The organism is Pseudomonas sp. SZ57, assembly GCF_009495975.1.
Lineage (GTDB): Bacteria > Pseudomonadota > Gammaproteobacteria > Pseudomonadales > Pseudomonadaceae > Aquipseudomonas > Aquipseudomonas syringae.
Genome location: NZ_WIBD01000008.1, coordinates 96,104 through 153,774, shown reverse-complemented (window position 1 = coordinate 153,774; position 57,671 = coordinate 96,104). Strand labels below are relative to the sequence as shown.

General features: G+C 59.2%; 44 protein-coding genes (1 of these 44 cut by a window edge). 18 read left to right on the top strand and 26 right to left on the bottom strand.

All coding sequences use genetic code 11. The annotated features are described in order from the left end of the window. A protein-coding gene (gene yjiA, locus GE543_RS11745; protein WP_153221497.1) for a GTPase crosses the window boundary here: on the top strand, window positions 1–641 show its 3' portion. It extends 337 nt beyond the left edge of the window; the window shows 641 of its 978 coding nt (coding positions 338–978); its start codon lies off the left edge, out of view; the stop codon is at window positions 639–641. Window positions 642–746: 105 nt separating this feature from the next. Here yjiA and glyA read toward each other — a convergent pair whose 3' ends face one another. The 5 genes from glyA to GE543_RS11720 form a co-directional block, all read right to left on the bottom strand. Continuing rightward, window positions 747–2,000 (bottom strand): serine hydroxymethyltransferase, encoded by a 1,254-nt coding sequence (gene glyA, locus GE543_RS11740; protein WP_003419083.1) that lies wholly within the window; start codon window positions 1,998–2,000, stop codon window positions 747–749. Between the two features lie 202 nt (window positions 2,001–2,202). Next, window positions 2,203–3,654 carry an amidase gene (locus GE543_RS11735; protein WP_153221496.1) on the bottom strand — a complete coding sequence of 484 codons (1,452 nt, stop codon included), beginning with the start codon at window positions 3,652–3,654 and terminating at the stop codon, window positions 2,203–2,205. Window positions 3,655–3,701: 47 nt separating this feature from the next. Further along, window positions 3,702–4,637, bottom strand: a complete 936-nt coding sequence (locus tag GE543_RS11730; RefSeq protein WP_178118593.1) for a transporter — start codon at window positions 4,635–4,637, stop codon at window positions 3,702–3,704. 96 nt (window positions 4,638–4,733) lie between these two features. Next, complete coding sequence (locus tag GE543_RS11725) at window positions 4,734–5,726, bottom strand: helix-turn-helix transcriptional regulator (RefSeq protein ID WP_153221495.1); 993 nt, start codon at window positions 5,724–5,726, stop codon at window positions 4,734–4,736. 139 nt (window positions 5,727–5,865) lie between these two features. After that, a complete protein-coding gene (locus GE543_RS11720) occupies window positions 5,866–9,702 on the bottom strand; it encodes an EAL domain-containing protein (RefSeq protein WP_153221494.1) in 3,837 nt (1,278 codons plus the stop codon). Window positions 9,703–10,084: 382 nt separating this feature from the next. On the opposite strand from GE543_RS11720, the gene ettA reads away from it, so the two are divergent. Beyond that, entirely contained in the window at window positions 10,085–11,749 is a 1,665-nt protein-coding gene (ettA, locus tag GE543_RS11715; RefSeq protein ID WP_003368689.1) for an energy-dependent translational throttle protein EttA, read from the top strand. Window positions 11,750–11,809: 60 nt separating this feature from the next. Here ettA and GE543_RS11710 read toward each other — a convergent pair whose 3' ends face one another. From GE543_RS11710 to GE543_RS11695, 4 genes are all read right to left on the bottom strand, one after another. Continuing rightward, window positions 11,810–12,307: a GreA/GreB family elongation factor gene (locus GE543_RS11710; protein ID WP_153221493.1), complete on the bottom strand. Its 498-nt coding sequence runs from the start codon at window positions 12,305–12,307 to the stop codon at window positions 11,810–11,812. Window positions 12,308–12,381: 74 nt separating this feature from the next. Continuing rightward, window positions 12,382–12,735, bottom strand: coding sequence for a lipoprotein (locus tag GE543_RS11705; RefSeq protein WP_003368687.1), 354 nt, complete (start codon window positions 12,733–12,735; stop codon window positions 12,382–12,384). Window positions 12,736–12,869: 134 nt separating this feature from the next. Then, entirely contained in the window at window positions 12,870–14,726 is a 1,857-nt protein-coding gene (locus GE543_RS11700; protein ID WP_103688776.1) for a DUF4105 domain-containing protein, read from the bottom strand. 62 nt (window positions 14,727–14,788) lie between these two features. Further along, window positions 14,789–15,277, bottom strand: coding sequence for a DUF3015 domain-containing protein (locus GE543_RS11695; RefSeq protein ID WP_046236447.1), 489 nt, complete (start codon window positions 15,275–15,277; stop codon window positions 14,789–14,791). A 276-nt stretch (window positions 15,278–15,553) separates the two neighbouring features. On the opposite strand from GE543_RS11695, the gene GE543_RS11690 reads away from it, so the two are divergent. From GE543_RS11690 to GE543_RS11670, 5 genes are all read left to right on the top strand, one after another. Continuing rightward, complete coding sequence (locus GE543_RS11690) at window positions 15,554–17,989, top strand: Lon protease family protein (RefSeq protein ID WP_004411841.1); 2,436 nt, start codon at window positions 15,554–15,556, stop codon at window positions 17,987–17,989. Between the two features lie 167 nt (window positions 17,990–18,156). Beyond that, on the top strand, window positions 18,157–18,486 hold the full coding sequence (locus tag GE543_RS11685; protein WP_032703252.1) for a hypothetical protein: 330 nt from the start codon (window positions 18,157–18,159) through the stop codon (window positions 18,484–18,486). Window positions 18,487–18,608: 122 nt separating this feature from the next. After that, entirely contained in the window at window positions 18,609–19,097 is a 489-nt protein-coding gene (locus tag GE543_RS11680) for a TIGR00645 family protein (RefSeq protein WP_003313787.1), read from the top strand. Between the two features lie 108 nt (window positions 19,098–19,205). Continuing rightward, window positions 19,206–19,514 (top strand): DUF6482 family protein, encoded by a 309-nt coding sequence (locus tag GE543_RS11675; protein WP_004411837.1) that lies wholly within the window; start codon window positions 19,206–19,208, stop codon window positions 19,512–19,514. Between the two features lie 152 nt (window positions 19,515–19,666). After that, window positions 19,667–20,284, top strand: coding sequence for an FKBP-type peptidyl-prolyl cis-trans isomerase (locus GE543_RS11670; RefSeq protein ID WP_003419060.1), 618 nt, complete (start codon window positions 19,667–19,669; stop codon window positions 20,282–20,284). 79 nt (window positions 20,285–20,363) lie between these two features. On the opposite strand, the gene GE543_RS11665 is transcribed toward GE543_RS11670, so the two are convergent. Together GE543_RS11665 and GE543_RS11650 are read right to left on the bottom strand one after the other, a co-directional pair. Then, window positions 20,364–20,606, bottom strand: coding sequence for a hypothetical protein (locus GE543_RS11665; protein ID WP_002555214.1), 243 nt, complete (start codon window positions 20,604–20,606; stop codon window positions 20,364–20,366). A gap of 507 nt (window positions 20,607–21,113) precedes the next feature. Beyond that, window positions 21,114–22,697 carry a peptide chain release factor 3 gene (locus tag GE543_RS11650; protein WP_003396266.1) on the bottom strand — a complete coding sequence of 528 codons (1,584 nt, stop codon included), beginning with the start codon at window positions 22,695–22,697 and terminating at the stop codon, window positions 21,114–21,116. Window positions 22,698–23,041: 344 nt separating this feature from the next. On the opposite strand from GE543_RS11650, the gene GE543_RS11645 reads away from it, so the two are divergent. From GE543_RS11645 to GE543_RS11625, 5 genes are all read left to right on the top strand, one after another. Further along, entirely contained in the window at window positions 23,042–23,755 is a 714-nt protein-coding gene (locus GE543_RS11645; protein WP_004411830.1) for an ABC transporter permease, read from the top strand. Between the two features lie 14 nt (window positions 23,756–23,769). Beyond that, window positions 23,770–24,663, top strand: a complete 894-nt coding sequence (locus GE543_RS11640; RefSeq protein ID WP_004411828.1) for a glycine betaine ABC transporter substrate-binding protein — start codon at window positions 23,770–23,772, stop codon at window positions 24,661–24,663. 13 nt (window positions 24,664–24,676) lie between these two features. Then, window positions 24,677–25,330 carry an ABC transporter permease gene (locus GE543_RS11635; protein ID WP_003396269.1) on the top strand — a complete coding sequence of 218 codons (654 nt, stop codon included), beginning with the start codon at window positions 24,677–24,679 and terminating at the stop codon, window positions 25,328–25,330. Next, on the top strand, window positions 25,327–26,496 hold the full coding sequence (locus tag GE543_RS11630; RefSeq protein ID WP_153221492.1) for a betaine/proline/choline family ABC transporter ATP-binding protein: 1,170 nt from the start codon (window positions 25,327–25,329) through the stop codon (window positions 26,494–26,496). The genes GE543_RS11635 and GE543_RS11630 overlap by 4 nt, the downstream gene beginning before the upstream one ends. A gap of 199 nt (window positions 26,497–26,695) precedes the next feature. Then, window positions 26,696–26,920: an EF-hand domain-containing protein gene (locus GE543_RS11625; RefSeq protein WP_153221491.1), complete on the top strand. Its 225-nt coding sequence runs from the start codon at window positions 26,696–26,698 to the stop codon at window positions 26,918–26,920. A 259-nt stretch (window positions 26,921–27,179) separates the two neighbouring features. Here GE543_RS11625 and GE543_RS11620 read toward each other — a convergent pair whose 3' ends face one another. Continuing rightward, the gene (locus tag GE543_RS11620; protein WP_153221490.1) at window positions 27,180–29,660 is read right to left on the bottom strand and encodes a M60 family metallopeptidase; all 2,481 of its coding nucleotides are present in this window, start codon (window positions 29,658–29,660) and stop codon (window positions 27,180–27,182) included. A 468-nt stretch (window positions 29,661–30,128) separates the two neighbouring features. On the opposite strand from GE543_RS11620, the gene GE543_RS11615 reads away from it, so the two are divergent. Then, window positions 30,129–31,292, top strand: coding sequence for a type III PLP-dependent enzyme (locus GE543_RS11615; RefSeq protein ID WP_003368674.1), 1,164 nt, complete (start codon window positions 30,129–30,131; stop codon window positions 31,290–31,292). Window positions 31,293–31,353: 61 nt separating this feature from the next. Here GE543_RS11615 and GE543_RS11610 read toward each other — a convergent pair whose 3' ends face one another. The 3 genes from GE543_RS11610 to GE543_RS11600 form a co-directional block, all read right to left on the bottom strand. After that, window positions 31,354–32,163, bottom strand: a complete 810-nt coding sequence (locus GE543_RS11610; RefSeq protein ID WP_032699838.1) for a hypothetical protein — start codon at window positions 32,161–32,163, stop codon at window positions 31,354–31,356. Window positions 32,164–32,276: 113 nt separating this feature from the next. Next, window positions 32,277–33,269 (bottom strand): alpha-xenorhabdolysin family binary toxin subunit B, encoded by a 993-nt coding sequence (locus GE543_RS11605; RefSeq protein ID WP_178118592.1) that lies wholly within the window; start codon window positions 33,267–33,269, stop codon window positions 32,277–32,279. Between the two features lie 7 nt (window positions 33,270–33,276). Next, the gene (locus tag GE543_RS11600) at window positions 33,277–34,569 is read right to left on the bottom strand and encodes an alpha-xenorhabdolysin family binary toxin subunit A (protein ID WP_229699236.1); all 1,293 of its coding nucleotides are present in this window, start codon (window positions 34,567–34,569) and stop codon (window positions 33,277–33,279) included. A 294-nt stretch (window positions 34,570–34,863) separates the two neighbouring features. Between GE543_RS11600 and GE543_RS11595 the strand changes: the two genes are divergently transcribed. Continuing rightward, entirely contained in the window at window positions 34,864–37,386 is a 2,523-nt protein-coding gene (locus GE543_RS11595) for a sulfite reductase flavoprotein subunit alpha (protein WP_153221489.1), read from the top strand. 128 nt (window positions 37,387–37,514) lie between these two features. Here GE543_RS11595 and GE543_RS11590 read toward each other — a convergent pair whose 3' ends face one another. The 11 genes from GE543_RS11590 to GE543_RS11540 all read right to left on the bottom strand — a co-directional run bounded on the left by GE543_RS11590 (window position 37,515) and on the right by GE543_RS11540 (window position 52,669). After that, entirely contained in the window at window positions 37,515–38,489 is a 975-nt protein-coding gene (locus tag GE543_RS11590) for a peptide ABC transporter ATP-binding protein (protein ID WP_017278997.1), read from the bottom strand. Continuing rightward, a complete protein-coding gene (locus GE543_RS11585; protein WP_046236440.1) occupies window positions 38,489–39,457 on the bottom strand; it encodes an ABC transporter ATP-binding protein in 969 nt (322 codons plus the stop codon). Before GE543_RS11585 ends, GE543_RS11590 begins: the two co-directional genes overlap by 1 nt. Before the next feature lie 10 nt (window positions 39,458–39,467). Continuing rightward, window positions 39,468–40,379 (bottom strand): ABC transporter permease subunit, encoded by a 912-nt coding sequence (locus GE543_RS11580; protein WP_003419030.1) that lies wholly within the window; start codon window positions 40,377–40,379, stop codon window positions 39,468–39,470. A 10-nt stretch (window positions 40,380–40,389) separates the two neighbouring features. Then, a complete protein-coding gene (locus GE543_RS11575) occupies window positions 40,390–41,400 on the bottom strand; it encodes an ABC transporter permease subunit (protein WP_003400038.1) in 1,011 nt (336 codons plus the stop codon). Window positions 41,401–41,474: 74 nt separating this feature from the next. After that, window positions 41,475–43,070 (bottom strand): ABC transporter substrate-binding protein, encoded by a 1,596-nt coding sequence (locus GE543_RS11570; protein WP_046236439.1) that lies wholly within the window; start codon window positions 43,068–43,070, stop codon window positions 41,475–41,477. Between the two features lie 82 nt (window positions 43,071–43,152). After that, window positions 43,153–44,532, bottom strand: a complete 1,380-nt coding sequence (locus GE543_RS11565) for an OprD family porin (RefSeq protein WP_003419028.1) — start codon at window positions 44,530–44,532, stop codon at window positions 43,153–43,155. Between the two features lie 156 nt (window positions 44,533–44,688). Continuing rightward, the gene (locus tag GE543_RS11560; RefSeq protein ID WP_046270327.1) at window positions 44,689–46,281 is read right to left on the bottom strand and encodes an ABC transporter substrate-binding protein; all 1,593 of its coding nucleotides are present in this window, start codon (window positions 46,279–46,281) and stop codon (window positions 44,689–44,691) included. Between the two features lie 319 nt (window positions 46,282–46,600). Beyond that, window positions 46,601–48,229 carry an ABC transporter substrate-binding protein gene (locus GE543_RS11555; protein WP_003419025.1) on the bottom strand — a complete coding sequence of 543 codons (1,629 nt, stop codon included), beginning with the start codon at window positions 48,227–48,229 and terminating at the stop codon, window positions 46,601–46,603. A 257-nt stretch (window positions 48,230–48,486) separates the two neighbouring features. Next, window positions 48,487–50,094 (bottom strand): ABC transporter substrate-binding protein, encoded by a 1,608-nt coding sequence (locus GE543_RS11550; protein ID WP_003419024.1) that lies wholly within the window; start codon window positions 50,092–50,094, stop codon window positions 48,487–48,489. Window positions 50,095–50,190: 96 nt separating this feature from the next. Further along, window positions 50,191–51,747, bottom strand: a complete 1,557-nt coding sequence (locus GE543_RS11545; protein WP_153221487.1) for an HET-C-related protein — start codon at window positions 51,745–51,747, stop codon at window positions 50,191–50,193. Window positions 51,748–51,955: 208 nt separating this feature from the next. Further along, entirely contained in the window at window positions 51,956–52,669 is a 714-nt protein-coding gene (locus GE543_RS11540) for an SIMPL domain-containing protein (protein WP_003419020.1), read from the bottom strand. A 192-nt stretch (window positions 52,670–52,861) separates the two neighbouring features. Between GE543_RS11540 and GE543_RS11535 the strand changes: the two genes are divergently transcribed. The 4 genes from GE543_RS11535 (at window position 52,862) to GE543_RS11515 (ending at window position 57,352) form a co-directional block, all read left to right on the top strand. Beyond that, window positions 52,862–54,121 carry an ATP-binding protein gene (locus GE543_RS11535; protein ID WP_003419018.1) on the top strand — a complete coding sequence of 420 codons (1,260 nt, stop codon included), beginning with the start codon at window positions 52,862–52,864 and terminating at the stop codon, window positions 54,119–54,121. Then, window positions 54,118–54,681, top strand: coding sequence for a response regulator transcription factor (locus tag GE543_RS11530; protein WP_003395104.1), 564 nt, complete (start codon window positions 54,118–54,120; stop codon window positions 54,679–54,681). The genes GE543_RS11535 and GE543_RS11530 overlap by 4 nt, the downstream gene beginning before the upstream one ends. Window positions 54,682–54,770: 89 nt before the next feature. Next, window positions 54,771–56,489: an ABC transporter ATP-binding protein/permease gene (locus GE543_RS11520; protein WP_153221486.1), complete on the top strand. Its 1,719-nt coding sequence runs from the start codon at window positions 54,771–54,773 to the stop codon at window positions 56,487–56,489. Between the two features lie 113 nt (window positions 56,490–56,602). Then, on the top strand, window positions 56,603–57,352 hold the full coding sequence (locus GE543_RS11515; protein WP_003313750.1) for a FadR/GntR family transcriptional regulator: 750 nt from the start codon (window positions 56,603–56,605) through the stop codon (window positions 57,350–57,352). The last annotated feature ends 319 nt before the right edge of the window (window positions 57,353–57,671 follow it).

Here is a 57,671-nt window from a genome sequence, read left to right as displayed (position 1 = left end):
CCTTTTTCATCGATGAAGAACTGCGCGAGCGTTACATCCTCGACGGCATCATTACCCTGATCGACGCCGCGCACGCCGATACCCACCTGGCGCAAACCATCGCTCAGGCGCAGATCGGTTTTGCCGACCGGTTGCTGGTCAGCAAGCGTGATCTGGTCGACGACGCAGCCTTCGAAGCCCTCAGTGCACGCCTGACCCGCATCAACCGCCGTGCGCCGATCCGCATCGTCGAGCACGGCAAAATCGACCTCGCCGAACTGCTCGACGTGCGCGGCTTCAACCTCAATGCCGATCTGGGCGGCGGCATGATCCTGCGCCCGCTGGCCCCGGCCGGCAATTCCGCTGACCGCATCAGCAGCCTGGTCCTGCGCAGCGAAAAACCGCTGAACCTGGACCGCCTCAGCGAGTTCATGAACGAACTGCTCGAAGACCACGGCAAACAATTACTGCGTTACAAGGGCGTGCTCAACATCGAAGACGAACCGCGCAAGATGGTGTTTCAGGGCGTGCTCAAGCTGTACGGCTTTGACTGGGATACGGAGTGGGCCGAAGGCGAAAAGCGCGAGAGCGTTATTGTGTTCATTGCCGATGAGTTGCCGGAGGAGAAGATACGGGCGGGGTTCGAGAGGGTATGTGGGTGAGGGGACGAATAGCGGCTGAGCTTTTGCCCGTACCGTGAACCGCCCAACAAAAAGCCCCGGCTCTCACGAGTCGGGGCTTTTGGTACTGCGTTTAAACCAAACTCATCAAGCGCCGTAAACCGGCAGCTTGGCGCAGATGGCCTTGACCTTCTCACGAACCGCGTCGATCACGGCTTCGTTGTTCAGGTCAGCCAGGATGTCGCAGATCCAGCCGGCCAGTTCCTTGCACTCAGCTTCCTTGAAGCCGCGAGTGGTCACTGCCGGGGTGCCGAAGCGCAGGCCGGAGGTGACGAACGGGGAGCGTGGGTCGTTTGGAACGGAGTTCTTGTTGACGGTGATGAAGGCGCGACCCAGAGCGGCGTCGGCGTCTTTACCGGAGATGTCCTGTTTGATCAGCGACAGCAGGAACAGGTGGTTCTCGGTACCGCCGGACACGACGTCGAAGCCGCGCTCGATGAACACGCCGGCCATGGCCTTGGCGTTCTTCACCACTTGCTGCTGGTAGGTCTTGAACTCAGGCTGCAGCGCTTCCTTGAAGCACACGGCCTTGGCTGCGATGACGTGCTCCAGCGGGCCGCCCTGGGAGCCAGGGAATACCGCGGAGTTCAGCTTCTTCTCGATCTCGGCGTTGGCGCGCGCCAGGATCAGGCCGCCACGTGGACCGCGCAGGGTCTTGTGCGTGGTGGTGGTCACGACGTCGGCGAATGGCACCGGGTTCGGGTAGACGCCTGCGGCGACCAGACCGGCTACGTGAGCCATGTCGACGAACAGGTAGGCACCGACCTTGTCAGCGATTGCACGGAAGCGCGGGAAGTCGAGGATCTGCGAGTAGGCAGAAAAACCGGCGACGATCATTTTTGGCTTGTGCTCGACAGCCAGGCGCTCGACTTCGTCGTAATCGATCATGCCGTTGGCATCGATGCCGTACTGAACGGCGTTGTACAGTTTGCCCGAGGACGAAACGCTGGCGCCGTGGGTCAGGTGACCACCGTGAGCCAGGCTCATGCCCAGAATGGTGTCGCCGCCTTGCAGCAGGGCCAGGTAGACCGCCGAGTTGGCTTGCGAACCCGCATGTGGCTGAACGTTGGCGTAGTCAGCGCCGAACAGTTCCTTGGCGCGGTCGATGGCCAGTTGCTCGATAATGTCGACGTACTCGCAACCACCGTAGTAGCGCTTGCCTGGATAGCCTTCTGCGTACTTGTTGGTCAGGGCCGAGCCTTGAGCTTCCATGACGGCCGGACTGGTGTAGTTTTCCGAGGCAATCAGCTCGATGTGTTCTTCCTGACGCAGAGCTTCTTGCTCCATGGCGGCAAACAGATCGGCGTCGTACTTGGCGATAGTCAAATCACGGCTGAACATGGCAGTCCTCAAGGGGGCATGGCGGAAAAGGCGACTATTCTACCCCATCGGGTTTTATCTGGCATATGAAAGGCAGTCATCTTGAACAGTGAAGGGGTTCACGCAGCACAGTAAAATGCGCTGCATCCTCGGTTCTATGGGCTTCTGCAGGCAAGACCACGCCGGTGGCCTTGCCTGCGTCGCTGACAAAAATCCCTTTGCATCAACCCGTATAAGCGCTCAAAGGCGGCCTGCGTGCGGCCCACGGCTGGGCGCGCTCCAGTTGCCCGGCGAGGCTCAGCAAGGTCAGTTCGTCGCCAAACCGCGCGGCGAAGTGAGAGCCCAGCGGCAGCGAATCGGCTGTCCAGTAGAGGGGCACGGACATGGCCGGCTGGCCTGTCGCGTTGAAGATCGCCGTGTAGGGCGAGTAACTGTGCGAAAGCGCGATGAAGTCCTGTAGGGATCGGCTGTCGTCGTCGAAGGCCAGCTCTCCCAGGCGCGGCGGCGCGCGGTTGAGCGTCGGGGTGAGGACAATGTCGTACTCTTCGAAGAAACCGGCCATCGCCCGGCCCAGTGCATGCATCGATTCGACCGCAGAAATGTAGCGTGTTGCAGGCAGTTGCCCGCGTTCGCGCAGAATGACACGGGTGCGTGGCTCCAGTTCGTCCATAGAGACCGGGAAACCGCGCATTTTGCCCAACAGATCGAGGTAGCCCTGGGTGTGTGAGCCGATGATGTCGAACGTCGCGTCGAGGAATTCAGGCAGCTGGACCGGCAGCGTCGCCGGCACCACGTAATGGCCGAGCGTCTCCAGCAAGGCCGCAGTGTGCTGCAGTGCCGCCAGGGCTTCCGGTTTGGCGGGCCAGGGTGATATTGCCGAGATCAGGGCGATTTTCAGGCGCCTGGGATCGCGTCCTGCGGCGTGTGCAAACGGCGTCGCCGGCATGGGCGCTGCATAGGGAGCCCCCAGGTCACTCCCGGCAGTGGCGTCGAGCAGGGCGGCGCTGTCGCCTACCGACAGGGTAATCGCATGAGCCGTGCTCAGGCCTGCCCAGCCCTCGCCGACCATCGGGCCGGACGGCAGCAGGCCACGCGATGGCTTGAAGCCGAATACGCCACAGCAGGAGGCCGGTACGCGAAGCGAGCCGCCGCCATCGTTGCCATGGGCGAAGGGGATGGCGCGCGCCGCAACCAGCGCCGCTGCACCCCCGCTGGAACCGCCCGCGCTGTGCTGCAGATTCCAGGGATTGCGGGTCGCGCCGAAGCGTTGCGATTCGGTGCTGTAGGACACGCCGAATTCAGGCGCGGTGGTCGTGCCGATCAGTTGGCAGCCTGCCTGACGCAGGCGGCTGACGATTTCGCAGTCGATGTCTGAGCGAAACTCGCCCAGCGCATGCGAGCCACTGGTCATGCGAGCCCCGGTCATCGGCGTGAACATGTCTTTCACCAGCGTTGGTACGCCTGCCATGACGCCCTGTCTGACGCTGCTCCCGCTCGCCTGGCTGCGCGCCTGATCGTAAAGCCTTTCGCTGACGGCGTTCAGGCCGGGCTCGACCAGCTCGACCCGCTCAATAGCGGTTTCCAGCAGCTCGCCGGGGGTCACCTCGCCATTGCGTACCAGTGTTGCCAGGCCTCGGCCGTCCAGCGTATTGAATAATTCGTGCAGGTCTTTCATTGATCGTCTCCAGGATTGAAAGCGTGTCGTCGCGTTGCGCACGCCACTTAAAAGCTGATGCCGGTACGCAGCGCCACGGTGTAGCCCTCGGCACGGTTGCGAGCGTCGAACTCCTTGTAGGCGTGCAACCAGATGGGCGGCAGACCTGAGCCGGGTTTGAAGTAACTTACTGCAGGGCCTGCTGCGAGTACCCGGGCGCGGTTGCCGCGGGTCAGCCCCGGCGCGTCGTCGTCCGACAGCTGCCGGTAGTAGTAGCCGCCAATGCCGACGGTCCAGTCGCCCACATGCTGGCCCACGGCAAACTCATGTCGATACTCAACGCCACTGCGGTAATCGGTGTCGGGGTTACGCGCGTTTATATCGATCTGGAAACTCGAGGAAACCTCGAAGCCACCGGGTGAAATGTAGGTCGCGTTCAACAGCGGAGAAACCGTCCAGTGATGAGTTCCAGGGCTGACCAGACGGTTTTTGTCATAGTCCCCGGTGGGCGCCTGAAACATCAGTTGGGCATTGATGCCCAGCCCCGGTCCGAGCTTCCAGTCCAGGATGATCGGCACCACTTGCAGGTCCGCCTGACGAAACAGCGATGCACTGTCGCTGAAGACCCGTTGCCCCCCGGCGTTCACGCCCAGGTCTGCATCCATCTTGAAAAAGATCGGCACCACCGCGAAACCATAGCGGGCCCCCAAAAACTCCTGCTCGGTCATTCGCAAGTAGGCGAGGCCGATCGCCAGGACGTTGATCTGGAAGTCGTTGGGGCTGTCATTGCCGTGGCTGTCCTTGATGACATCCGCGTGGTAGTTACTGATGCGCATGCCGACGGTGCCATTGGGGGTGGTGGGCGGCATGAAACCTGCGCCAAAGTCAAAAACGCCAGCGGCTGTCGTGGGCGCCGCATTCTCGGTGGCGCACGCTGTGGACGATAACCACAGGATCGCCATGGCGAGCCCGGAAGCGCTAAGGAAGTGGTTTTTTAATGACATCGGTAAGTGCCTTGTTATTTTTATGGGCGAGCACGGCCCTCCCTTGCGGGGTGGCAGTTATTGGAAAAACCGGAAATGGGCTGGAACGCGTTGGCGTCAGCCGTCAGTCAAATGCAGCAACTGAGCGATCTGCGCTTTACGGGTGACACCGAGCTTGTTGTAGATCTTTCTCAAGTGGTGCCGGACGGTGCAGGGCGACATACCGATATTGCGTGCGACTTCCTTGTACGTCTGTCCGACCGCAAAGCCTCGGGCGACCTGAAGTTCGCGCGTGCTCAACAGTTCCAGACTGCTGCGTCGGCGCGCCGTCAATAGAACGAGGTCGCCCACCGGCTGCGACGTGATGTGCAGGTTATGACTCGAATAGCCCTCTTGAGGGTTGCACTGTCGGGGCAGACGATTGGACGGCCTGTCAGGCCATTCCGAGCCGAGCATCGACGAGAACGCAGGCTCCATGGAAAGCAGCACGCCGTAACGATCGCTCACTGCCATGGCGGTCTCATCGTAGGCGCCCTGAGTCTCGCGCAGGGTCGTGAGCGTGCGCAGATAACTGGCCTGTTCAGCGGCGATCAGATGCGGCATCAGCCACTCGATCAGGCGTTTGTCCAAGGGCGAAAAGGGCGTGTGGTCGGCCGAGCGAAACAGCGTCAAATGCACGCCCTGCTGGGTGTGCGGGTCGGTCAGGACAATGCCCAGCGCGAAGCACAGATCGTACTGGCGTCCGAGTTCGGCAAGCGCGGGTGGGGCATCCGCTGCCGTGCAGTGAATGACCTGACAGACGCCCTGGGTCTGATGCATTTTGCCGACACTGGCATCCGAGGTCTTGAGTTGCTCCCACTCGGCGGCGTAACCGGTGGGCAGGCCGAGCAAAAAGGAACTGTGCTCGACGGGCCAGTTGTCACGCCAGGTGGATCTTCCCCACCAGGCCTTGTCGAACTGCACCAGCGCGCGCACCCGCTCAAGCGCCTGTTGATGAAACGTAGCGATCGACGCGCTGCTGACCTCGGTCTGAAGCGCGAGAATCACCTTGTTCAAGGCTTCAACGACCTGACAGGAAACACTGTCCAGAGATGTGGTATCGCTGATCATGCTACCCCCTTGTGTTCTTTGTTATGGGTAGAGCGCTCGCTGTCATTGACGCGGTGCGAGGCAGTGGCTCAAGTCTACTCATATTCAAGGGTTCGGCTATCGTTCAAATGGACGATGGCGACGTTGCGAGAACTGGCCCTTAATCCAGCATGAACAATGCGTCATTACTGAATTGCGCTTCGAACTGCGCGGGGGGCATCGGGCGGCCGAACAGGTAGCCCTGGACTTCGTCGCAGTCGTGTTCGCGAAGAAACTCCAGTTGCTCATGAGTCTCCACGCCCTCGGCGATCACCGACAGATTGAGGCTGTGGGCCATGGCGATGATGGCGCGGGCGATCTGGGCGTCCTGCTCGCCGGATGGCAGGCCGTCGACGAAGGTGCGGTCGATCTTCAGCACGTCGATGGGGAACTGTTTGAGGTAGTTCAGCGACGAGTAGCCGGTGCCGAAGTCATCGACGGCGATGCTCAGGCCAAGGTTCTTGAGACCATCGAGTATCTGCATGGCCTCGTTGACCTCGCGCATCAGGATGCTTTCGGTCAGTTCCAGCTCCAGGCAGGCCGGTGACAGGCCGGTCTGTTCGAGTATGCGGGCGATACGCTTGCCGAGCTGACCGTCCGAGAACTGCCGTGCCGAGATGTTGACCGACACCTTGGGCACGCGAACCCTGGCCTGATGCCAGTGTTTGAGTTGGCGGCAGGCCTCGGCCAGAACCCAATCGCCGACTTCCACGACCAGCCCGAGCTCTTCGAGCACCGGGATGAAGTCGTTGGGCGGCACCAGCCCGCGGCGCGGATGGCGCCAGCGCAGCAGCGCTTCTGCGCCCGTCAGGCGTTTGCCGTCGCCGCTGAACTGCGGTTGGTAGAAAAGGGTGAACTCCTTCTGCTCCAGGGCGTGGCGCAAGTCGCTTTCCAGCTCCAGACGCTCCAGAGCGGTGGCGTTCATGTCTGCCTGATAGAACTGGAAGTTGTTCTTGCCGCGCTCTTTGGCGTGATACATCGCTGTATCGGCGTTCTTCATCAACTGACTCAGCTCCTTGCCGTCCTGCGGGCTGAGGGCGATGCCGATACTGGCGGTCACAAAGAACTCGCGGCCTTCGAGCACGAACGGCGTAATCAGGCTGGTCAGAATGCGTTCGGCAACGTGAATCGCGCGATTCAGCGCGGCTTCGCGTGTTTCATCCGGTTCCAGCAGCAGGGTGAATTCATCCCCGCCCATGCGGGCCACGGTGTCATCCACCGATACGCAGGCGAGCAAGCGCGTGGCCATTTCCTGCAGCATCCGGTCGCCAGCGGCATGGCCCAGGGAGTCGTTGATCGGTTTGAAACGGTCGAGGTCGAGGAATATCAGCACGACCCAGGCCTGCTGGCGTTCGGCGTGCTGCAGCGCCGAATGCAGGCGATCCTGGAACAGGGTGCGGTTGGGCAGATGAGTCAGCGCATCGTAGTAGGCCAGACGGTGGATACGGTCCTCGCTGGCCTTGCGTTCGCTGATGTCGCTGAAGAAGCACACGTAGCTGGCCAGATCGCCTTCATCGTCGAGGACGGCGGTAATGCCGACCCAGGCCGGGTAGTGTTCGCCGTTACGGCGCTTGAGCCGGATTTCACCTTCCCACGTGCCTTGTCCGTTCAACTGCCTGAGGATATGGCGCAGCCGGGTTTCCTGTTCGGATTCCACGGTGAGCATGCCCGGCAGCTGATCGAGGACCTGGGCCACTTCATAGCCACTGACGCGGGTAAAGGCCTCGTTGGCCTGCACGATATAGCCGGCCGGGTCGGTAATCAGGATGGCGGATGTCGAATGCTCGAATACCGTGGCAGCCATGCGCAGGTCTTTCTCGGCCCGACGCTGCTGGCTGATGTCCCGGCCCACGCCGAAGATGCCTTCAAAGTTGCCGTTTTCGCCCCACACCAGGACCACGCGCAGTTCCACCGGGATCTTGCGACCGTCGGCACGCAGGCAGTCGAACAGAAACATTCGGGTGGTGACTTCTTCGCGCAGCCGGGCGAGTTCCTGAGGTTTGTCGAGGACCTTGTCGATGCGGCCCATGAGCGCATCAAAACCGACTGTTTGCTGAGGGTTGGCAATGGCGGCGGACCAGCCGTTCTGCAGGATCCACTCGGCGCTGTAGCCCAGCGCACGTTCTACCGAAGGGCTGACGTAGTTGACTGCCAGCCGGCCATCGGTGGAGAAAATCACATCACTGATGCTTTCGGCGAGCATGCGGTAACGCTGCTCGCTGTCACGCAGTGACTGGCTGGACGCGACCTGCTCGGTAATGTCCTTGGCAATGCCGATGATCCGGGTGACCCGGTCCTCTGCATCCCAGGCCAGCGCCTGTTCGCGAATGTCGAAGCTCCGCCAGTTGCTCTCGCGGTCCCGAAAGCGCAGCACGCGTTGCAGTAATTCATTGTGCCCGTGGTGACGCTGGCGCAGGCGCATGTCCTGATAGTTCCGGGTGTCGTCGGGGTGCAGCAGGACTTCCCAGAAAAACTCGCCCATGGCGTGCAGTTCTGACTTGTTGTAACCCAGCGTATAGCCGAAGTGATGGTTGCTGTAGATCACCCGCTGGCTGAGTACGTCCTGAACGTACAAATGGTCCGGTACGGTGCGTACCACGTCGGACCAGAAGCTCTCGCGGTCCAGCAACGACAGCTCGACCTGTTTACGGCTGGTGATGTCGCCAATGCTGAGAATCACCGCATCGAAGTCGCTGCGTGTCTCGGGCAGGCGCATGACCAGCCACAGGTGCTGATCCTCACCGTCTGCGCGGCTCAGGCAGATTTCCAGTTCCAGTCGCGGCTGCCCGGTGAGCACCGCCTGAATGATCGGAATGCCGACGCCCGGACGCGAGCGCGATTCGCCCTCGATCAACGGTTGCCATGCCTGTTCGCGGTGCTCGATGTCCAGCAGGCCCAGAGCGACTTCGTTGAGTTCGCTGATGCGCAATTGCTGCAACAGGCGTTTCAGCGAGGCTGGCTGGCTTTTGACCAGCCGCTCGAAGTCCTCGCCGGTCCTGACCTCGAGTGTTTCCAGTTGCTCCTGAAGGCCGGACATGTCCATGACACAGATTGCGACGCCCGCGCCCTCGAAGATATCCCGGTAGCGGCGCCGGCTCTGCAGCAGTTGACGCTGGCGTCTGCGCAGGCTCATCAGCGCGATCAGCGGCAGGATCGAAATCAGCAGGCCGATCAGGCACTTGCCGATCAGTGGCGCAAGCAGTTCGCTGCGGGCCTTGTAGGTGTCGAACAGCCCCCGCAGTTGCCAGTCACTGTTGCTCAGCGGCTGAAGCAGAATGGTGTCGGACAGGCCACTTTCCGCTTCGTTGGCAGGGACCGGTTCATGGAGAATGACCCGCTGCGTCTTGCGCTGTTCAAGACGCCACAGGTGCTGAAAGTTCTGCGCCGGCTGGCTGGCCAGTTCCTTCAAGGCGTCGGGCGCTACACGCACTGCCCAGTAGTCGCCGCTCACGCCGTTGCCCAGGCGAATCAGTATATAAATCTGGTTGCCGTCTTCGGAGCCGGTATAGAAGTAGGGGCGACCTCGCGCCTGTTTCATGGCCTGTTCGAGAAACTCGCCATCGCGCGAGGCCTCGGCGCTGTCACCGACAATCTCACCCTCCCGGTTCAGGCGAGCGACGCTGCGCAGTGCGGGCAGGGCAGTGCGCAGGTTCACCAGCGTCGTCGGCTGCTCCAGCCGCTCCCCGGAGGATAGCGCTTCGTCCAGCAGGTTCATGGCGATCTGCGCCTTGAGCGCCATGTTCAGACTCATCCGGTCGGACAGCTGCACGCTGTACTCCAGGCTGCGCTGACGCTGGCGCTCCTGAGTCTGATGAAATTGCTCGATCAATTGCCAGAGCAACAGGGCTAGCACCACCAGAACCAGGCCTGCCAGTATGCCTTTCACTGACCCACGCAGAGGCCTGGTCGCACTGTCTGTAGCGACACTGGATGACGACAGAGGCGTTGAAATGGGCAAATCGCTGTTCCTGACTGCTGGACTGAAGCAGTGGTGCTTTAGGTAAAATAGGCGGGTCGCCCAAAGAGGGCGGCTAGCATGCCTTTAGTTGTGGCAAAGTGCCAGTCCCGTTGGGCCGTATCGTTTGCCCTGCACGCAGCATTCGGGTAGCTTTGCGCAACGCGTGGTATCCACCGACTCCTGCATGAGTGACTCCACTTTTTGCAATATCGATCAGGCTTTATATTTGCCAACACTGCCCGACAGGTTTCCAACTGAGTTTATTCAAGGCTCGGAATGGTCTCGCGGCAAGTCTTAAGGACAAATAAAAGCTTTTTTCCGGCCGGAGCTTTAAGCTCGTTACCCAAATCGGTCCTCATTACAGACGCTAGGTTTTCATTTCATGGCTCAATACGTCTACACCATGCATCGGCTGAGCAAAGTTGTGCCGCCGAAGCGTGAAATCCTGAAAAACATCTCTCTGTCTTTCTTTCCCGGTGCCAAGATCGGCGTGCTGGGCCTCAACGGTTCGGGTAAATCCACGCTGTTGAAAATCATGGCGGGTGTCGACACCGAGTTTGATGGTGAAGCGCGTCCGATGCCGGAGCTCAATGTGGGTTATCTGCCGCAGGAGCCACAACTTGACCCGAACAAGACGGTCCGTGAGGTCGTGGAAGAGGCGGTCAGCGTGATCAAGGACGCCCAGGCGCGTCTCGATCAGGTCTACGCCGAGTACGCCGAGCCGGACGCTGATTTCGACAAGCTGGCGGCCGAGCAGGCCAAGCTCGAAGCCATCCTGCAGGCCAGCGATGGCCATAATCTGGAGCGTCAGCTGGAAGTCGCCGCCGATGCGCTGCGCCTGCCCGCCTGGGATGCGAAGGTTTCGGTCCTTTCCGGTGGTGAGAAGCGCCGTGTCGCGCTGTGCCGACTGCTGCTCTCCGCACCGGACATGCTGCTCCTCGACGAGCCGACCAACCACCTGGATGCCGACTCGGTCGCCTGGCTGGAGCATTTCCTCCACGACTTCCCGGGAACTGTGGTCGCGATCACGCACGACCGTTACTTCCTGGACAACGTGGCTGGCTGGATTCTGGAACTCGACCGCGGCGCGGGCATTCCTTACGAGGGCAACTATTCCGGCTGGCTTGAAGCCAAGTCCGACCGTCTGGCGCAGGAATCCAAGCAGCAGACCGCTCACGAAAAAGCCATGAAAGACGAGCTGGAATGGGTCCGCAAGGGTGCCAAGGCGCGTCAGTCCAAATCCAAGGCGCGCCTGCAACGCTTCGAAGAGATGCAGTCGCAGGAATTCCAGAAGCGCAGCGAGACCAACGAGATCTACATCCCGGCCGGTCCGCGTCTGGGCGACAAGGTTATCGAGTTCAAGAACGTCACCAAGGGCTATGGCGACCGCGTGCTGATCGACAACCTGTCGTTCTCCATGCCTAAAGGCGCCATCGTTGGCGTGATCGGCGGTAACGGTGCCGGTAAGTCGACATTGTTCCGCATGCTGATGGGCAAGGAACAGCCGGATTCGGGCAGCATCGAAGTCGGTGAAACCGTGCAGCTGGCCTGCGTGGACCAGAGCCGTGATGACCTGGACGGCAGCAAGTCGGTGTTCCAGGCCGTGTCCGACGGTTCCGACGTGATCCGTATCGGTAACTATGAGATCCCGTCGCGTACCTACGTCGGTCGCTTCAACTTCAAGGGCGGCGATCAGCAGAAGTTCGTCAAGGACCTGTCCGGTGGTGAGCGTGGTCGTCTGCACCTGGCGCTGACCCTGAAAGAGGGCGGCAACGTGCTGCTGCTCGACGAACCGTCCAACGACCTCGACGTGGAAACCCTGCGTTCACTGGAGGAAGCGCTGCTGGACTTCCCGGGCGCTGCCATTGTGATCTCTCACGATCGGTGGTTCCTTGACCGTGTAGCCACGCACATCCTGGCGTATGAAGACGATTCGCAAGCGATCTTCTTCGAAGGCAACTACACCGAGTATGAAGCCGATCGCAAGAAGCGTCTGGGCGAAGCGGCTGCACAGCCGCATCGTGTGCGTCACAAAAAGCTGGCCTGATCCGCGTTCAGGCACGCGCCGCTCCCTGCAAGGAGCGGCGCTGCCGTTGGCTGGCCTGGCTCACGCGTCAGGTTCGATCAACAGCACTTCAATCGACTGATCGCCCGCCGGGCGCTGCCACAACACTTCATCGCCTTTCTGCGCGCCGATCAGGGCGCGGCCCAGTGGCGACCCCCAATTGATCTGTCCATTGGCTGCATCGGCCTGATCCTCTCCGACCAGATGCACGCGCTGCTGGTTGTCCTGTTCATCCGCGAACGTCACCCAACTGCCGATCTGCACTTTTTCGGTCGACACGGCCGGGGCGACGACCTGCGCGCTTTGCAGGCGCTGGTTGAAGTAACGCAGGTCGCGTTCCAGGTCGGCCAGTCGCTGCTTGTCCGCCGCTTCGCCCAACGCGGTTTGCGTGCTGTGCTGCGCCTGCAGGCTGCTGACGTGTTTCTTCAACATGGTCAGGCCTTCGGCCGTGACGTAGTTGATCTGTGTACTGACCAGCCGCTCGACCGGTTGCTCGGCCTCGGCGGCAGCGTTGTCTTCGTTTACGAATGCGCGGCTCATGAAATGTCCTCCCTAATAGGCTTTGGGCCACAGCAGGACATCATTGGTTTCGTCGATTTTCCACGCTTTGCGGGTCAGTTGGGACGATAGGCCTTGGCGGCACTGCGGGTCTTTTCCTGCTCCCAGGCGCGGTCACGCTCATTGAAGACCTGGCCGGGATCGAGCCGGTCGCGATTGTCCTGCGAGGTCTCGCACTGACGAAAGCCATCGGTCCAGCCCTGGGCGTAGAGCTTGTCTTTCAGGTAACGGGGCACGTTTTTGCGGAATTGGCCGGTCGTGGCGCCTGCTGCGTCCCTGCCGCTGCTGCAACCGTCCTGATAGCCGTCTGCAAAACCCGGCGGATAACCCTCGGCCAGCATCTGGTCACGGGTGGACTGACAACCCGCCAGCACGATGGCCAGCGACAACAACAGCCAATACCGCTTCATGGTGATTCCCTCTGCTTATGAGAGGAGTCTAGAAGGTAATTTGTGAGTTATTCGTAAAAGCGATGTAGGGAACGTGTAATGGCAGTGTGCTTTTATTTTCGACGCACACTGCCGGCGATTTACTACTGACCCGGTCAGTAGTGATACCACTTCACCTCAAGCATCACTTCGTTCTGCGGCGAGCTCATCTGGCTGAATTCGCGCTGGGCACTCAGGCGCAGGCCGAGGTTGCGGGACAGCTCCCATTGCTGGTTGAGGCTGACGCTGCGGCGCACTTCGCCATTGGTGAAGTAGTCGCCCTTGGCTTCCAGGCTCAGGTTGCCCAGCGGGTTGCGCCACAGCACGCCGGTGTTGAAGCCTGCGGCGGGAGAGATGAATTCGGCGAAATCGTTATTGTGCTCGACTCGCACGGTGCCCAGTGCAAAGCCGAGCATGTCGTCGGCCAGCTGCCAGGTGCCGCCGCCACCACCGTTGACGTGGCTGACGAGGTTTTCGTCGCCGTGCTTGCCGAGAACCCGCTCCAGACCCCCGGTGACTTGCCATGACCAGGGTTTCAGCAGCTCGGTGCGCGGGGTCAGCGAGCGAATGGTCGCCAGGTCCAGTTGTTGCACCTGCCAGTCATTGCCTTCGTATTGACGCACCTTGAGCTGAAGAATCTCGATCTGCGCACCCAGCGGGAAGCCATAGGCGTTGTCGTTCAGGTCGTGATAGGCCATGCGCAGGCCATATTCGGCAAACGCCTTGTCACCGCGTGTGCCCGCTCCCAACTGCCAGGTGCGTGATTCATGGCCTTCTTCCGGCAGGCCGGGGCGCGGGATGTCCAGTTGTGGCGGCGGGTTCTGGTTGATCGCCTGCAACAGTTCGAAGCTGCGTTGCGAGCGTTGTGTATCGCGCTCAAGACCGTTGGCGCGGTAGCGTTCCAGACGATAGGCGGCGTCCTGAATCAATGCGCGGCGTTCTTTGGGCTGCGCAAGGTACTCGCTGTTCTGCAGTTGTTTCTGATCGGCGCTGACCTTCAATACCCACTGTTGCTCGTCTGCATCGAGCGGCTCGGCGCGGCTCAGCAGTTCGCGTTCGCGTGACGGGCGATAGTCGATCTTCTCCACCAGCCCGGCGGCCTTGATTGCCTTGACCGTATCGGTCGGGATCGCGGTCAGGCCGAACTGATCGGTAAGTTTCAGTCCCGGGCGGGCGACCTGCAGTAACTCCAGCAGCCGGTACGAGCAGTTTTCGTCGAAGAAGAAATAACTGAAACGGATCTGTTTCAGCTCCCAGACATGCTCGACCATGCGCCCGGTTTCTTCCGCAGTCAGGTTCAGGCGGTATTCCCACAGGTCACGGTTTTCCAGGCTGCGGTATTCCGACAGTTTTTCCTGATAGGGCACCAGCGCGAACAACCCGGGATAGCCGCCTGCCAGACCTTTCCACGCGTACAGAATGCTGTTGTCCATGCCTTCGATGTAGGCACCGAAGTTGATCGCGTAGCTTAGTAAGGTGGTGTTGTTGGTTTTCGCGCTGGCCGGATCGATGCGCAGCAGCGTATGGCCAAACATCGACGAGGGACTGTTGAGGTACGCGGCCGGGAAAATCAGCACGGTGCTGTCCGGCGCCACATCCTTGTACCAGGCCTTGAATTCCTTGCAGTCCGGCGTCGGCAGGTCAGTCAGGTGCAACTGGTCACGCAGCCAGCGGGTGCGTGCCGGGTACACGCACTGGGCGTGGGTCTGTTCGTTACTGACGGGTGCGTAAATAGCGTCGAGTGTTGCGCTCAGCTCCGCCTGCGGGTCGTGTGCACCGTTGGCGGCGAGAAAGAATTTGGGGTCTGTGACATAGCTGCGCCAGCCACCGAGCTTGCCGGCTTCGTAGTGACCCAGGGAAATCCAGAACGGCTCATTGGCCAATTGCTGCAAACGGTCAGCGCTGGCATGAGGTGCCGCGGACAAAAAAGGGGCACAGACGAACAGCGCCAGCGATACAAGACGTTTGAGCATAGAGGGCAACTAGTCAGAAAAGGGGATCCCGCCCTTTACGAACAAAGGGCGGGCGAACGACTTTAAGCCTGGGTAGCGTACTTGGCCAGAGTCGGATCGTTTTTCAGAACATTGACGGTGTTGGTGTGGACGTCTTCGGCAGTGGCGTCGGCCTTGCTGAAGATTTGCGAGAAGTGCTCGTGGGTGACGGCGGCGAAGTGCTCGCGGTCTTCTGGTGCAACGCCCAGTACCACAGCGTAGGTCGTCAGTGCTTCGCCCTGACCCATGGCCATGTCCTTGGAGAGTTCATCCATCATGCCATTCATGGCAAGCCAGGATTTACCGCCATAGGTCAGTGCGCCGTTGGTGGAGCAGCCGTTGGTGCCGGAGGTCATGCCGAAGGTGGCGTTACCCGAAGTACCGTTGGTGGTCGAAGCCAGGAAGTGAGCTGGAGTACCGCGTTGACCTTCAAACAGCAGGTTGCCCCAACCGCAGTCAGGGCCGCCTGGTGCTTGAGCCATAGCGTTGATCGATACAGCGGCGAAGAGCGTTCCAAGAAGAATCCGTTTCATAGCTTTTTCTCTTTTTAGTTCAGCCAAGGGTCGAGTTTCTTGAGTCGTTACATCAAGACAGACGGCCAGCCAGCAACCACCTGTTCAGTTTGGAGTTTAGGCACGTTCCAAGGGTTCCGTGAGTGATTACAGATTATTACCTGAATACGGCTTTTTTCAGGACGCGGCTCGTGGCGCTGCACACGCAAATGCTTTTCGGCTCTTTCCTGCCTTGCAAGTCGTGTACAGCGAGCGCCAGAATGCCGACATCTGCCCCGCCTGATGTAAGGATTACTGATGCCCGATTCTGTCGCAGCCAACCTACGCCTGGCGCCCAACGCGCTGACCCGTCCGTTTTCCGCTGAGCAGTTCAGCTTTGCGACCACCCACGAGCTCGAACCCTTTCGCGGTGTCCTTGGCCAGGAGAGAGCCGTAGAGGCCCTGCAGTTCGGCGTTGCCATGCCGCGCCCCGGTTACAACGTGTTTGTCATGGGCGAGCCCGGCACCGGGCGCTTTTCGTTCGTCAAACGCTACCTCAAGGCCGAAGGCAAACGGATGCAGACGCCGTCGGACTGGGTCTACGTCAATAACTTCGACGAGCCCCGCGAGCCCAAGGCGCTGGAGCTGCCACCGGGCTCTGCTCATGAATTCACCGCCGACATCGGCGGCCTGATCGACAACCTGCTGGTGACCTTCCCGGCGGTTTTCGAGCACCCGTCGTATCAGCAGAAGAAAAGCTCGATCGACCGCGCGTTCAATCAGCGCTACGACCGTGCTCTGGACGTTATCGAGCGTCTGTCGCTGGAAAAGGACATCGCGCTGTATCGCGACAGCTCCAACATCGCGTTCACGCCGATGGCCGATGGCAAGGCGCTGGACGAGGCCGAGTTTTCGCAGTTGCCCGAAGCGGATCGCGAGCGCTTTCACGAAGATATCTCCGCGCTCGAGGAGCGTCTCAACGAGGAGCTGGCCAGCCTGCCGCAGTGGAAGCGCGAGTCCAACAATCAGCTGCGTCAGTTGAATGAAGAAACCATCACCCTGACCCTGCAACCCTTGCTGGCACCGCTCTCGGAAAAATACGCCGAGAACGCTGCGGTCTGCGCCTACCTGCAGGCCATGCAGGTGTACCTGCTCAAGACGCTGGTCGAGCAGCTGGTCGATGACGCCAAGACCGACGCCCAGGCGCGCAAGCTGCTGGAAGAGCAGTACAGCCCGAGTCTGGTGGTCGGGAATACTCGTGATGGTGGTGCGCCGGTGGTTTTCGAACAACACCCCACCTACGACAACCTGTTCGGGCGCATCGAATACAGCACCGATCAGGGCGCGCTGTACACCACGTATCGGCAACTGCGCCCTGGCGCTCTGCATCGCGCCAACGGCGGTTTCCTGATTCTGGAAGCCGAGAAGATGCTGGGCGAGCCGTTCGTCTGGGATGCGCTCAAGCGTACCCTGCAATCGCGCAAGCTGAAGATGGAGTCGCCGCTGGGCGAGCTCGGCCGCGTTGCCACCGTGAGCCTGACGCCGCAGGTGATCCCGTGGAACGTCAAAATCATCATCATCGGTTCGCGTTCGCTGTACTACACCCTGCAAGACCTCGATCCTGACTTTCAGGAGATGTTCCGGGTGCTGGTCGACTTCGATGAAGAGATTCCGATGGTCGACGAGACGCTCGAGCAATTCGCTCAGCTACTCAAGACCCGGACCTCGGAAGAGGGCATGGCGCCGCTGACCGCCGACGCGGTGGCACGACTGGCGACTTACAGCGCCCGTTTGGCCGAGCATCAGGGGCGTTTGTCGGCGCGTATCGGCGACCTGTTTCAATTGGTCAGCGAGGCCGATTTCATCCGCCAACTGGCCAACGACGACAAGACCGACGCCGGGCATATCGAGCGTGCGCTCAAGGCCAAGGCCACCCGTACCGGGCGGGTTTCGGCACGGATTCTCGATGACATGATGGCTGGCGTGATCCTGATCGACACTGACGGTGCGGCGGTCGGCAAATGCAACGGCCTGACGGTACTGGAGGTCGGTGACTCGGCCTTCGGCGTCCCCGCGCGCATTTCCGCCACGGTTTACCCGGGTGGCAGCGGGATCGTCGACATCGAGCGTGAGGTCAACCTTGGCCAGCCGATTCACTCCAAGGGCGTGATGATCCTCACCGGCTACCTCGGTAGCCGTTATGCCCAGGAATTCCCGCTGGCGATTTCCGCGAGCATCGCGCTCGAGCAGTCCTATGGTTACGTGGACGGCGACAGTGCGTCGCTGGGCGAGGTCTGCACGCTGATCTCGGCGCTGTCACGCACGCCACTCAAGCAGTGCTTCGCGATTACCGGCTCCATCAACCAGTTTGGCGAAGTTCAGGCGGTGGGCGGGGTCAATGAAAAGATCGAGGGCTTCTTCCGCCTCTGCGAAGCCCGTGGGCTGACCGGCGAGCAGGGCGCGATCATTCCGCATGCCAACGTCACCACGCTGATGCTGGATGAGCGTGTGGTGCAGGCTGTTCGTGCCGGGCAATTCCACATCTATGCGGTGCGTCAGGCCGATGAGGCGCTGAGCCTGCTGGTGGGCGAACCTGCCGGTGCGCCTGACGAGCACGGCGAGTTCCCTGAGGGCAGCGTCAATGCGCGCGTGGTGGAGCGTTTGCGCGATATCGCAGAGATGCTCAGCGACGAAGACCTCAAGGAAGAGCTGGAAAAGGAGCCTGCGCAGTTGCAGCCTGAACTCAAGGTCTGACAGCGCAGGAGCCGGGCGGTGAGGGCCGCCCGGTGCTCCGTTCATCAGGGATAGTTTCTCGCAGGGAGGTTTTCTTCTAGTCTTGAGGTGATCGCAGTGGCCAAAGAGATTGGCGTGCATCCTGCTAAACGAGAAGGATGAATACTGTTGCTGATCAGGAGCGCATCATGCAGCGTAGCCTTTGCCTTACCCGAGAATGCATGGGGCTGATGACCCGTATCGAGTGTGTTGTCCGGCCTCTGCGCAGTGACAGCGGACAGTGGATGGTGCTTTTCGCCGCCGGCATGGCCGAAGAACAGCCGTCCGCAATCAAGTCCCAAGGGCCTTTCAAAGGCCTGCCCGCAGCGCAAACGGTGCTCACCAGCGTTATCGAAAGCCTGTCGTTGCATGGTTATCAATGTGCCGATGACGTTCCTATCTGGACGCTGCACATTCAGGCTGAACTGCGCCGTATCGATAGCGACAGGATGGTCTGTCAAAGCTCGTCGCTGTTCTAGCCTTGAATCAGCTTCCTCAGCAGCGCGCCAACGGCCGCTGTGCGATATTTTGTCGCACGCTCAGAGCGGCGCATTACCGCTGATATACTCGCCCGCTCCTTTAAAACACCTTGCGAGTATCAATGGAACGTTTTTTTGAAAATGCCATGTACGCATCGCGCTGGCTGCTGGCGCCGATCTATTTCGGCCTCTCCCTTGGCCTGCTGGCGTTGTGTCTGAAGTTTTTCCAGGAAATCTTTCACGTCATCCCCAACATCTTCTCGCTGGCCGAAGCTGACCTGATTCTGGTGCTGCTGTCGCTGATCGACATGGCGCTTGTCGGTGGCTTGCTGGTGATGGTGATGATCTCCGGCTACGAGAACTTCGTGTCACAGCTGGATATCGACGAGGACAAGGAAAAGCTCAACTGGCTGGGCACGATGGATTCGTCTTCGCTGAAGATGAAAGTTGCAGCATCGATTGTCGCGATTTCTTCCATCCACCTGTTGCGGGTGTTCATGGACGCCACCAATATCAAGCCCGAATACCTGATGTGGTACGTGATTATCCACATGACGTTCGTGATATCGGCGTTTGCGATGGGCTATCTGGACAAGGTCACCAAGCACTGAGACAACGCTGAATGACAGGGGCGGGCGTTATCGTTTCTGGCATGTCGGCGCTGTGTGTTGTAAAACGTCCGTTCCGATGCATCAGGCGTTTGCGCAGGAGGTTCGATCATGAATTATCAGGAATTTATCGGCCACGCCCAGGCCGGGCGGGTCGATGAGCTGAACCTGATCTCCATCGAAGGCGGCATCTACCTGCTGGATGTGCGCATGAATGGCACTTCGGTGATGCTCAAGGACCCGGCGGGCAAGACCCTGCATCTTCGCTCGGTAGAGCATGCCCGGGATTTGCTCAAGGACATACCGGTGGTGCCTTTTTACCTGGTCCATTGCGTGGTCCATGACGAGCTGTGTGGCATGCCGGTCAATGACCGCTCTGAAATGCGCCTGCCGATCTCGTTTCATTCTTCATGGTCCTGATCGCCAACTGCGGATTGCGGCTGCGGTAGGGGCTGCAGCGGCAATTGTGCTAGGCTGCTCGGCCTTTTGGTTCGGGGCGCATCAGCGTATAGCGTGATTGCCGTTCAGGTTTTGCGTGATACCGACTGCGTGCCCCTCTACGGAGCAGTGTCATGTCCGAAGTCAATCTGTCCACCGACGAAACCCGCGTCAGCTACGGCATTGGCCGTCAGTTGGGCGATCAGTTGCGCGACAACCCGCCACCGGGCGTCGATCTGGAAGCCATCGTCGCAGGCCTGCGCGATGCGTTTGGCGGTCAGCCAAGCCGTGTCGGTCAGGAAGAAATGTCCGCCAGCTTCAAGGTCATCCGCGAAATCATGCAGGCTGAAGCAGCCGCCAAGGCTGAACAGGCTGCGGGCGCCGGCAAGGCCTACCTGGCTGAAAACGCCAAGCGCGAAGGCGTGACCACGCTGGCCTCGGGTCTGCAATTCGAAGTCGTGACCGCTGGCACCGGCGCCAAGCCAACCCGTGAAGATCAGGTACGCGTTCACTACCACGGCACGTTGATCGACGGTAATGTCTTCGACAGCTCCTACGATCGTGGCGAGCCGGCCGAATTTCCGGTCAGCGGCGTAATTGCCGGCTGGACCGAGGCGCTGCAACTGATGAACGCCGGCAGCAAATGGCGTCTGCACGTGCCGAGCGAGCTGGCTTACGGCGCTCAGGGCGTAGGCAGCATCGCACCGCACAGCGTGCTGGTGTTTGACGTGGAACTGCTGGACGTTCTGTAAGCGACCCGGTCGATGCAGATAGTCGCTGAACGGATCGTGCCGATTCGTTCAGCGACGCAGTTGTGCTGATGCTTCATGCTCAGTGCAACTCACCCATGGGGCGCAACGCCCGCGCGTAGCAGAACAGAAACAGGTTTCTCACCAGTTCCTTGAGCACCAATGGCTCGCTGGAGCTCAAGCTGCACACATCCAGATCGCCCTGATCGCGTAACTCCTCCAGTGCTTCCTCTTCCAGTACGGCGCACACTTCCCCCGTCTCGCGATGGAGAATTCTCAGGTAAGGGTGGGGTCTGTCCAGCCATGCATCGATCAAATAGGTCATGTCTCATCTCCTGTGCAAGTCAGATGAGAATAATTCTTATTGGGATAATAGCAAGGCTCTATTGAGATTAATTCTCATTTTGCGCTGAATGGTTGATCCAGATCAGCGAATGCCGGTCGAGAGAGGACGCGGAGCGTCCAGAACTGCATGCCGACGCGGAGCATCGGCACGATAGGTGTTCTCTCGGACGCTTATCATTCCTCACGCCCGACGCAGGGCATCGGCACGATAGTTGGAGAGCTATCGTTCCTCACGCTCCAGCGTGGGAATGCCGTTCGTGACGCTCTGCGTCACAGATCAGCGCCGCAGGTTCGGGGCAGGACGCGGAGCGTCCAGAACTGCATGCCGACGCGGAGCATCGGCACGATAGGTGTTCTCTCGGACGCTTATCATTCCTCACGCTCGACGCAGAGCATCGGCACGATAGTTACAGAACTATCGTTCCTCACTCCAGCGTGGGAATGCCGTTCGTGACGCTCTGCGTCACACAACGACGCCATCGGCCGGTCAGTGGTGCTCGCGGGTAGCGCGGAATTTCACGTCGGGCCAGCGTTCTTCCATCAGCGCCAGGTTCACGCGGGTAGGGGCGAGGTAGGTCAGATGACCGCCGCCGTCTACTGCCAGGTTTTCCACCGCCTTGTTCTCAAACTCTTCGAGCTTCTTCTTGTCGTCGCAGTCGATCCAGCGGGCTGACCACACAGTGATCGGCTCGTAGGCGCATTCGACCTTGTATTCTTCCTTGAGACGGCTGGCGACCACATCGAACTGCAGCACACCGACGGCGCCGAGGATGATGTCGTTGCTGCGCTGCGGGAAGAACACCTGCGTGGCGCCTTCTTCGGCCAGCTGTTGCAGACCCTGACGCAGTTGCTTGGACTTGAGCGGGTCCTTCAGGCGAACGCGACGGAACAGCTCTGGTGCGAAGTGCGGGATACCAGTGAAGCCCAGCGCTTCGCCTTCGGTGAAGGTATCGCCGATCTGGATGGTGCCGTGGTTGTGCAAGCCGATGATGTCGCCGGCGTAGGCTTCTTCCAGCTGCTCGCGTTCCGACGAGAAGAACGTCAGCGCGTCGCCGATCCGTACGTCCTTGCCCAGGCGCACATGGCGCATTTTCATGCCCTTGTCGTAACGGCCCGAGCAGATACGCATGAAGGCGATGCGGTCGCGGTGCTTGGGATCCATGTTCGCCTGGATCTTGAACACGAAGCCGCTGAATTTCTCTTCCGCCGGCTCGACGGTGCGCTCGTTGGCCACACGTGCCAGCGGCTTGGGTGCCCAGTTCACCACGGCATCGAGTACATGATCGACGCCGAAGTTGCCCAGCGCGGTGCCGAAGAAAACCGGCGTCAGCTGACCGTCGATGAATTCCTGCTGGTTGAATTCGTGGCAGGCACCCTGCACCAGCTCCAGCTGCTCGACGAAGCGCTCGTATTCATCGCCCAGGTGGGCGCGGGCTTCGTCCGAATCGAGCTTCTCGATGATTTTGGTTTCGGTGCGCTCGTGGCCGTGACCCGCGGTGTAGACAATGATGTAGTCATCGGCCAGGTGATAGACACCCTTGAAGTCCCGGTAGCAACCGATCGGCCAGGTGATCGGTGCCGCCTTGATCTTGAGGACCGCTTCGATTTCATCGAGCAGCTCGATCGGGTCGCGGATATCGCGGTCGAGCTTGTTGATGAAACTGACGATAGGCGTGTCACGCAGACGGCAGACATCCATCAGCGCGATGGTGCGCGGCTCGACGCCTTTACCGCCGTCGAGGACCATCAAGGCCGAGTCGACCGCCGTCAGGGTGCGGTAGGTGTCTTCGGAGAAGTCTTCGTGGCCCGGGGTGTCGAGCAGGTTGATCATGTGGTCGCGATACGGAAACTGCATCACGGACGTGGTAATGGAAATACCACGCTGTTTCTCCATTTCCATCCAGTCGGAGGTGGCGTGACGGTCGGATTTACGCGACTTGACCGTACCGGCGACGGAAATGGCCTTGCCCATCAGCAGGAGTTTTTCCGTGATGGTGGTTTTACCCGCATCCGGGTGGGAAATAATGGCGAAAGTGCGGCGTTTCGCGACTTCGGCGGCCTGTTGGGTCATGGGAAATCGCCTGGGATGGGATTGAAAAAGGGCGCAGATTATAGCTCAACTCGCGGCAATAACCGAACCGTTCAGACAATAAACGATGGCCAGATAATGTCTCGTGTGGGAACCTTTCAGGTCGTGGAGACGTCCACTCCCCCGTCAAGGCTCGCAACGAAGCCAACGCAAGGGGCTGATTCATCAGCATGTTGGTTTGACGAAGCTGCGCTTATGGCTTGTGTTTTCGCCGAGGTTAAACCCTTACCGGCGACCCACCCGCTGCTCTTCGCGAACGTTATTGCCGGCGTCCTCCCCGGACGTCCAGGTCAACGCGTTCGCCGACTGAAATAAGGAGTCCGCCTGTGGCAAATCGCTATGGCAAGGGGCTATTGGGAGGTGCGGTTGCGATCGCACTCCTGGCCCTGCTGATCCACTGGATCGGCATCAGTACTATTAAGCAATACCAGGATGACCTGCTGTTCTATCTTCAGGCTCACCTGATTCTGGTTGTGGTTTCAATGTTGGCGGCCCTGGTGGTCGGCATCCCTGCGGGCATTGCTCTCAGCCGACCGAGTATGGTTGGACGCGCCGAACGCTTCATGCAGATATTCAACATTGGTAACACCGTTCCTCCTCTTGCCGTTCTGGCCATTGCCCTCGGGATTCTCGGGATCGGCAGTGGGCCGGCGATCTTCGCGCTGTTCCTCGCCTCGCTGTTGCCGATCGTGCGCAACACCTACGAGGGCTTGAAAAACGTTCAGGGTTCACTCAAGGAAGCTGCCGTCGGTATTGGCATGACTCCGCGCCAGGTGCTGTGGCGTGTCGAGCTGCCCAACGCTGTACCGATCATTATCGGTGGCGTGCGGGTCGCGCTGGCGATCAATGTCGGGACTGCGCCGCTGGCGTTTCTCATCGGTGCCAACAGCCTTGGCAGTCTGATTTTCCCAGGCATTGCCTTGAACAACCAGCCGCAACTGGTGCTGGGTGCGGCGTGTACCGCTCTGCTGGCGCTGCTGCTCGATGGTCTGGTGATACTGGTCAGTCGTCTTTGGCTGGAACGCGGACTGGCTCGCTGAGCGAAGGAAATCTCATGAAAAGAATATGCTTGTTTTTAGGCTTTGCCTTGCTGTTTCCGGCATTGGCCCAGGCTGCGGAAAAGCCGCTGTTACGTGTCGGCGCACGGGTGTTCACCGAACAGACCATGCTTGCCGAACTGACTGCGCAATACCTGCGGACCAAGAACTACGACGTGCAGATTACCGGCGGTCTCGGCAGCAACCTGGCGCGCAGCGCTCAGGAAAGCGGTCAGCTGGATCTGTTGTGGGAATACACCGGTGTGTCGCTGGTGGCCTATAACCACATCGACGAAAAACTCGACAGCGCCCAGACCTATGCGCGGGTCAAGGAAGTCGATGCGAAGAAAGGTCTGGTCTGGCTTTCGCCGTCGAAGTTCAACAACACCTACGCGCTGGCCCTGCCGCAAAAAGTGGCGGACAAGTACCCGCAGGTCAACACCATGACCGACCTGACCAAAGTGCTCAAGGACGAAGCCAAAGAGGGTCATGTCGTAGCGCTGGACACCGAGTTTGCCAACCGTTCCGACGGCCTGATCGGCATGGTCAAGCACTACGACATGAATCTCGGTCGTGAGAACACGCGGCAGATGGACGCCGGGCTGGTCTACACCGCCTTGCGCAACGGTCAGGTTTTCGCCGGTCTGGTGTACACCACCGACGGTCGTCTGAATGCGTTCAAACTGAAAGTGCTGGAAGACGACAAGCACTACTTCCCGGACTACACCGCGGCGCCGGTGATCCGTCAGGAATATCTGGATAAGCATCCGGACATCGCCACGCTGCTCAAGCCGCTGGCTGACCTGCTGGACAACCAGACCATGATCGACCTCAACGCTCGCGTGGACGTCGGCCATGAAAGCCCAACCACGGTTGCTGCAGATTTTCTGCGCCAGCACCCATTGAATTAAGGAAGGAGACGATATGAGTTTTTTGAGCGCCTTCTCCCATCTGGACTGGGCACAGGTCCTGCACCTGACCTGGCAGCACATTACGCTGGTGGGCATCGCCGTGACCCTGGCGATTGTCGTCGGTGTGCCGTTGGGCGTGTTGATGACGCGTTTTCCAGTGCTGGCGGGCCCTTTGCAGGCCAGCGCCACGGTGTTGCTGACCGTGCCGTCGATCGCCCTGTTCGGTCTGCTGCTGCCGTTCTACTCCAAGTTCGGCCAGGGCCTTGGCCCGATGCCGGCGATTACCGCGGTGTTCCTTTACTCGCTGCTGCCGATCATGCGTAACACCTATCTGGCCCTCACAGGCGTAGAACCGGGTATCCGCGAAGCGGCCAAAGGCATCGGCATGACCTTCGGCCAGCGTCTGCGCATGGTCGAGCTGCCCATCGCAGTGCCTGTGATCCTCGCCGGTGTGCGCACCGCCGTGGTGATGAATATCGGTGTCATGACCATCGCTGCGACCATCGGTGCCGGTGGTCTGGGTGTACTCATTCTTGCTTCTATCAGCCGCAGCGATATGTCGATGCTGATCGTCGGCGCGGTACTGGTCAGCATTCTGGCCATCATCGCCGACCTTCTCCTGCAATGGCTGCAACGCACGCTGACTCCAAAAGGATTACTGAAATGATCGAACTCCAGAACCTCTCCAAGACTTTCCAGAGCAACGGCAAAGAAGTGAAGGCTGTCGATTCGGTCAGCCTCACGGTCAACGAAGGCGAAATCTGCGTCTTTCTCGGCCCGTCGGGCTGCGGCAAGAGCACCACGCTGAAAATGATCAACCGCCTGATCATGCCGACCTCCGGCAAAGTGCTGATCAATGGCGAAGACACCACCGGTCTGGACGAAGTGACCCTGCGTCGCAACATCGGCTACGTGATTCAGCAGATCGGTCTGTTCCCGAACATGACCATCGAAGAGAACATCGTGGTCGTGCCCAAGCTGCTCGGCTGGGACAAGCAGCGTTGCCATGATCGTGCTCGCGAACTGATGAGCATGATCAAGCTGGAGCCCAAGCAGTACCTGCATCGCTACCCGCGTGAACTGTCCGGTGGTCAGCAACAGCGTATCGGCGTGATCCGTGCCCTGGCAGCCGACGCACCCTTGCTGTTGATGGACGAACCGTTCGGTGCGGTCGACCCGATCAACCGCGAGATGATCCAGAACGAGTTCTTCGAGATGCAACGCGCGCTGAACAAGACCGTGATCATGGTCAGCCACGACATCGACGAAGCCATCAAGCTGGGCGACAAGATCGCGATTTTCCGTGGCGGCAAACTGCTGCAGATCGATCACCCGGACACCTTGCTCGCGCATCCGGCTGACGACTTCGTCAGCAGCTTCGTCGGCCAGGACAGCACCCTCAAGCGTCTGCTGTTGGTCAAGGCCGAAGACGCCGCCGACAACGCGCCGTCGGTCAGCCCGGAAACCCCGGTCGCCGACGCACTGGAAGTGATGGACGAAAACGACCGTCGCTACATCGTTGTCACCGACAGCGAGAACAAGGCGATGGGTTATGTGCGTCGTCGTGACCTGCACCGCCAGCAGGGCACCTGCGCGCAGTTCCTGCGTGAATTCAACGCCACTGCCGCTTACGACGAGCACTTGCGCATCCTGCTGTCGCGCATGTACGAGTTCAACCGCGCCTGGCTGCCGGTGCTGGATGCCGAGAACGTATTCCTGGGTGAAGTGACGCAAGAGTCCATTGCGGCTTATCTGAGCTCGGGCCGTTCGCGTGGCATGAAGACCAGTATCGTCTCGCCAGCGGAAACGGCGGCGGCAGACGCGCAGGTTTGATGTGAAAATGCATAGCCCGGCGCTGAAAAGGCCTGGGCTAAGCTGATCAGGTAGCGTTTGCCCTTTCACGCCTCACAATGTAAGTCAACTCTCAGATCTGTCAGTAGCGTTGCGAGGGGCGCGAGTCTACCGTGGCGTCACGCAGCACTGTTACTTTCGTGGCTTTACGTGCTGTTTTATTCAAGTGAGGGAGTGAGTGATGGCTACGCTTACGGATAAGCAATTGGCGCGAGTGCGCGAAGACTTCTACCGCTACGATACGAATGGCGATAAAAAAGTAACCGTCGCAGAGTTTCGTTTAACGATGGAAAAGTATCTGACTCCGGAAGATTTTGAAGTCTTGCTTGCCAAGATAAATCCGGATGGCAATGACGAAATAAGCTGGGCAGAGTTCCTGAAGGATTATGAGAGCGACCTGGATTAGTGCGGCAACGTCATCGATGCAGAATGACGACGTTCGATAGGCTGTTTTACGTCTGGAAGTTATACCTAAAGCCCTGCCCAAGTTGAGTCAGGGCTTTTTTTCGTCGATCTTTTTTGTGGGTGATGAGGTCAGAGGGGACGTGCGGTCTTTTCGAAGTCGGGCCGTTCGCGTGGCATGAAGACCCGTATTGTCTCGTCAGCCGAGCAAGTGGCTTCCTGACCGGCTGCGTTGCCGCCAGCACCATGGCTGGCGGCAATGTTCACACCTGGAATTTCTCCAGGCCACATTGAGTGGCGTCGTTTTCCTGCAATGCAGACGCAGTCATGGCGTCTGCAGCGTCGCTCTCATACAGCGTTGTCACGACCCCCTGATACTCGACGTCCACTTTACAGTGGTCATTACCCTCGAACTTCTCGCTGCTGGTCCAGACCCGGTTGGACACACTTGAATAGTAGGCTGTGCCTTGGGTGATCTCGGAGGCATAGAGGTCGTTGACGAAAAGCTTGTAGTTATGCTTTTTAAACGTGTCGCCCTCGAAATACACCTCCAGCAGGTCATCTGTTCTGACGACCTTCGCAACTGTCAGTCGCAACAACATGCTCTGGGCAATGGCCAGATAAGAACGGTAGGACGCCCGGTTTGTCACGCTGATGAGCGGGTTGCCGTTGACGGTCATGTACAGGGCATCAACGCTTGCCTGATCGACACCTGCTACCAGTTGGGTCATCGTGGAGTCGGTGAAGAGCTGGCGGATAGGCAGGGCGATTTTTGCCTGTTCGACGTTGCCGGAGAACAGGGTATAGGTTTTCCCGATTCCTCCAGCTGCCGTGATGGTCACCTCTTGATGGCCTACGCCGCCGGGGCGTATCCAGGTGTTTTCAACAAGTTCTGAGCCGTTGGGGTAGCCCTTCTCAAGCGTTGCATAAGGAGGGGCTCCAAAGATGATCGTGTAATCATGACTCTTGAAAGCCTCATCCTCGAACGTGACCTGAACAAGTCCTGCGCTGACGATCACGCTTCTTATGGTTTTTTGCAGGAGCAACCGTTGTGCACGGTTCAATAGTCGGCCGTGCAGTTCATCGGTCTTTGCTTCCTCCAGATTGAAGAAAAGAACGTCCAGCCTTGGCTGGGTAATGCCGGGCCTGAGTTCAGCGCAACGGTCATCGGTAAACAATGCCTTGATATTGAACAGCAGGATGGGACGTGATGCGGTACTGGCCGCGGTATATAGCTTGCCTCCAGCAAACACCTTGACCGACGCCTCATCCCCTTCGGAGATGGGTGTGTCGGCTTCAACGTAGGCGACGCCTTCTTCGATACGGGCTTCACAACCCACGCATTCGCCATTGTCTGTCCATGCCACTAACGCTCCGTTGAGCATTATTTCGTAGCGGTATGGCGTGTACCATTGCTCGGCAACCGTAAACTTTATCCGGTCTTGAAAGGTGGCGTGCACGCTGGACAGGATATGGGCGAGCTCCGGGATATAAGTGGTCAGCGGCAGAGCGATTGGAATCGTCGTCTCAGCGTCATTCTTCCAAATGGCCTGTGTCAATGCGGGCAGGTCTGCGATCTGGTTGAGGGTTTCAGGAGTTGAGTACAATCCCCAGCGGTCGAAGAATTCCGCCAGGTTGAGGTGGCTCAGCAGCGAGGTTTCGACGATGAAGCGCTGCGCTTTATCGTCGCTGACGGTGGGCGGGTTGTGCATGAGCCGATAGCGCTGGTGCAATTGCGGGTAGAACGACGTACCGAAGCTAAGGCGCAATTGCCAGAGCATGACAAGCTTGTGCCCGGCGTCCTTGATGTTGTCGTACTCTCGCAGGCTACTGGCCAGGTACTCTTTCATAGGGGCGTAACTGGAGTCGGCGCCTGTAGCACGGTCAAGGAAAAACTCTTGGGCGGCCATCGAATAGAGATTGACCGTGACCTCTGTCATTCCGGTGCCGGTGCCCCATGTCATGGGGCTGAGTTGTCGTTGATGGCCGCTTTCGTGCCAAGGGCCCCAACCATCTTCAGGGGCGGTTGACAGTAATCGCGCCAGAGCAGCCGATCCGTTAAACCCCATATGACCGTCTGTAGCAAACATATAAAGCCGGTCCGCTTCCACGTAGAAATGTTTACTGGGATCGAGCGCCCATTCCGTCGTGCCGTAATCGATCAGGCCTGAAATCCCATCCTGCGCTCTAATGGCATCATCGAAATTGCCCATCAGCTTCACGGGATTGGTCAGGTAGAGCTGTGCGCTCTGATAGCGCACCACGACAATAGCCCTCGGGCTGGTAAGCAGCACGACAGGCGCTTGGCTGTAGTGCGCCATTTGCTGTTCCCATTCCAGATTGGTCATATCCATCATGAAAAACGGCACATGGTTATACTGTCCGGTTATGTCCAGAACCACGTGACCAAGCGGGTCCAGATTGGTAAAGCCCAGCAGGCCTGTGTTGGTAGCGACAAGAACGTTCAGGCCACGTTGCAGCGGGTACGAGGTGGGGGTATCCAGTTCCGGCACCCCGATCACTGCAGACACCAGATTCATGTACAGACTGGTTGCTGTTATTTCCAGCCGATCGCCTTTCGTTACATAAATGTTAGTCGGCTGAAAGTCGGTGTGCCCTCTGGCCCGGGCCTGCCGTTGGCGATGACTTTCGGCAGAGCCGAAGCCCAAGGCTTGCCACCGGGTTTGGGCTTGAACTGCACTGGGCGCAACGGAGCTTGCGGCGTGAGGGTGTCGGTCATCCATGATCGTTACCTGAAAGGGCGGTCTGAGCTGTGTATTGAGCGCGCGACCTCTGCATCCGTCTACTGACAGAACTGACAGGCTGATTGGCTTTGCGTGCCGGTGAATAAGGTGATGCCCAGCGTGCTGCGAAAAGGCATTGGCGACGGCGGTGGGGAACATCTGCCTGTCATGCAGGTCGGTTAAACAGGTCCTTGGGAAGGCAACTCAAGAGCCCTGTGCAAAAACGCGACATTTTTTGTTGATATCCGGCCCCTCAGGTCCTAAAGTTCGCGCCGAACGTTCATGCTGGAAACGATCCATCCGGCTCAAGTACTGACGACGAGACAGCAAGGCCAGGAAGGCAGCCCTTCAGGGCCTTTTTGCTTTCGGCGACATGCCTTGGGAAGTAGGCGAACCAAAGTGGGGATACGGAGGACGTTCATTTGTACCCATTGACCAATACCGTTTGCCAATAGGAGTTCCAGCAGCATGCCGATCAATGTCGAAGACTACTACTCAGCCGAAACCTTCAAGAAAATGAAGGCGTTCGCTGACAAGCAAGAAACTCCGTTCGTGGTCATTGATACTGACATCATCAGCAAGGCATATGACGACCTGCGTGCGGGCTTCGAATTCGCCAAGGTTTATTATGCGGTCAAGGCCAACCCTGCCGTTGAAGTCATCAATCTGCTCAAGGAAAAGGGTTCGAGCTTCGACATCGCGTCGATCTACGAGCTGGACAAGGTCCTGAGCTGTGGTGTCGGCCCGGAGCGCATGAGCTACGGCAACACCATCAAGAAATCCAAGGACATTCGCTACTTCTACGAGAAGGGCGTGCGTCTGTTCGCCACCGACTCCGAAGCCGACCTGCGCAACATTGCCAAGGCTGCACCGGGCGCGAAAGTCTATGTGCGCATCCTGACCGAAGGTTCGACCACTGCCGACTGGCCTCTGTCGCGCAAATTCGGCTGCCAGACCGACATGGCCATGGACCTGCTGATTCTTGCCCGCGACCTGGGTCTGGTGCCTTACGGCATCTCGTTCCACGTCGGCTCGCAGCAGCGCGACATCAGCGTCTGGGATGCTGCCATCGCCAAGGTCAAAGTGATCTTCGAGCGTCTGAAAGAAGAAGACGGCATCGTTCTCAAGCTGATCAACATGGGTGGCGGCTTCCCGGCCAACTACATCACCCGCACCAACAGCCTGGAAACCTACGCTGAAGAGATCATCCGCTTCCTCAAGGAAGACTTCGGTGATGACCTGCCGGAAATCATTCTCGAGCCAGGCCGTTCGTTGATCTCCAACGCCGGCATCCTGGTCAGCGAAGTGGTACTGGTTGCCCGCAAGTCGCGTACCGCGGTCGAGCGTTGGGTATACACCGACGTGGGCAAGTTCTCCGGTCTGATCGAAACCATGGACGAAGCCATCAAGTTTCCGATCTGGACCGAGAAGAAAGGCGAAATGGAAGAAGTGGTCATCGCCGGTCCTACCTGCGACAGCGCCGACATCATGTACGAAAACTACAAGTACGGCCTGCCACTCAACCTGGCCATCGGTGATCGTATGTACTGGTTGTCCACCGGCGCCTACACCACCAGCTACAGCGCAGTGGAATTCAATGGCTTCCCGCCGCTGAAGTCGTTCTACCTGTAAGCACTGTCCCGATATGAAAACCCGCGAGTGATCGCGGGTTTTTTTTGCGCTTCATCCGGGGTCAGGCAGTCAGGTCCTGCCCAGTGTCGAACCCTTTGGAAAGACGCTGGATTTCCCGCACGTTGACCAGTAGCAGTCCTGATTCCAGGCGGTAACGCGAAGGTTTGTCAGCTTTACGCACGCCGATAATACGGCTTACACAGGCCCAGAGCAGTTCCCACATTCGCGACAGGTAGGCACCCAGATTACTGGCGGCCGTGTAGGCGCGGGTGTACCACCCGGACGCGCGGTACACATAACCTTGTGCACGAAACAGTCGTTCTTGCGCATCGATCGCTTCCGGCGTACCGAATGACAGCGGCGGGGCGTTTGCCAGATTTTCCCGGAGAGGGTTGCCCGGCGTCAGGCCGAACGTGCGGCTATAGCGAGAGATGGCGTCGTTCAGGAAGTCGATAAGTCGCGGCAGGATGGTGCAGATACCCTGGGTCAGTTTCTGTACTGTCTGTTCCTCGTTATCGAACTCTTTCTCGAACGCCATCAGCCGACCGCCTGCGGAGCCCCTCAGGTGCACGGCCAGCTCCTGGTGCTGCGTTGCACTTGCGGAAAACTGCGTGAGTTCTGCCGTCAGGGCGTCGAGTCGTCGGTGCATCGCCATCAGCCTGGGCAAAAGCGTCGACCAGACAGACAAGTCCTTGTCGGCCCTTTCAAGCACATGGCGTAGTTCGGGAACGGGGTAGGCGCTGCGTCTGGCCAACGGCACCTGATCAAGATGGACCTTGAAAGAGCGGGTCAATGCCGGAAGCCTCTGCAAGACCTGCAGGTAAGTGGTGAGGTCTTTGAAATCGCTTTGGTACAAGAGTTGTCCTGTCATGCTGGACCCTCGAGAATTGATGACTTTTTCGCTGCTGCCGAACGGCAGGTGCATAAACGCGGGTTGCAAGGGGCGTACAGGCCATTCCCCTTGCAACCCGGGTTTGGGTGCTATCAGCGAATGCGGTTCAAGTAGCCGATCAACTGTCGGCCCGATTCGATCAGGCGCATGCTGCGTTGGCTGTCATCGGATGTGCCCGTGGTGTTGATGTCCAGAAAGCTGTCCAGCGTGTTTTTGATCTTCTGGTATTGCTCGACATAAGCGGCACGCTGCTCGTCAAAAGCGTTGAAGCATTCAAGCAGTTCAATGCGCTGCGCGAACCCCATTTTGTCCTTGTCCAGGCTTGCCAATTGCTGGGACAGGGCATTGATGCGCTCGCGAAAGCCATCACGGCGTTTGATCATCGCGATGAGGTTGATCCCCGCAGCACCCTTTTCCAGGGTCGCCTTCATTTGCTCGAGCGCCAGCATGATCACGGCGAGTTGCGGAGGCTGCATTCCCAGGCTGAGCACCTTCTCCGCAGTGATCAAGGTGTCCTTGGCAATACTCGCCAGCCCTTTGCTTTCCAGAGCGTCAATAGCGCTGCTCAGCACTTGACGCTCGTCTTTCAACGTCGCCAGGCTAGTGTGAGAAGCATCAAGTTCAATGCCGGTTTTTGCTATGTCACCTTCCAGACTCTGTACAAACTCGGCAGTCTGCTGTCGATCGATACCTTGGGTCATGCCACTCACAGCACTGGCCAGTTGGTCGGCCGTTGCAGTGACATTGCTCACAAGGCGCTGACACTGAGCTTCAATATCTTCCAGATCCTCAGCATCCATGGGAGTAGCGGAGGATTGAGCGTACTGCCTCAGCAGGGCGGTCTTCGACTCGATATCGATGAGCAGGCGTTCAGCGTGTTCTCCGAGGCGCTGCTGTTCAGTGACGGCCAGGATGTTCAGGCGCGTGAGCTTTTCATAAAGGTTGGGCAGGTACTGGGTCTTGGCAAACAGCAGGTCTGCCTTTACCAGACTGTTACGCATGAGTTGCAGACTGCGAGTCATGACAGCGCGGTCAGGTACTTGAGCCGAGAAGGCGGTGTCATTGAGCGTGAGCGTATTTTTCATTGTCGAGTTATCCATAAATCCGTTTATATTCTTCATCGGCTTCCTTGAACACATTAAGCAATGCGTCCGAGTCGTCTTCGATGGTCTTCCAGGGTTGAACGACTTGTCTGAAGTGATTCATAAATTGCCTTAAAGACAAGGCGTCGTTTATTTCGGACGCCGATCCCGCAGACGCTTCAATGAACAGAAACAGCTTGTTCCATACGGTAATCAGGTTTTTAGTGGCCACGTCGGCATCGACCACAATCGTCGCCAGGTTCTGCAAATTAAACTTTACCCTGCTCAATGAACCCAGAATATTGTTCTTGCCTTGCAAGGTGTCTATGTCGGTGGCCTGTTGCGCCATTAATTCATTGCGTGCGTGCCTGACATTTTCGGCCTCGACGCCAAAGTAAATGCCCAGTGCCAGGCCGGCAATGTTCAAGCCACTGACCGAGTTCAACGATTGTTGTACCGTCGCCTTGTATTCCTTGTTTTTTTCATCGATGTCTTTTGCGCGCTGTTCGATATCCAGGGTCAGCTTCGCCACGTCGGCCGGCAGTGAGCTGTTGTCGATGGCAACCATCTTGCGCTGTATCTCGGGCCCGACATACAGCGACAGGTCCAGGCCAAACTGATCCAGCTCCTTCTTGATGGTTTGGGCATCGGCCAGATTGGCGATGATCAGGTCCAGTATATCGGTGAGGTGGTAGCCGATTTCCTTGGTGATCTCCTTATCGTTTTCATCCAGCGCGATGCCCGGGAAGTCCTTGCCCAGTTCAAGGGTCAGGCGTTTAACATCCTCCAGTGTCTTGATCTGATAATGGTCAACGATTTTCCCGGCCCTGATGTCGTCGTTGATTTCTTCCATGCTTTGGCCGTACACCAGCATCTTGCCTGCGAAGACTTTCAGTTTGCTGCCTATGCCCAGGAGGTCGGTGCGCAGAGGACTCCAGCGACGCGCATGCCGGTGAATAAGGTTGAAGCTTTTCAGGAAGTCTTCAGGTTCAAGCCCGGCACCGGCGCCTTTTGAATAGCCGAGATAAACAATGACATCTTCCAGTTCGATGGGCAGGGCGAGGCCCGCCAATTCATATTTCTTGAGGTTGATAATCTGCTCTTTGGTCAGAATCAAACCGGGTGCACGGGTGACCTGCTTGTTATTGGCAGACGACATCGTCCCGAACAGTTCGGCCGTTTTTATCGCCTCGTCCGCCTTGAGGTCACCGGATATAGGTTCTGCCTTCATGACGTCATAAAACATTGGGTTCATGGATATGTCCTTATTTCCACTGGGAGAACAGAAATTGGTCCCCTCCACGAGTTGATGTTCTCGTGCTGAAAAGATTAGAGTTTCAGGGGCGAGGGCGTCAAAGCAGAAACATGGTTTAAAGATGTAAGATAAATGACTCTTTACAGTCAGTCTGTCGCGGGCAACTGCCTTTTTAAATGAAGGTGGTATATGTGTAGATTTAATGTTCTTGATCGGGATGTTTTGTACTCGTCAGCGGCGCGGATGAACAGGGAAACCCGCGTTGCCTCGATTTAAAGATGAGAATGTGTCGCGGTTGGAGCATAATGCGCGCCGCAGCCCGCAGAGGGGGGAGCGTCGGCGTTGAAGAAAGTCCTGTTTCAACTGCACTGGTTCTTCGGGATCACGGCAGGTCTGGTGTTGACCCTCATGGGGATAACCGGTGCGTTGTATTCGTTCGAGGACGAAATTCTCGATGCGCTGAATCCGGATGTACTGTTGGTCGAGTCGCGTGGTGCCACGCTGCCACCTGTTGAACTGGTGCGCAGGCTGGAGGCCGCGACCGGCCTGACGGTCGCTATCCTGCGTGTCGAAACCACCGGCAATCGTGTCGCCCAGGTCTTCTTCACGCCCAAAGCGGGCGAGCGTCGAGGTCCCAAACGCAATTTCGACCCCTACACGGGGGAGCTGAAAGGCAATGCGGTGGGGGAGGGGTTTTTCGACTTTGTCCTGAAGCTGCACCGTTATCTGGCCATGGGCGAGGCGGGCAAGCAGGTTACGGCGGCGTGTACGCTGATTCTGGTGTTCTTTTGCCTGTCCGGGCTGTACCTGCGCTGGCCTCGCGCAGCGCGGAACTGGCGGGTCTGGCTGACGGTTGACTGGGCGAAGAAAGGCCGCAGTTTCAACTGGGACCTGCATTCGATCTTCGGCACCTGGTGCCTGTTGTTCTACCTGCTGTTCGCCCTCACGGGACTCACTTGGTCGTATGACTGGGTGAGCAACGGCCTGAATAAACTCATCGGTGATTCGCCCCTCGAGGAAGGCGTCGCTGCGCCAGCCAAGGCTGCTGAAAGATTGCCGCTGGTGGTCGATTACGTGGCGGTCTGGGACAGTGTCCAGAAGACCGCGGGGCCGGACTTGCGCGCTTACAATCTGCGCCTGCCTGCTGCGGGCGCTCAGCCTGCCACGGTGTTTTACCTGCTCAAGGATTCTCCGCACCCGCGTGCGCTGAACACCATCACCCTTGATCCGGCCAATGGTCAGGTCAGCTCGGTCGTACGTTATGCCGAACGCAGTTTCGGTGCGCAATTGCTGGCCAGCAATTACGCGCTGCACGTTGGCAGCTACTTCGGGCTCGTCGGGCGAATCATCATGACCGGCGCATCGTTGCTGATGCCGCTGTTCTTTATTACTGGCTGGTTGCTGTACCTGGATCGACGTCGCAAGCAGCGTGATATCCAGCGTGCTCGCGGTGAGGTTCAGGGTGATGACCACGACGCTGACGCATCCTGGCTGGTCTGTTTCGCCAGTCAAAGCGGCTTCGCGGAACAATTGGCCTGGCAGACCGCTGGCCAGTTGCAGGCCTCAGGATTGTCGGTGCGCGTGAAGCGGCTGGGCGATCTGAGCGAAGAAGGGCTGTGCCAAAGCCGCAATGCCTTGTTCGTCGTCAGTACTTTTGGTGACGGAGAGGCGCCGGACAGTGCCCGACGTTTCGAGCGCAAGCTGCTGGGTAGTCCGCTTTCACTGAACCAGCTCGATTATGCCGTTCTGGCGCTGGGCGACCGGCAGTACCCGCATTTTTGCGGCTTTGCCCATCGTTTGCATGACTGGTTGACCGAGCGGGGCGGTCGCAGCCTGTTCCCGCCCGTTGAAGTGGACAGCGCCGATCCTGCGGCCCTGCAACACTGGCAGCAGCAATTGGGGACGTTGACCGGCTCCGTGCCGACAGCGCACTGGCAGATACCGGTTTTCGAGAACTGGACGCTGGCCCGGCGTGTGCTATTGAACGCTGGCAGCAGTGGTTCGAAGGTTTACCTGCTGGACCTGACGCCGCCAACCTCTGCGCACTGGCAGGCGGGGGATCTGGTCGAGGTGATGCCGCGCCACACGCTGCGGGTCATCGAGCCGTTTCTCGCCGGGTTGGGTGTCGATCCGGGCGCATCGGTCAGCGTGGATGGCTTGCAGGAGCCGCTCGCACAGGCGCTGGAAAGCCGTCAGTTGCCGCAGAACCGTTCGCATCTGGTGGGGCTGCATGCGCAGGCGTTGATCGAGGCGCTGGTGCCGGTCTCCGTACGCGAATACTCGATTGCCTCGATTGCGCAGGACGGCTGCCTGCAGCTTATCGTACGTCAGGAAGTGCATGCCGACGGCAGCCTGGGGCTGGGCTCGGGATGGCTTACCGAACATTGTGCCGTTGGCGGTGCCGTCAGCCTGCGTTTGCGCCGCAACAGCAGCTTTCATCTGCCTGTCGAACCCGTCCCGCTGATCCTGTTGGGTAATGGCACGGGGCTGGCCGGTTTGCGCAGCCTGCTCAGGGCGCGTATCGCTCAAGGGCAGGCGCGCAACTGGTTGTTGTTCGGCGAACGTAACCGGGCGCATGACTTTCATTGCGGCACTGAACTGCAGGGCTGGTTGCAGGCTGGCCATCTGACGCGTCTGGACCTGGCTTTTTCTCGTGATCAGGCGGAAAAAATCTACGTGCAGGATCGCTTGCGCGAGGCGGCCGATGAGCTGCGTGTGTGGCTCGATGAGGGGGCAGCGATTTACATCTGTGGGAGCTTGCTGGGTATGGCGGCGGGCGTGGATCAGGTGTTGAACGAGGTGCTGGGCGAGCAGGCAGTCAGCGAACTGATCGAGGAAGGGCGTTATCGGCGGGACGTGTATTGACTAGCGAAGATCGGACGCAGAGCGTCCAGAACTGCGTGCCCACGCTGGAGCGTGGGCACGATAGTCTTGTAGCTTGTAGCTTGTAGCTTGTAGCTTGTAGCTTGTAGCTTGTAGCTTGTAGCTTCCAGCTACGCCGCTACAAATTGCTCGGCGTAATGGCAAGCCACCTGGCGGTTATCCACCAGACGCAGCTCTGGCACTTCGGCTGCACAACGCTCGGTCGCATAGGGGCAGCGCTTATGGAAAGCGCAGCCGCTTGGCGGGTTGAGCGGGTTGGGCAGCTCGCCGACGATCTTGATCTTCGGCTTGAGCGGGTCCGGGTGGATGGTCGGGGTTGCCGACAGCAGCGCCTGGGTGTACGGGTGCAGTGGGCGGTTGTAGATCTCTTCCTTGGGACCCATTTCCGCAGGCCGGCCCAGGTACATCACCAATACCGTATCGGCGACATGGCGCACCACCGACAGGTTGTGGGAGATGAACACGTAGGCGGTGTTGAATTCCTGCTGCAGGTCCATGAACAGGTTCAGTACCTGCGCCTGAATCGACACGTCCAGCGCTGAAGTCGGCTCGTCCGCTACCAGCACTTTGGGCTGCAGCATCATTGCACGGGCCAGCGCGATACGCTGACGCTGACCGCCGGAGAACATGTGCGGGTAGCGCTGATAGTGCTCAGGGCGCAAACCGACCTGGGCCATCATTGCCTGCACTTTCTCGCGGCGCTCGGCGGCTGACAGGTTAGTGTTGATCAGCAGCGGCTCGCCGAGCTGATCCCCGACTTTCTGCCTTGGGTTGAGCGAGGCATAAGGGCTCTGGAAGACCATCTGCACGTCCTTGCGCAACTGCTTGCGCTCGGCCTTGCTGGCCCCGGCAACTTCCTGGCCGGCGATTTTCAGCGAGCCCGATGACGGCTCTTCGATCAGCGTCAGCGCGCGCGCCAGTGTCGATTTGCCACAGCCGGACTCGCCGACCACAGCCAGGGTCTTGCCGGCTTCCAGTTCGAAGGACACGCCGTTAAGCGCACGCACCAGCGCTGTGCCCTTGAACAGGCCGCGGGAGACTTCGTAGTGACGGGTAAGGTCGCGGGCGGTCAGTACGACGCTCATTACGCCACCTCCTGATTCAAGGGATAGAAGCAGCGCGCCAGGCTGTGCGCCTTGGGATCAAGGGCAGGGCGTTCGGTTCGGCAGTTTTCGCGCACGTACGGGCAGCGCGGTGACAGCAGGCAACCCTGTGGACGGTCATAGCGGCCCGGGACCATGCCCGGCAGCGTGGCGAGGCGCTCTGCGCCCATGCTGTGCTCGGGAATGGCGGCCAGCAAGGCTTCGCTGTACGGGTGGGCAGGGACATCGAACAGCCCCGGCACCTGACCGACTTCGACAGCCTGACCGGCGTACATCACGCAGACACGCTGGGCAGTTTCGGCCACCACAGCCAGGTCGTGAGTGATCAGCACCAGTGCCATGTCCTGCTCTTTCTGCAGACTCAGCAGCAGCTCCATGATCTGCGCCTGAATGGTCACGTCCAGGGCGGTGGTCGGTTCGTCGGCGATCAGCAGTTTCGGTTCGCCGGCAATCGCCATGGCAATCGCCACACGCTGGCTCATGCCACCGGACAATTGGTGCGGGTAAGCATTCAGGCGCGCGGCGGCGCCAGGGATCTCGACCTTTTCCAGCAGTTCCAGTGCACGCTGGCGTGCGGCCTTGCCCGACATGTTCAGGTGCTGGCGCAGCACTTCCTCGATCTGGAAACCCACGGTGTAGCTGGGGTTCAGAGCGGTCATCGGGTCCTGAAAGACCATCGCCAGGTCTTTGCCGATGATGCGTCGACGCTGCCGCGAGTTGAGCTTGAGCAGGTCGTTGCCGTCGAAATTGAGTGCGTCGGCGGTGATGATGCCGGGGGAATCGATCAGCCCCATCAGCGCCATCATGGTCACCGATTTACCGGAACCCGATTCGCCGACGATGGCCAGTACTTCACCCCGGTCTACGCTCAGGGACAGGCCGTCCACAACAGGTACGGCCTTGGTGTCGCCGAAGCGGACGTTGAGATTCTTGATTTCAAGAAGTGACATGCGAATCTCCTCAGGCGGCGTTCTTGAGTTTCGGGTCCAGCGCATCGCGCAGACCGTCGCCCATCAGGTTGATTGCCAGCACGCTGAGCAAAATGGTCAGACCGGGCAGGCTCACGACCCACCAGGCACGTTCGATGTAGTCGCGCGCCGAGGCGAGCATGGTGCCCCACTCAGGCGTCGGTGGCTGTACGCCCAGACCCAGGAAGCCCAGCGCAGCGGCGTCGAGAATCGCCGACGAGAAGCTCAGGGTGGCCTGAACGATCAGCGGTGCCATGCAGTTGGGCAGCACGGTGATGAACATCAGGCGCGGCAGGGTGGCACCGGCCAGACGGGCAGCCGTCACGTAGTCGCGGTTCAGCTCGCCCATTACCGCAGCGCGGGTCAGACGAACATAGGAAGGCAGCGACACGATGGCGATGGCGATCACGGTGTTGATCAGGCCAGGGCCGAGAATCGCCACGATGGCCACAGCCAGCAGCAGCGAGGGCAGGGCCAGCATGATGTCCATCAGACGCATGACCGAAGGGCCGAGCACGCGAGGGAAGAAGCCCGCCAGCAGACCCAGCAGAATACCGGGGATCAGCGACATGACCACCGATGCCAGACCGATCAGCAGCGACAGGCGCGAACCCTGGATCAGGCGTGACAGCAGATCGCGGCCCAGTTCGTCGGTGCCGAGGATGAATTGCCATTGACCGCCTTCGAGCCACACCGGCGGCGTCAGCAGGAAGTCGCGGTATTGCTCGCTCGGGTCATGGGGGGCAACCCACGGCGCGAACAGGGCGCAGAACACGATCAGGGTCATGAACATCAGACCGGCAACCGCGCCTTTGTTTTTCGAGAAGGCTTGCCAGAATTCTTTGTACGGGGATGGGTAAAGCAGGCTTTGATCGACTGCTACCGCAGGAGTAGGGGTGCTCATATCGATGATCTCAGCGCTGGTGACGAATGCGTGGGTTGGCAAAGCCGTAGAGGATATCCACCACGAAATTGACCAGGATCACCAGACAGGCGATCAGCAGAATGCCGTTTTGCACGACCGGGTAGTCCCGGGCGCCAATGGCCTCGATCAACCACTTGCCGATACCCGGCCAGGAGAAGATCGTTTCGGTCAGTACCGCACCCGCCAGCAGCGTACCGATTTGCAGACCGAACACGGTCAGTACCGGAATCAGCGCGTTGCGCAGGCCGTGAACGAAGACCACACGGGCAGGCGACAGGCCTTTGGCACGAGCGGTACGCACGTAGTCTTCACGCAGCACTTCGAGCATCGACGAGCGGGTCATCCGGGCGATCACCGCCAGCGGGATGGTGCCCAGCACGATGGCCGGCAGAATCATGTGGTGCAGGGCATCGAGGAACGAACCCTGTTCGTCACTGAGCAGCGTGTCGATCAGCATGAAGCCGGTGACTGGAGGAATGTCGTACAGCAGGTCGATCCGCCCGGAAACCGGGGTCCAGCCCAGCGTTACCGAGAAGAACATGATGAGGATCAGGCCCCACCAGAAGATCGGCATGGAATAACCGGCGAGGGAAATCCCCATGACCCCATGGTCGAACAGGGACCCTCGCTTGAGGGCGGCGATCACCCCGGCCAGCAGGCCGAGAATACCCGCGAAAATCAGCGCCGCCAGCGACAACTCCAGGGTTGCCGGGAACAGCGAAGTGAATTCGGACCAGACACTGGTGCGCGTACGCAATGATTCACCGAGGTCGCCCTGGGCGAGCTTGCCGATGTAATCGATGTACTGGGCGTAGAGGGGTTTGTTCAGACCCAGACGTTCCATGGCCTGAGCGTGCATTTCCGGATCGACACGGCGCTCACCCATCATGACTTCGACCGGGTCGCCCGGAATCAGACGAATCAGGGCGAAGGTCAATAAGGTGATGCCGAAGAAAGTGGGTATCAGCAACCCCACTCGGCGGGCGATAAAACTAAACATCTTGGTGTGTACCTCATCAGCCGGTTAGGCGTGCTCCGGCGAGTCTCGGGTTATGAGCTCGCCGGATTATTTTTCTACTTCACCTGGGTAGTGGCGAAGTTGTTGGTTGTGAGCGGGCTGATTTGGTAGCCCTCCACATTTTCACGCATAGCCGTGAACATTCTGGTGTGAGCCATGCTGATCCACGGCTGATCCTTGTTGAATATTGCCTGGGCCTGTTCATAGAGCCCAGCGCGTTCCTCGGGGTTCACTGTTTCACGCGCCTTATCGATCAGCTTCTGGAAATCGGCGTTGCACCAGCGGGCGTAGTTCTCGCCGTTTTTCGCCGCTTCACAGCTCAGCATCGGAGTCAGGAAGTTATCAGGGTCGCCATTGTCGCCTGCCCAGCCGGCAGACACCATGTCATGTTCGCCATTCTTGGCACGTTTGAGCATTTCACCCCATTCCATGACGCGGATGTCGATCTTGATGCCGATCTTCGCCAGGTCGGATTGCATCATTTGCGCTCCGAGCATCGGGTTGGGGTTGGTCGGACCACCACCGTTGCGGGTGAACAGGGTAAACGTGGTGCCTTCCGGCACGCCAGCTTCCTTCAGCAAGGCGCGTGCCTTGTCGAGGTCGATCGGTGGGTTCTTCAGGTCTTTGTTATAACCCAGAAGGGTCGGCGGATACGGGTTGACCGCTACCAGCGCATTGCCCTTGCCGAACACCGCGTTGACATAAGCGTTCTTGTCGAACGTCATGTCAATGGCTTTACGGACGCGCACGTCGCTCAGGTACTTGTGCGTGGTGTTGATAGCGATGTAGCCGGTGGTCATGGCCTCCAGCTCATCGATTTTCAGTTTCCTGTCGTTCTTGATGCTCGGTACGTCGTCCGGCTTCGGATACAGCGCGATCTGACATTCGTTGGCCTTGAGCTTCTGCAGGCGCACGTTGTTGTCGGTGGCGATGGCCAGAATCAGGGCATCGGCAGGCGGCTTGCCGCGGAAATAGTCCGGGTTGGCCTTGAAGCGTACCTGTGCATCCTTGGCATAGCGCTGAAAGATGAACGGGCCGGTGCCGATTGGCTTGCTGTTGAGGTCGCCGGTCTTGTTGGCTTTCAACAGCTGGTCGGCGTATTCAGCCGGGTAGATCGAGGCGAAGGCCATCGCGAGGTCGGCCAGGAATGGCGCTTCGCGGCGGGTCAGGGTGAACTTGACGGTATAGTCGTCAGTTTTCTCGACGCTTTTCAGCAGCTCTTTGAAGCCCATGCTTTCAAAGTAGGGGAAGCCGACGCTCGATTTGTCATGCCAAGGGTGCTTCGGGTCCAGCTGACGCTGAAAACTCCAGAGCACATCGTCGGCGTTCATGTCGCGGGTCGGTTTGAAGTAGTCGGTGGTGTGGAACTTGACGCCTTTACGCAGGTGGAAGGTGTACGTCAGGCCGTCGTCGCTGATCTCCCAGGAGTCAGCCAGCGCAGGAATCACTTCCGTGGTGCCGGGTTTGAAATCCGCCAGGCGGTTGAACACGGTTTCAGCAACGGCATCGGCCGTCACTGCTGTCGTGTATTGCACCATGTCGAAGCCTTCGGGGCTGGCTTCGGTGCAGACCACCAGGGGTTTTGCCGAAACACTGACGGCGACGCTGAGCAGGGCCAGGGCAATCGAGTTGCGTAGCGATAACAGTTTCATTGTGAACCCTCCATAGAGTTGACGCCGATGGTGATGTTCGGACGCAAGGCTGCTGCCTTGCGTCCGAACGGTTTTCAGCGAATCAAAGAATGTTGAACGGAACGGTGGTCACCAGGCGGAATTCGTTGATGTTGCCATCAGCCTGATTCTCGCTGGCGCGGTGAGTGGTGTACGTGGCGCGGATGGCGGTAGCCTTGAGCGGGCCGGACTGCACGGAGTACGACGAACCAATGCCGTATTCGTAGTGGGTCTCGCCGTCCATTGCCAGTACGTCGGTGTAGCCGGTGCCTTTGTAGTGCGTACCGTCGATGTCCCAGCCACGTGCCTGGTAGATGTTGAATTTCAGGCCCGGCACGCCGTATTCGGCCATGTTCAGTACGTAGGCGACCTGCAGGGACTTCTCGTTCGGGCCGTTGAAGTCCGAGAGCAGGGAGTTGGCCAGGAAGATCGCGTTGGTGTCGTGGGCGTAGTCGAAATACTCGTTACCGTTAACTTCCTGGTACGCAACGCTGATGCTGTGCGCGTTATGTGTACCGGTGAAGGACAGGCTGTAGGTATCGTTGTCGATCGCGCCCAGCTTGCTCTGACCTGCATCCTTGGTCTTGTAGTAGTTCAGGTTGGTGCTGAGGGCGAACACCTTGCTGTCACCCAGTTCGTGGGTGAAGCCGAAGTAGTACTGGTGCCAGAAGTCTTCGAGATTGGATGCGTAGAAGCTGGCGGTCAGGCTGTCGGTCGGCTTGTAGTCACCACCAAACATGTCCAGACGGTCGGCGGTCTTGCTGCGATCACCGTACTCGGAGCGGAACTTGTCCAGGCTCTGTTCCATACGTGGCGATACGCGGTCGAAGCTGCCGCCCTGCAGGGACAGGTTGTTGAACTCGTCGCTCTGGATTGCAAAACCCTGGAAGCTGGACGGCAGTGCGCGGTTGCCGATGAAGGCGATGACCGGGGTGTTCACCGATTGGCGACCCATGGTCAGGACGGTGTTGGAAACCCGCGCCTTGACGTTGCCCAGGCCCATCTTGCTCCACTGACCGACTGCATCGCCGTCGCTGTGTGCCAGGGTGCGGTTGGAGTTGCCGGCAAAGTCGTCGGTGTCACGGTCCAGCGCAATGGCGTTGTACAGCGCCAGTTCGGTGGAGAAACCTACAACGCCCTGCGTATAACCGGAGGTGTAGTTGACGATCGTGCCCTGCTGCCAGTTGATGCGACGCGAGGTCTGCTCGGCAACGCCATTGTCGTTATAGCGGAACACTTCGCCGCGGCGCTTGAGTTCATTGGCGTACCAGTTACGGGTCGTGCCGGTCAGGTGTTGGTCTTCGATAAAGCCGTTGGCGTCGGCCTGTGCATTCTTTGAACTCAGCTCGGTCGGTACGAACGTCTGGCTTGCCGGTTCAGCCTGAACCAGTGCGCCGAACGACGAGAGAGACAATGCCAATAACGCAGTGCTAGTTGTTTTCACGATGTGCAGCTCCCTTTATCACTTTTTTATATGCCAGTTCTTTGAGCCTGGCTTTTGGTGGTGCAGGACTTTGGGTCCTGCGTTGTTATAGGTATCGACGCGCAAGTGCCCGCTCTCGCCGCGACACAAGACGGCGAGGGCGTGCGGGGTTTTCGATCAATCGACGATGCTGACGCCTGAGAAGTTGTTGCGACCGAACGGGCTGACGTGGAAGTCCCTGACCTCGGCGCGCAATGGCTGATTGACGGTCGAGTGGGCAATCGGTGTGATCGGCACCTGCTCCTTGAGGTAGCGCTGCGCCTGTTGGTACAGGTCGGTACGTTTCGCGCGGTCAGTGGTCGCAACGGCGGCCTTGACCAGTTGGTCGTATTTTTCGTCGCACCACATCGAGTAGTTGTTGCCGCCAATCGCCGCGCAGCTGTAAAGCGTGCCCAGCCAGTTGTCCGGGTCACCGTTGTCGCCGGTCCAGCCGATCAGCGAGATATCGTGCTCGCCATTTTTGGTGCGTTTGAGGTATTCACCCCATTCGTAACTGACGATCTTGACCTTGATGCCGACCTTGGCCCAGTCGGCCTGAAGCATTTCGGCCATCAGCTTGGCGTTGGGGTTGTAGGGACGCTGAACCGGCATGGCCCATAGGGTCAGCTCGGTGCCTTCCTTGACGCCTGCGGCACGCAACAGGGTCTTGGCTTTTTCCGGGTCGTAGGGCGCATCCTTGATGCTGTCGTCGTAGGACCACTGGGTCGGTGGCATGGCGTTGACTGCCAGTTGCCCCGCGCCCTGGTAAACCGCGTTGATGATCGCCTTCTTGTTGACGGCCATGTCCAGCGCCTGACGGACTTCCAGCTTGCCCAACGGTTCGTGGCGCACGTTGTAGGAAATGTAGCCGAGGTTGAAGCCAGGCTTCTCGATGATCTGCAGGCTTTTGTCTGCCTTGAGGCTGGCAAGGTCCGCCGGACGCGGGTTGACCGAGACCTGGCACTCGTTGGCCTTGAGCTTTTGCATGCGCGCAGAGGCGTCGGTCACGATGGCGAAGATCAACTGGTCGATTTTCACCCGGCTCGGGTCCCAGAACTCCTTGTTGCCCTTGTAGCGAATCTGCGAATCCTTCTGATAGCGCTGAAACACGAACGGCCCTGTGCCGATAGGCTGCTGGTTGATATCGCGCACGTCGCCTTTGGCCATCAGCTGTTCGGCGTACTCGGCGGAGAGAATGCCGGCGAAGTTCATCGCGATGTTCTGGACGAAGGCCGCATCGACCGTATTAAGGGTGAACACGACGGTCAGCGGGTCGGTCTTCTCGACGGACTTGATCTTCTTGTTCAGGCCCATACTGGTGAAGTAGGGGAACTCGGTCGGGTAAGCGACACGGAACGGATGATCGGGCTTGAGCATGCGATTGAAGGTGAACAGCACGTCGTCGGCGTTGAAGTTACGGCTGGGCTTGAAGTTCTTGTTGCTGTGGAACTTCACACCCTCACGCAGGTGGAACGTGTAGACCAGACCGTCTTCCGAGATATCCCAGGAAGTTGCCAGTGCTGGAACCACGGTGGTATCGCCTTGCTTGAATTCGGTGAGTCGATTGTAGATCGGCTCGGATGCATCGTTATCGGTGGAGGAGGTGTATTGCGCACCGTCGAAGCCGGCCGGGCTCGCTTCGGAGCAAAACACCAGATTGCTTGCCGCCTGGGCAAACGGGGCCAGTGCCAACAGTCCCAGGCACGACGTCATCGCAAGAGTTTTACGCATGATGATCCCTATCCTCGAAGGATGAGCCGAGGCTCGAATGTCTAACTGGCCCAAAGGCGTCGCCCCACGCAACTTCGCACGACATGCCCGGCGCACCTGGACACGAAGCGACGGGCTTCCTGCCATTGCCGCTGCCCTTCGACGGTAAGTCGTCAGAGGTCCGCGGTATATAGGCTCGAAGGCTGCAAAGCTCGTAGGAAATATCTTAGTGATAGTAGAAGAGTGCCGTTATCGGCACGTTTTCAACCCATCGCTCGGGGCTTATATTCAAGTAGAGCGGTTTGCTGCGCCGGGTGAGCGGCGCAGCAAGCTGTCACTTTTACTTGGCGCTCACGCTCACACCGTAAAAGGAGTTCAAGCCAAACGGGCTGATCTTGAAGTCCTGTACTTTGGAGCTCATGGGTTGATAGACCGTCGAGTGCGCAATAGGCGTCATTGGCACGGCGTCTTTCAGGAGGTGTTGCGCCTGTTTGTACAGCTCGGTGCGCTTGGCCTGATCGGACGTTTCCTTGGCCTGATGGATCAGCGTGTCGAACGGCTTGTCGCACCATTTGGCAAAGTTGTTGCCATTCAGGGCGTCGCAGCCGAACAGGGTGCCGAGCCAGTTGTCCGGGTCACCATTGTCACCGCTCCAGCCAATCAGCATGGCGCCGTTCTCGCCATTCTTGGCGCGCTTGATGTACTCGCCCCATTCATAGCTGACGATCTTGGCGTTGATACCGATTTTCTTCCAGTCGGACTGGAGCATTTCGGCCATCAGTTTGGCGTTGGGGTTGTAAGGACGCTGAACCGGCATCGCCCACAGGGTGATTTCAGTGCCTTCCTTGATGCCGGCTTCCTTGAGCAGCTGGCGAGCCTTCTCGGGATCGTACTTGGCGTCCTTGATGGTGGTGTCATAGGACCACTGGGTCGGCGGCATGGCGTTGACCGCCAATTGACCTGCACCCTGATAAACCGAGTCGATGATTTGCTGCTTGTTGACCGCCATGTCCAGTGCCTGACGCACTTTCAACTGAGCCAGCGGGTTTGGATGGTCTTCGCCCTTGATCTCAGGCATCACGTTGTAGGCGATGTAACCCAGGTTGAAGCCCGCCTGATCAGGCATCTTCAGGTTTTTGTCGGCCTTGAGCGGTTCGAGGTCGGCAGGACGCGGGTAAGCGGTGATCTGGCATTCGTTTTTCTTGAGCTTCTGTATGCGTACCGAGGGGTCGGTGGTGATGGCGAAGATCAGGTTGTCGACCTTGACGTCCTCAGGCTTCCAGTAGTCCTTGTTGCCGGTGTAGCGAATGTTGGAATCTTTCTGATAGCTCTTGAACACGAACGGGCCAGTGCCGATCGGCTGCTGGTTGATCAGCTCCGGCTTGCCTTCCTTGAGCAGCTTGGCGGCGTACTCTGCAGACTGTATGGACGCGAAGCTCATCGCCATGTTCTGGATGAACGCGGCGTCGACCTTGCCCAGAATGAACTTGACGGTGTGGTCGTCGATCTTCTCGATTTTGGTGATGTTGGTGTCCATCGCCATATCGGTGAAGTACGGGAATTCGGTCGGATACGCTTTGCGGTAAGGCATGTCCTTGTCGATCATGCGATTGAACGTGAACAGCACGTCATCGGCATTGAATTCACGGGTCGGCTTGAAGTACGGCGTGGTGTGGAACTTGACGCCTTCGCGAAGGTGGAAGGTGTACGTCAGGCCGTCGTCGGAGATGTCCCATTTGGTTGCCAGGCCCGGCACTACGGCGGTGCCGCCGCGCTCAAACTGGCTCAGGCGGTTGAAGATGGTCTCTGCCGAGGCGTCGAAGTCAGTACCTGTGGTGTATTGACCTGGATCGAAGCCGGCAGGGCTGCCTTCGGAACAGAACACCAGATTCGATGCAGCGTGAGCGAAAGGTGCGCTGGCGAGCAAGCTGGCGCCGACCAGAAACGGAATGACCGCGTGTTTGAGCATGGTTGCCTCAGTTGTTGTCATTTTTGATTAGAGGGAACGACCTCGTGAGCCGATCCGTCCGATACTTATGCAGGGGCCATACCCAAAGCAAGACAGTGAGGCGAAAGAAGCGACAAAGAGTGGCACGATCGTACAGGAATGTCGCGAAAGTGTAACTTTCTTGAGAGTTGATCGTTTGCGCGACGCTTTTTCGATTGTTTAGCGCACCATTGAGGTGCAACCGGGTGAGAAAAATGCACCCGGTTGGCGCTGTGTTGTTACTTCACTGTTCCCAGGCTGACACCATAAAAGGGTGTCAGGCCGAAGGGACTGATCTTGAAGTCCTGCACTCCCTGACGCATTGGCTGAAACACCTTGGAGTTGGCAATCGGGGTGATCGGCACCTGCTGCTTGAGAATGTGCTGAGCCTGCTTGTAGAGCTTGATGCGCTCATCGCGGTTGCTGGTCAGCTTGGCCTGCTGCACCAGCTTGTCGTAAGCCGGGTCGCACCATTTGGCGTAGTTGCTGCCTTTGACGGCCGCGCAGCTGTAAAGCACGCCGAGCCAGTTATCGGGGTCGCCGTTGTCACCGGTCCAGCCGTAGATCATTGCGTCATGCTCGCCGGCCTTGGCGCGCTTGATGTATTCGCCCCACTCATAACTGACGATGTTGGCCTTGATACCGATCTTCTCCCAGTCGGACTGGATCATCTGTGCCGACATGCGTGCATTGGGGTTCGACGCGCGCTGGACGGTCATGGCCCACAGATCGATTTTGGTGCCCGGCGCCACACCTGCTTCCTTGAGCAGTTGTCTGGCTTTGGTCAGGTCGTGCGGGGCGTCCTTGATGGTCGGATCGAAGCTCCATTGACCCGGCGGCAGGGCATTTTCAGCCAACTGGCCTGCGCTCTGATAAACCGCCTTGATGATCGCCGGCTTGTCGATGGCCATGTCCAGCGCCTGACGCACCTTGAGCTGGTCCAGCGGCGGATGCGTGACGTTGTAGGCCAGGAAGCCGAGGTTGAAGCCCGGCTGACTGAGAACCTTGATTTTCGGGTCCTTTTTCATCTCCTCGATGTCCTGCGGACGCGGATAGCCGCTGACCTGGCATTCGTTGGCCTTGAGCTTCTGCAGGCGCACGGCGGCATCGCTGCTGATCGAGAAGATCAGGTTGTCGATCTTCACATCCTCCGGTTTCCAGTACTCGGTATTGCCGACGTAACGGATCTGCGAATCCTTCTGGTAGCGCTTGAAGACGAACGGGCCAGTGCCGATGGGCTTCTGGTTCAAGTCCTCGGCCTTGCCTTCCTTGAGCAGTTTGTCTGCGTACTCGGCAGACTGGATGGAGGCGAAGCTCATGGCCAGGTTCTGCACGAAGGCCGCATCGATGTTGTTCAGGGTGAACTTGACGGTCAGCGGGTCGACTTTCTCGACGCTCTTGATCGTCGTATTCAGGCCCATGTCGGTGAAATAGGGCGACTCGGAAGGATATGCCTTGCGGAACGGGTGGTTGGCATCGAGCAGGCGGTTGAACGTGAACAGCACGTCATCGGCGTTGAACGTGCGAGTCGGGGTGAAATAATCCGTGGTATGGAATTTCACGCCGTCGCGCAGGTGAAAGGTGTAGGTCAGGCCATCCGGCGAAACGTCCCAGCGCGTGGCCAGGCCTGGCTCCACTTCCGTACCGCCACGCTTGAACTGAGTCAGGCGGTTGAAAACGGTTTCGGCCGAGGCATCGAAGTCGGTACCGCTGGTGTACTGGCTGGGGTCGAAACCGGCCGGGCTGGCTTCAGAGCAGTACACCAGCGTGCTTGCCGCTTGGGCCAAAGGTGCGCAGGCCAGCAGCGCGGTGGTCAACAGCAGCGGTTTGAAAAGTGTGTGTCCCATGGATCCCTCGCGTGGTACGGCAGTAACCGTGCTTGAAAGTCGACAATCAGATAGACAACGGATAGTGCCGTACTTGGTCGGGGTCGGACAATACGCTTACTTGCCGGTAATCCTCGCCCAAAGGTCTGCCAGCGAAACACTTTCGAAAAACACGTCCAGAAAATCGCTGCCGTCCTGGCTGAAACGCTGCAAGTCCTTTTGCGCGCTGCGCTGCAATTGAATTCTGGACTGGTCCAGCTCACTCTTGAGCGTCGCCCGCTCGACCTGTTCGGGATTGGCCTCGGCCCATTCCCGGACAATCGAGTCCTGCCAGTCGCAGTCCATGGGGTGAGTGAAGAACCGCGTAGCTACCTGGACCGGATGTTCGGCACCTTCCTTGCCATGCCATTGGCCCAGCACCGCCTGACCTACTTGCAGCACGGCTTTTCTGGCGAGGGTTGCGGCAAGCACATGCAGCGGGTGCTGCGCATGATCCTTGGCCAGTTGCGAATGTGACGGATCGGTCGAACCGTTGCTATTGGGGTCTTCATCGAGCAGGGTTTGCAGGTCGTCGACGCTGTTGCCGAGCCAGATGGCCAGACTTTGCATGACGACGCCGAATGCATTGCCAAGCAATCGCCCTGGCGTACCGATGAAAGCGTAGAACTGTTCGACCTGTTCGGAGTAAGGCTGGCTGGCCCATTGGTCCCGCGCTTCGAGAAAGGCCTCGTAACCCGCGAGCAGTCGCGGGTCAGGGTGCTCGCCCAGAACGATCTGAATAATCTGGTCGCGCTCGTAACGTTCTCCAGCCTTGATCGCTTCGAACGGCTTTTCGTCTGTCGAGAACAGAATCCTGCCAAGCGGCTCGGCGAGGCTGGCGATGATATCGCTGCCGCCGAACGTACCGGTTACCAGCGGCAGCCGGTGTTTGCAGTCTGCTGCGGACGTCCAGGGCAGAATGCGCTCATGGCCGAGTTTGATCAGGCTGAGTTCGGCGAAGTTGGAGTGGGCGAAGAAGTCTTCGAGAATGTGCAACGCCGCGCCCATGTCACGCAGACCGTCGGTAGACCCTGGGCCGCCATTGACCGCTGATTCCAGCCCCGCAGCCATCACTTCCACCGAGCGCTGAATGTAGCGCTTCATCGAGGTGTCAGGGTCGACCTTCAATAGCGGATCGTCAGGCAGCACCCAGGCGTCGAAGTCGGCGTCGCGCTCTTTTGGATTGGCCGGCTTGGGGTCAAGGGTTCTGGGGTTGTCGATGTGTTCGGCAGGGCGATAGACGCCGAGTCGCGCTGCGGTGACCACGAAGCGCGAGCGGTCTATCTTCATCAGATCGGTGAATTCCTTGACTGCCAGCACGTCCACGATGCGCGTCAGTGCGTCACGGGAAAGCAGGTCAGGGAAGCTTTTCGGCATGCTTGTCGCCCTGACGATTTTCGGATCGAGCAATTGCGAATAGTCGCGCAGCCAGTTGCCGAAATAGATCGCGCGGATTTCCTCGGGTCTGAAGCCGGCAGACTCGAGAACGCTCTCGATAGCACCGTGGGTATGTTTGTGTTTGTCGCCTTCGCCGGCTTCGAATCTTAAGGGGGTTGGAAGCGGCTCGCTGTGGGTAGCCATGTTCTGATCAATGACAGCAGCAGGGTTGCGGGAGGCGTTATGCGGGGGATTCATCCTTGATTCCTTGATGGTAAGCGCGCGTTGGCCGGGTCGCTTAGCCAGGGCGATAGTGTTCGAAAGTGAGACGGCAAGTTTCGCCAGCCGCGAGGTCACCGACAATCAGGCAGCGCGTCAACAAACGTAGGAGATTGCCGAGGAAGAAGGGGAGAAAGGAGGAGGGGAGCGTGGAAAAGGGCGGTAGTCGACACTACCGCCCTGTCATTCAAGGAATCGCGACTTCGATCACGCCATCCGCCGCGACGCTGACCTGGCTGGTGCCAGCCTCGACGTCGGGCGTCGGGGCTGCGTCTTCACGCGAGGACTTGGCCATCATCATGACCGGCGCGCGCAGATACGGCTGCGGGTAGCCCGAGGTGTTCAGGTTCAGGTTGACCAGCTTGTAGCCTGTACCGCCCAGCGCTTCGGTAACCAGTTGCGCACGAGCCTTGAACGCCGTCACGGCGTCCTTGAGCAGGGCGTCTTCGCTGGTCTTGCGCGTCGATGGCGAAATCGAGAAGTCCATGCCGCCCATTTTCAGATCGGTCAGCAGCTCGCCGGTCAGCTTGGACAGCACGGCAAAGTCTGCGCTTTCCAGGCGCAGTTCGGCGCGTTCACGCCAGCCTGTGATCTTCTGGCCTTTATCGTCGTAGACCGGGTAGCTATTGCGGCTGCCCTGGCGAATCTTCACGTCCTTGACCTGGCGCGCCTGCCCCAGCGCCTTGTTCAGCGTCTCGGTGATCTGCGCAGCCAGTTTGGCCGGATCGCTGTCCTGCGCTTCGGTGTACAGCGTGACGAGCATCAGGTCGCGCTGCACCTCCTGATTGACCTCGGCGCGCAATGAAATCTGGTTGTAACGGGCTTCTTCAGCCATGGCGGGCAGGCTGGACAAAGCAGCAGCCAGCGCGACGAGGGTGGCGGCAGGGCGAAGGTTGAACATGAGAGCTCCTTGTTATCAAACGGCCTCCGACGGTGGTCGGGCGGCGCAAAGTGTTCTGACTGTAGCGCTTTGGTCCGGTTCCTGCGATGACCGAGTGCTCTGGCGTGCGGTGCGTTGACGCACTTTTTCAGTTTTGCCTCCCGCTTGGTTATACTCGCTGCGATCCGCCTGGAGCACTCATCAGGAGAGCTCATGCTCGCCCCCGTTCAAATGCTTTCAGCCACACGGCAAAACCTGTGGCGCCTGACATTCATCCGTATTCTGGTGCTGGCCGCGCAGGCTGGCTCGGTCGGTATGGCCTGGCTGTTCGACTTTCTACCGTTGCCCTGGCTGCAACTGTCGATCACTCTGGGCTGCTCGCTGGTGCTCTGCGGGCTGACGGTCATTCGTCTACGCACCTCGCTGCCGCTCACCGAGCTTGAATATGCGCTGCAACTGGCGCTGGACCTGCTGATTCACAGCGCGCTGCTGTATTACTCGGGCGGCTCGGCCAACCCGTTCGTTTCCTATTATCTGGTGCCGCTGACCATTGCCGCCGCCACGCTGCCATGGCGTTATTCGCTGATTCTGTCCGGCTTTGCGCTGAGTATGTACACCTTGCTGATGGTGCGTTCCTATCCGCTGGAAACCGACTCCATCGCCCGGGAAAACATGCAGATCTACGGCATGTGGCTGAGTTTTGCGCTGGCCGCTGCGGTGATTACCTTTTTTGCTGCGAAGATGGCCGAGGAGCTGCGTCGCCAGGAGCAACTGCGTGCCGAGCGTCGCGAAGAAGGCCTGCGTGATCAGCAGTTGCTCGCCGTCGCGACCCAGGCCGCAGGGGCAGCCCATGAATTGGGAACGCCGCTGGCAACCATGAGCGTGCTGCTCAAGGAAATGCGCCAGGACCACAGCGACCCGGCCTTGCAGGATGACCTGTCCGTGCTGCAGGAGCAGGTCAAGCAGTGCAAGCAGACCCTGCAGCAACTGGTGCGCGCCGCCGAAGCCAATCGGCGCATGGCCGTCGAATATCAGGCTGCCACCCGCTGGCTGGACGAGTCCCTCAACCGCTGGCATCTGATGCGCCCGGAAGTGAGTTACCGTTTCTATCAATTGGGCAAGGGCGAAGCGCCGATGCTGGCGCCGCCGCCGGACCTGACCCAGGCGCTGCTCAACCTGCTCAACAACGCTGCCGATGCCTGCCCCGATGGCCTTGAAGTCAATCTGGACTGGGACAGTGCGGAAATCTGCATCAGCATTCGCGACCATGGCGCGGGTGTGCCGCTGGCGATTGCCGAACAGATCGGCAAACCGTTCTTTACTACCAAGGGCAAAGGTTTCGGCCTGGGTCTGTTCCTGAGCAAGGCCAGCGTCACCCGTGCGGGTGGCTCGGTGAAGCTCTACAGTCATGAAGAAGGCGGTACGCTCACCGAGCTGCGCCTGCCCCGAGATACGCGAGGAGAAGAAGCATGAGTGACGATGACATCCAGGTCGAAGGCGAAGAGCTGCCGCATCTGTTGCTGGTCGATGACGACGCGACGTTCACCCGTGTGATGGCGAGGGCCATGAGCCGTCGTGGGTTTCGCGTGAGCACCGCCGGCTCGGCTGAAGAAGGGCTGGCCCTGGCGCAACAGGACATCCCCGAATACGCCGCGCTGGACCTGAAGATGGACGGCGATTCCGGTCTGGTGCTGCTGCCCAAGCTGCTGGAAATGGACCCGGACATGCGCGTGGTGATTCTCACCGGTTATTCGAGCATTGCCACGGCGGTCGAAGCGATCAAGCGCGGCGCGTGCAACTACCTGTGCAAACCGGCTGACGCGGATGACGTACTCGCGGCCCTGCTTTCCGAGCACGCCAACCTCGACACCCTGGTCCCCGAGAATCCGATGTCGGTGGATCGCTTGCAGTGGGAGCATATCCAGCGCGTACTGACCGAGCACGAGGGCAATATTTCAGCGACTGCGCGGGCGCTGGGCATGCACCGCCGGACCTTGCAGCGCAAGTTGCAGAAGCGCCCCGTACGGCGTTGATGAAGGTTTTTTCATAGTGATCGCGTAGGCGTTTTTTTGCTTCATTGTGCTCAGGCATCGTACGTTCAAAGAGAGCGAGCCTGAACCACATGAATCGCAATGCTGAATATTCTGCCGTCAACGATACTGTGCAAGGAGCCTTTCTACCCCGGGTCTGGAAGCTGATAACGCCGTACTGGCGCAGTGAGGAAAAGACCACTGCCTGGTTACTGCTGGTCTCGGTGATCGCGCTGTCGCTGTTCAGCGTGCAGGTCTCGGTGTTCTTCAACAGTTGGTACCGAGACTTTTACAACGCTCTGCAGAACAAGGATCTGGCTGCGTTCACCCACCTGATCCTGTACTTCAGCGGCATCGCCGCGATCGCCATTCTGGCTGCGGTCTATCGCTTGTACCTGACCCAGTTGCTGACCATCCGCTGGCGTCGCTGGCTGACGGAGCAACACTTCGCGCGCTGGCTCGCCGACAAGAATTACTACCAGCTGGAGCAGGGCGGTTACACCGATAACCCTGACCAGCGTCTGTCCGAAGACCTTAACGAGTTCACCACCAGCACGCTCAGCCTGGGGCTGGGGCTGATGAGCTCGGTGGTCAGTCTGGTGTCGTTTTCGGTGATTCTCTGGGGCGTGTCGGGCAGTATCGAGCTGTTCGGCGTGACCATTCCCGGCTACATGTTCTGGGCCGCCATGCTTTATGCGCTGGTGGGCAGCCTGCTGACGCACTGGATCGGCAAGCGGCTGATCCCGTTGAACAACCAGCAGGAGCGATTCGAAGCAGACCTGCGTTTCGCGCTGGTGCGGGTGCGCGAAAACGCCGAAAGCATTGCCTTGTCCGAGGGTGAACGCAATGAAAACCAGCGCCTGAGCGCGCGCTTCATGATGATCTGGAATAACTTCCGGGCCTCGATGAAGGTTCAGAAGCGGCTGACGTTTTTCACCTCGGGCTATTCGCAGATTGCGCTGATCTTTCCGTTCATCGTGGCCGCGCCACGGTATTTCGCCGGCAAGATCGAGCTGGGCGATCTGATGCAGATCAACTCGGCCTTCGGCAACGTGCAGGAGAACTTCAGCTGGTTCATCAGCGCCTATGGCACGCTGGCGTCATGGCGCGCCACCAGCGACCGTCTGCTGAGCTTCCGCCAGGCCATGACTGACAACGAAGGTCGGCAGCCGGCCATCGAAAGAATTCACGCCAACGATACGCTGGACCTGCGCAATCTGGGCTTGAGCCTTGCTGGCGGTCGTCAATTGCTGAGCGACGCCAGTCTGCAGGTCGGCGCGGGAGAGCGGGTGATGCTCAGCGGTCGTTCTGGCAGTGGCAAAAGCTCGTTATTGAGGGCGCTGGGCGGTCTCTGGCCCGAGGGTTCGGGACAGATTCGCTTACCCACCGGCACGGCGCTGTTCCTGCCGCAACGGCCTTACCTGCCCATCGGCACATTGCGTGAGGCGATGAGTTATCCACAACCCGCGGAACATTACCCGGCCCTGCGCTTTGCCGAGGTACTGGAGCAGTGCCGTCTGGAGCATCTGATACCGCGTCTGGACGAAAGCAATCACTGGCAGCGTTTCCTCTCGCCGGGCGAGCAGCAGCGGGTGGCGTTTGCGCGCGCGTTACTGGTCGCGCCAAGCTGGCTGTATGTGGATGAGGCCACCTCGGCCATGGACGAAGATGACGAAGCGGCCATGCATCAGGCAGTCATCGACGGGCTGCCGGGCCTGACGCTGATCAGTGTCGGGCACCGCAGCAGCCTGAAACGCTTCCATGGCCGGCATGTGCGTGTCGAGGGCGGCAAATTGATCGAGCAAGCGTGATCAGCAACGTTTTGAGGTTGATGCTATAGGGGACACGGCGCTTTTGAGGGTGTGATCATACAACCGCTGAGCTATGATTAGCCCATGTTTAGCAGTCCAGAGATCGATGTTGGATGGAAAATCAAAGCGCTCTGCCCCGCGCCCGCAGAAAACACCGCAGCCTCGCGCAGGAGCTGGTGACAGAGCTGTCCGAGCGTATTCGCAGCGGTCAGCTCAAGCGCGGCGACAAACTGCCCACCGAATCCGCAATCATGGAAGAGCAGGGCGTCAGCAGGACGGTCGTGCGTGAGGCGATTTCGCGTCTGCAGGCCTCCGGTCTGGTCGAGACCCGTCATGGCATCGGCACCTTCGTGCTCGACACGCCAAGCCCCAGTGGCTTCCGGATTGACCCGGCGACCATCGTCACCCTGCGTGATGTACTGGCGATTCTCGAATTGCGCATCAGCCTTGAAGTCGAGTCGGCAGGCCTGGCAGCCCAGCGGCGCAGTGATGAACAGCTGGCAGCCATGCGTTCGGCGCTGGACGCGCTCAATGAAAGCGCGGCACACGCCACCGATGCCGTGGCGTCGGACTTCCAGTTCCATCTGCAGATTGCCTTGTCGACCGGCAATCGCTACTTCACCGACATCATGACCCACCTGGGCACCAGCATCATTCCGCGTACCCGGCTGAATTCGGCGCGTCTGGCGCATGATGACCAGCAGCACTACATGGATCGGCTGAGCCGCGAGCACGAAGAAATCTTCGACGCCATCGCCCGCCAGGATTCCGATGCTGCCCGCGCCGCCATGCGCCTGCACCTGACCAATAGCCGCGAACGCCTGCGCCATGCGCATGAAGAGGCTGAATCGCAGCGGGCTTGAGGCTTAAAAAGAGGACGCAGAGCGTCCTGAACTGACCCCGAAAAGTTGGACGGTTGACTACCGTTCCCATGCTCCGCGTGGGAATGCAGTTCGTGACGCTCTGCGTCACACAGCGGCTTTTCTTTGTCAGGTGGATCGAGGTTCGACTCAGCTCACCTTTGCGCCCTTACGGCGCCTTACTTTGAGGGACCAAAGTAAGCAAAGTCCTTAGCTCCGTTTCCGGCCCGACTTCGTCGGGTTCCTTCGCCCTGTCACTGATCCGGGGGTCGCCGCAACGCGCCATCCATGGCGCGGTGCGGCTAGCCTGGCGTCCTGCCAG

Excerpts from the sequence above, each read along its gene's own strand:
- glyA (WP_003419083.1), bottom strand. The coding sequence starts at position 2,000 with ATGTTCAGCCGTGATTTGACTATCGCCAAGTACGACGCCGATCTGTTT.
- GE543_RS11735 (WP_153221496.1), bottom strand. The coding sequence starts at position 3,654 with ATGAAAGACCTGCACGAATTATTCAATACGCTGGACGGCCGAGGCCTG.
- GE543_RS11730 (WP_178118593.1), bottom strand. The coding sequence starts at position 4,637 with ATGTCATTAAAAAACCACTTCCTTAGCGCTTCCGGGCTCGCCATGGCG.
- GE543_RS11725 (WP_153221495.1), bottom strand. The coding sequence starts at position 5,726 with ATGATCAGCGATACCACATCTCTGGACAGTGTTTCCTGTCAGGTCGTT.
- ettA (WP_003368689.1), top strand. The coding sequence starts at position 10,085 with ATGGCTCAATACGTCTACACCATGCATCGGCTGAGCAAAGTTGTGCCG.
- GE543_RS11710 (WP_153221493.1), bottom strand. The coding sequence starts at position 12,307 with ATGAGCCGCGCATTCGTAAACGAAGACAACGCTGCCGCCGAGGCCGAG.
- GE543_RS11705 (WP_003368687.1), bottom strand. The coding sequence starts at position 12,735 with ATGAAGCGGTATTGGCTGTTGTTGTCGCTGGCCATCGTGCTGGCGGGT.
- GE543_RS11700 (WP_103688776.1), bottom strand. The coding sequence starts at position 14,726 with ATGCTCAAACGTCTTGTATCGCTGGCGCTGTTCGTCTGTGCCCCTTTT.
- GE543_RS11695 (WP_046236447.1), bottom strand. The coding sequence starts at position 15,277 with ATGAAACGGATTCTTCTTGGAACGCTCTTCGCCGCTGTATCGATCAAC.
- GE543_RS11690 (WP_004411841.1), top strand. The coding sequence starts at position 15,554 with ATGCCCGATTCTGTCGCAGCCAACCTACGCCTGGCGCCCAACGCGCTG.
- GE543_RS11685 (WP_032703252.1), top strand. The coding sequence starts at position 18,157 with ATGCAGCGTAGCCTTTGCCTTACCCGAGAATGCATGGGGCTGATGACC.
- GE543_RS11680 (WP_003313787.1), top strand. The coding sequence starts at position 18,609 with ATGGAACGTTTTTTTGAAAATGCCATGTACGCATCGCGCTGGCTGCTG.
- GE543_RS11675 (WP_004411837.1), top strand. The coding sequence starts at position 19,206 with ATGAATTATCAGGAATTTATCGGCCACGCCCAGGCCGGGCGGGTCGAT.
- GE543_RS11670 (WP_003419060.1), top strand. The coding sequence starts at position 19,667 with ATGTCCGAAGTCAATCTGTCCACCGACGAAACCCGCGTCAGCTACGGC.
- GE543_RS11665 (WP_002555214.1), bottom strand. The coding sequence starts at position 20,606 with ATGACCTATTTGATCGATGCATGGCTGGACAGACCCCACCCTTACCTG.
- GE543_RS11650 (WP_003396266.1), bottom strand. The coding sequence starts at position 22,697 with ATGACCCAACAGGCCGCCGAAGTCGCGAAACGCCGCACTTTCGCCATT.
- GE543_RS11640 (WP_004411828.1), top strand. The coding sequence starts at position 23,770 with ATGAAAAGAATATGCTTGTTTTTAGGCTTTGCCTTGCTGTTTCCGGCA.
- GE543_RS11635 (WP_003396269.1), top strand. The coding sequence starts at position 24,677 with ATGAGTTTTTTGAGCGCCTTCTCCCATCTGGACTGGGCACAGGTCCTG.
- GE543_RS11630 (WP_153221492.1), top strand. The coding sequence starts at position 25,327 with ATGATCGAACTCCAGAACCTCTCCAAGACTTTCCAGAGCAACGGCAAA.
- GE543_RS11625 (WP_153221491.1), top strand. The coding sequence starts at position 26,696 with ATGGCTACGCTTACGGATAAGCAATTGGCGCGAGTGCGCGAAGACTTC.
- GE543_RS11620 (WP_153221490.1), bottom strand. The coding sequence starts at position 29,660 with ATGGATGACCGACACCCTCACGCCGCAAGCTCCGTTGCGCCCAGTGCA.
- GE543_RS11615 (WP_003368674.1), top strand. The coding sequence starts at position 30,129 with ATGCCGATCAATGTCGAAGACTACTACTCAGCCGAAACCTTCAAGAAA.
- GE543_RS11610 (WP_032699838.1), bottom strand. The coding sequence starts at position 32,163 with ATGACAGGACAACTCTTGTACCAAAGCGATTTCAAAGACCTCACCACT.
- GE543_RS11605 (WP_178118592.1), bottom strand. The coding sequence starts at position 33,269 with ATGAAAAATACGCTCACGCTCAATGACACCGCCTTCTCGGCTCAAGTA.
- GE543_RS11590 (WP_017278997.1), bottom strand. The coding sequence starts at position 38,489 with ATGAGCGTCGTACTGACCGCCCGCGACCTTACCCGTCACTACGAAGTC.
- GE543_RS11585 (WP_046236440.1), bottom strand. The coding sequence starts at position 39,457 with ATGTCACTTCTTGAAATCAAGAATCTCAACGTCCGCTTCGGCGACACC.
- GE543_RS11580 (WP_003419030.1), bottom strand. The coding sequence starts at position 40,379 with ATGAGCACCCCTACTCCTGCGGTAGCAGTCGATCAAAGCCTGCTTTAC.
- GE543_RS11575 (WP_003400038.1), bottom strand. The coding sequence starts at position 41,400 with ATGTTTAGTTTTATCGCCCGCCGAGTGGGGTTGCTGATACCCACTTTC.
- GE543_RS11570 (WP_046236439.1), bottom strand. The coding sequence starts at position 43,070 with ATGAAACTGTTATCGCTACGCAACTCGATTGCCCTGGCCCTGCTCAGC.
- GE543_RS11560 (WP_046270327.1), bottom strand. The coding sequence starts at position 46,281 with ATGCGTAAAACTCTTGCGATGACGTCGTGCCTGGGACTGTTGGCACTG.
- GE543_RS11555 (WP_003419025.1), bottom strand. The coding sequence starts at position 48,229 with ATGCTCAAACACGCGGTCATTCCGTTTCTGGTCGGCGCCAGCTTGCTC.
- GE543_RS11550 (WP_003419024.1), bottom strand. The coding sequence starts at position 50,094 with ATGGGACACACACTTTTCAAACCGCTGCTGTTGACCACCGCGCTGCTG.
- GE543_RS11545 (WP_153221487.1), bottom strand. The coding sequence starts at position 51,747 with ATGAATCCCCCGCATAACGCCTCCCGCAACCCTGCTGCTGTCATTGAT.
- GE543_RS11540 (WP_003419020.1), bottom strand. The coding sequence starts at position 52,669 with ATGTTCAACCTTCGCCCTGCCGCCACCCTCGTCGCGCTGGCTGCTGCT.
- GE543_RS11535 (WP_003419018.1), top strand. The coding sequence starts at position 52,862 with ATGCTCGCCCCCGTTCAAATGCTTTCAGCCACACGGCAAAACCTGTGG.
- GE543_RS11530 (WP_003395104.1), top strand. The coding sequence starts at position 54,118 with ATGAGTGACGATGACATCCAGGTCGAAGGCGAAGAGCTGCCGCATCTG.
- GE543_RS11520 (WP_153221486.1), top strand. The coding sequence starts at position 54,771 with ATGAATCGCAATGCTGAATATTCTGCCGTCAACGATACTGTGCAAGGA.
- GE543_RS11515 (WP_003313750.1), top strand. The coding sequence starts at position 56,603 with ATGGAAAATCAAAGCGCTCTGCCCCGCGCCCGCAGAAAACACCGCAGC.